Here is a 57,671-nt window from a genome sequence, read left to right on the forward strand (position 1 = left end):
GCCGGGGCGGGCAATCCCGGAGTATAACTAAAGCCATCCTCGTGAGTTTGTTTAAGTACTATATGGTAAATGTTTTTAAAATTAGGCTGGTTCGTGTCAAAACTCATCTCATAACGGATGATAACGAATATCAGCAAACAGGCAGAAATTCCTAAAGTTAAACCGGCTATATTAATGGCAGAATATCCTTTATGACGAATTATATTTCTCCAGGCTATTTTAAAATAGTTTTTCAGCATTTTTCGTAGTTTAATCAGCATTAAAGATTAAAACATATACCAAAATATCAAATAGCTGTATATCAATAAATTATATAATTGTTTAAGAATAAAGTGTTCGTAAGTGTAACAACACATGTACGGTTATGATACAGTGAGTATGAGCGAATTAATTAGCTGGGGGATTACTTTAGTAGGGACTTTACTTCTTTAGGATAACCGGTCAGGCATCAAAACAATACCCGGTAAATTAATATTACAAATTCAAAGGGTCCCATTGACTATTATAGTACTTTCTCTAAGACTAAATATTTACCCTTTGCGCCTACAGAAAAGAAACCTAACCTTTTACATAGGTTTAGCGCTTTTATATTATCCCCTTTTACCTCAGTGCAACATTTCCTAAACCCCTTAAGGGTTAGGTCTTTCAAAGAAAACTCAACTAATCTTCTGCCATATCCCATTCTCCATACCGAAGGAGAAACGATGAGCATAGATATAAACCCAATCTTATTTACATGATCATTAGCATAATACGCTAAAAAGCCTTGTAGAACATCTTGCTCAACCACAATAATGATGCAAGCCTTTTCAATAAGTTTATTAAGATAAGTGTTTAAGTCATTATGTTCAAAAATGCCGCTGCCATCATTGATTAATTGACTCATTAAATCAAGAACTTTTTGTTTCATAAGGATGTAGTTTATTCGCTGAAATTCAGTTGAATAATACAATCTATATGAATATTTCTTCAGAAACGAAAAGAAAGTAAACTATGTAAACTTAGTTTACAGTTGTTGTTTTAATTTTACATGATTTTCACACGTCACTCATCCCGTAAACTATTTATGGGATTTGCCATCGCCGCTTTTATTGATTGAAAACTTACTGTAATAAATGCTATGAATATGGTAAGTACGGCAGTAACCGCGAATACCCACCATTGTATGTCAATACGATAGGCAAAACTCTGCAGGTACTTACTCATCATGAGCCAGGCTATAGGCGAGGCTATGATCACTGCAATAAACACCAATTTTAAAAAATCTAAAGAAAGTAAAGTTGTGATGTGTGCTACTGACGCACCAAGAACCTTACGGATACCGATTTCCTTAGTACGTTGCAAGGTTAAAAGAGAAATGAGCCCCAGTAATCCTAAACAGCTTATAAAAATGGCGATGATCGCACTTGATTTGATCAGTTTATTAAGCAGATCTTCCTTTTTGTAAAAATCAGCTATCTGCTCATCCAGGAAATGGTATTCAAAAACATGATCAGGATAAAATGCTTGCCATTCTTTTTTTATATGGGCTAATATTGCCGAAGGATCATTTGAACTGATTTTAATCCCTATGTTTTGGTAAGAATTTCTAAACGTAGTAATATATTCAGGTTCAACTGCGGTATACAATGATCTGGAATTGAAATCTTTAACCACCCCTACAATGGTGCCGGAGTTATCAGAAAGATCGCCGGCAGCAAGCTTATGCCCGATAACTTGTTGAGGATCTTTTATACCCAGTTTTTGAACAAGATTTTCATTTACCAGGTATTCCTTGGCGGTATCTCCTTCTGCCAGGTTGCGTCCGGCAATTAACCGTAATCCAAATGTTTTTACATAACCTGCATCACCCATAATTGTTCTGCCTACAAACTTTTCCCAAGGGCGACTATCATATCTTATACTACCGCCTTTATTAGCAGTTGATGCGGGTGCCTGATAACAAAATGCCACGCTGTTAATACCAGGATAAGCTAATAATCGGTTGCGTAAGAAATCAGTTTTACTTTTGGCATTATCGGGAGCTGGTAACATGAGCACTGCGCTTTTGTTAAATCCAAGATCCGCGTTTTTCAGATATCTTACCTGCAAAGTGATCAGTATAGTACTAATGATCAGAACCTGTGCTATAACATTTTGTACCACGATCAAACTTTTACGTGCCAATCCTGCTGATTGACTATTTTGGCCAAGCTGATTTTTAAGGGCATTTACCGGTTTAAAACGGCTCAGTAACGTAGCCGGATAAAAGCCTGCTGCCGTAATAATAAATACCAATAAGCCAAACACAAAAAGTATCAGCTTAGGGTCGCTAATGAAATTAAGTGTTAAACTGGTTTGCAGCCAGTAATTAATTACAGGCAGTGTTAACCATACCCACAATACAGACAATAAGCCCGCAAAGAAGGTAATACTGGCTGTTTCGGCCATAAACTGGAAAAATATAGCCGATGGAGTACTACCTAAAACTTTGCGTGTGCCTATTTCCTTTGCCCGTTTAAAACTCTGGGCGGTAGCCATATTTATAAAGTTAACACAGGCAATTACAATCAACAACAAACCTATCAACCCAAGGGTAACCAATAATGATCTTTGAATAACTCCACTGTAACGGCCATCAAAGTGTACTTCTTTTAGAGGCTGTAATTTAAAATGAAAAGCATTGGCCCTGTCGCCCAGATCACTCACAGTCATTTTTCTGATCATAGTTTCCACACTTTGGGACGAAACATGATCGGGTAATAAAAAATATACGGCCGTGGTAGTATTAACCCATCCCCAATCGTTCTGCAATGGTTCTGCAACATCTGGGTAAATGTTTTTCAGGGTCGATAACGACAAAAACATATCAGTTTTGATATCGGTATTTGCCGGATGATCTTTGATGACACCGGTTACTTTAAAATTATTTTTATTATCAATCCTGATAGTTTTCCCGATAACATCCTGACTATTAAAATATTTCTGAGCCAGGGTATGGCTTAGTACAACGGTATTGGGTTCATTGAGCGCGATGTTTTTATTACCCTGCTCCCATTCATAATCAAACATATCAAAAAAATGATCGTCGGTTATGGCTACATTTTCATGCTCAGCAAATAATTTAGCATTAACATCCCCAGGTTGAGTAACAGAGGTTGTTAAATCATGTATACGTAAAACCGCAGCGACTTCCTTAATTTGAGGGATGTTTGTTTTAGCCTTGAGCATAGCCAAGGGTGACCCCTGTTCAAACAAAACACTACCATCATCTAAGTGCAGTTCTGTTACTACTTTATAAAGTTGTTTGGCATCGTGATGGTAAGTATCAAAACTAAGATGATACGTTATAAACTGAAATAAAATAAGGCTGCAACCAATCCCTAATGACAAGCCGAAGATGTTGATCAGGGTATAAAATTTATGTTTCTGCAGGTTACGCCAGGCAATTTTGAAGTAATTACTTACCATATCACATTGTTTATACGATGATAAGTAAAATGCCTTAAATGAGTAGTTAAATAGTGTTAAAGTTTAAAACTATGTCACTCTGCAATTACTCAAACTACACTATTCGCTACGTAAACTTTTAACAGGGTTGGCAATAGCTGCCTTAACCGTTTGAAAGCTCAATGTGCACAAAGCTGCCAACAACATTCCAGCACCGCTCAAAACAAATATCCACCAGCTGATGGTTGTGCGGTCGGCAAAACTCTGCATCCATTTATGCATCGCGTACCAGGCCAGCGGTGTAACCAAAACAAAGGCCAGTACAATAAGCAGCACCAATTCGGTTGATAGCAAGGTGACAATCTGGGTAACTGATGCACCAAGCACTTTCCTAACCCCTATTTCTTTGGTTCGTAAATTGGTTGTATACATAGCTAAACCAAGTAAACCCAGGCAGCTGATAAATACAGATAATCCGGTAGCCCAGGTAAGCAATGTAGAAGTATGCTGCTCCGCATCATAGAATTTGGCAATATTTTCATCAAAGAAATGATATTCAAAATCATCTTCGGGATAAATCTCTTTCCATGCTGATTCCATTGCCGAAATGGCTTTTTTCCAATCGTTGCCACCGGCTGATTGTGGTTTTAATGCTATATGAAATGTGCCATTATTATAACGTTCTTTACTTGTTAAAATAGCCAAAGGCCTAATCGGCGAATGCAGGGATTCATGATAAAAGTCTGCAACTACTCCAATTATTTCCATCTTGGTATCGCCATTGAAATTATCTATTTGCTTACCTACCGCGTCTTTAGGGTTTTTAAATCCAAATATCTTTGCGCAGGTATTGTTAATTAAAAATCCTTTTGTGCTGTCGCTCTGCTGTAAATTTCTACCGGCAAGCAATTTGATCTTATATACATCAATGTACTTTTCATCACCATATTTTTCTTCCAGATTTATTTTAATCTCCTTTTTTCCATCTTTATAAGTAGCTTCTGTTGAGTTACTTGAACTGGAAGATGGTGCATCCTTACCTACGGCTATCATCTCTATTTGAGGTATAGCTTTTAGTTTGTTCATAAACACCTGGTTGCGACTGGCCGTACGGTTTTTCCAGGGAGAATTAATAACTATAATAGCATCCTTTTTAAAACCCAGATCCTTATGCAGCGCATAATATATTTGCTTGCTCACCAATACTGTTGCCATTATAAAAAACTGGGCTATCACAAACTGTAAAACTGTTAATGATTTACGCAGCACCGCGTTACGTGTTTTATTGCTATTGGCAGCGGTTTGGTTTTTAAGTACCAATGCGGGTTTGTATGACGATAATAAGACAGCTGGATAAAAGCCTGATAAAATGCTTACCACAATTGTTAATATGAACAGAAAAATTATCAGATCAGGATGCCCCAAAATATCTACTTTAATACCCTGCGGAATAAAATCAGCAAACAATTTGAGTATAACAGGAGCCATCGCTACAGATACAATTACGGCAATTAAAGTTATCAAAAACGTTTCGCTCAGAAACTGAATAATGAGTTGCACGCGGCTACTGCCCATTGTTTTGCGGATACCTATTTCTTTGGCCCTTTGGGTAGCCTGTGCGGTAGTTAAATTCACAAAGTTGATACAACCTAGTAATAATAGAAACAAAGCAATTACCAGCAAACCATACAAGGTTATTTTATTGGCAGTATGACTGGTACCTGTATCAAACGTTCCATAAGTTCCGTTAAAATGCAGATCGCTTAATGGCTGCAACTTAAAATTCCTGGTGTTACCCTTATCTGATGGTTTAGGTGGATTGTTTTTCTTTAACAATTCATTTAACTGTTTCTCAATATGCGTAACAGTGGTATTGGGTGATAGCTTGATAAAAAGTTGAGAAGCAGATGTTGTACTACCCCATTGTGTCGGTCTTATTTCTTCCAGGAGCGCTTTATTCGAATTTATAGTACCATAGGATATGAAATCATGAAAAGTAAAGTCGTTATTACCTTTTAATGATTCCACAATACCACTAACAGTTGTGGTTAAAGTATCATAAGTAACCGTACGCCCCAGCATCTGGTTATAGGAAAGTGAAGGAAAGTATTTTTTAGCCTGATCTGTGGTCAATACCACCTGGTTAGGCGCGTTTAAGGCAGTCTTGGCAGAACCCACTTTCCAATTATAATTAAACAGATTAAAATAATGACTATCTGCAATAACTACATTGTCCTGTATCTTGAATTTAACCGGAACACCCGATTTTATCGAAATGAGCACATTTGGCTGATTGAGCGTAAAAAATGGTACTGAAACAGCTACCCCACTCACGGATTTCATTGCCCCGGGCAAAGCACCTGTAACTCCCCTGTTATGAGCCTCTTCACCAGAGAATGTGTAATTTGAAACTATACGATATATCCTGTCACCATCTGTAAAGGATTGGTTAAAAGTAAAATCAAAATGTACAATCAAATAAATGACCAATGCAGAGCTTATACCAATGGATAAGCCGATGATATTGATCATTGTAAACAATTTGTGCTTACTAAAATTGCGCAAAGCAATCTTGAAATAATTTTTGATCATAATGATATAATTTCTAAACTATAGTTTCTAAATCCTAAACAACCTTGAGCTTTCTGCATTTAGCTTCTTATTCGCTACGTAAACTTTTTACCGGGTTGGCCATTGCCGCTTTGATAGATTGAAAGCTAATGGTCACAAATGCGATCACCACTGCAATAACACCGGCCATTAAAAATACCCACCATTGTATACTGATACGGAAGGCGAAATCAAGCAGCCATTTACTCATGGCATACCAGGCAATAGGTAACGCAATGACCGAAGCGATGAGTACCAGTTTTAAAAAATCTTTGGATAGCTCGGTTACAATCTGAGGGATACTCGCGCCCAATACTTTGCGTACCCCGATCTCTTTAACTCGTTGGGTAATGGTGAAGGCCGATAAGCCAAACAATCCCAAACAAGCTATAAATATAGCGATGAAAGAAAATATGGTGAATAAATTAGCCTGCTGTTGTTCGCTATAGTATAATCTCTGGAAACGTTCATCTAAAAATGTATACTCAAATGGTTTTTCGGGTTGTAATTTCAACCAGGCTTCCTGAATGGTATTGATGGATGAACTGATATTATTCCCCGCAATTTTAATCGATAATCTTCCGTAATGACCTTCACTGGCCATACGGAATAACAAAGGAATGATACTTTGATGCAACGACTCAAAATGAAAATCATTTACCACGCCGATCACCTTACCTTTTACCCCCCCATAGGCCAAATCTTTTCCAATGGCATTTTCGGGGGTTTTCCAGCCAAGTACTTTTACAGCAGCCGAATTGATCACATAATTATTACTGTCTGTACCAAAATCCCGCGAAAAATTGCGCCCGGCAGCCATCTTCATACCAAAGGTGGGTATAAAGCCATAATCAGTATTTACATATTTAACATCCGCTTTAATCGGCTGGGATTTAGCCCCCTCAAAAACAGATATTCCCTGATCATCCAATAAACGGCCGGATGGGACTCTTGACGAGCGTCCTAATTCCTTGATATCAGCGTTTTTCAGCAGCTCATTTTTAAAGGCTTCAAACTGACTATTAGAAAATGGGTTATCCATCGTAATAACATGCTCTTTATCAAATCCAAGCGATTTTTGCTGTATATATCTTAACTGCTGAAATACAATGGTTGTGGCCACTATTAATACAATAGAAACAGAGAATTGTACCACCACCAAAACTTTGCGGAATGATACACCTCCTGAACTTACCTTTAATAACCCCTTCAATACCTTTACAGGTTTAAAGGATGACATGAATAATGCCGGATATATTCCGCTGAGAATACCCACAAAAAATGGCAGTATAATTAGAGAGGCCAATAGTTTAGGCTCATACAAACCATGAATACTTAAGCCCAGATTCGAAAAACCATTTATAAATGGTATCATTAACCAGGTAAGTACTAATGCCAGGATTAGTGCAAAAGCAGTGATCAATATTGATTCACTTAAAAACTGGGTGATTATTTCTTTCCGTTGTGCCCCTATCACTTTCCGGATACCAATTTCACGCGCCCTTAAAGCTGACCGTGCAGTTGACAAATTCATGTAATTGATACAGGCTATCAACAGAATAAATAAGGCAATAGCCGAAAATATGTAGACCCGTTTGATATCACCATTGGTTTCAATCTCCGCATCCAGATGGGAATGTAGATGTATGTCTAATAACTTCTGAATATGTAATTTGCTATTTTTTGATTCCTGGAAATTGCCTGGTTGTCCAGGGAAATGAACATACTTATTTAAAAAAGCAGGGAATAAGGATTCCATATGCTCCACATTGTAGTTTGGTGGTAAAAGCATATAGGTGTAAAAATCATTATTACCCCAATTGGTGCGTAATTGTTTGTCGCCATATATTGTACTATCTTTTAAGGTAATAAAAGACAAAAGCATTTCAGGATGAAGATGTGAGTTAGCCGGGAACGGTTTATAAATGCCGGTAACTTTAAAATTGAACTGGTTATCCAGTCTGATCTCCTTATTTATCGGATCCTCATTGCCAAAATACTTACGGGCCATGTCTTCTGTCATCATCACTGTAAAAGGATCGGAAAGGGCTGTGGCCGGATCTCCCTTAATTGTTTTTACGGTAAAAACATCCACAAAACTTTCATCAGCAAAGTAGGATTCTTTTTCATTAAGCAACTTCTCTTTGTATCGCATGGTAACCGTACCTGTTCCGCGTATCTGGGTTACTTTTTTTATATCAGAAAATTCATTTTTTAACAGGGGGCCAAATGGAGGGGCTATGGAACCCAGGAAAAGGGTTTGGGCACCATCTGTAGTATTAAAGCTCCTGGTTACCCGGTAAACATTATCTGCGTTGGTGTTAAACTTATCATAACTCAGCTCATTTAAAATATATATGAGGATAAGCATACAGCAGGTTAAGCCGATGGTTAAACCAAAAATATTGATAAACGAGATAAATTTATGTCTTGTGATATTGCGTATAGCGCTCCGTAAATAATTCTTTAACATACCTGTAAATATTAAATTCTAAAACCTGATATCCCCATCCCAACTACTCCTGCTTATTGAAGGTTAAAATACGTACCAATTATATAAAATACTAACAAACAGTCGATTATATACAAATTAATATTTAAACTGTTCGCAGGCGTAACACATGGTGTCCGGTTATGATACAGTAAAAAACAAAGAAAGCCTGTCAGAAATTAATCCAACAGGCTTTTTATATGATTAATAGTTAATTAGTTCACATTCAGATTGACGCGGCCATTTCCTCTCACCTCAACCAACGAACCGCCGCCATTCAATTTGCCTTTTACCCTTTCTTTTTCTTTAGTCCCATCAAAATTTCCTGTAAAATTGGTTTCTACCTTTTCACCCCGGAGATCCAAATCAACGCCCTGTTTTGATGGCAGATCCAGGTCAATATGCCCGGAGCTCACATCTATCTTAACATACTTACCCACACTGTTAAACTGCGCGTGAAAACTTCCCGAACTGGTTGACGCATCAAGTGCGCATGACAATTGGGTGAGGTTAATGCTACCACCGCTGGTACTGGTTATCAGTTCACCATTAATGCTGTTACCACGAATACTGCCTCCACTTGTAGTAGCATCGATGTTGCCTTGCAGCCCTTCCAGTTGCAATGAACCTCCGGATGTTTCCAACCTGATGTGTCCAATACAATTAGCCGCGCTGATACTTCCGCCACTGGTCTGCAAATCAATATCCTGACCTGAATTACTAACGTGGATACTGCCACCTGATGTTCTGCCATGTATGGTGCCGGTTAACCTGTCCATATGCAGGCTCCCTCCACTGGTCTCAAAGGTTTGCTTACCGGTTAAATTATCCAAACTAATACTACCTCCGCTGGTATTCAGATCTGTGGTTACCTGTTTAGGCACAAAAACTCTGAATGAGATGTTCAGGGAGTTGTTCCAGTTAAAGAAACCTTTACTTTTGCCTTTCGCAATAGCTTGTACTTCGCCATTATTAACGGTTACCTCCAGTGTGTAATTCTCCAAACGCTTTTTTATTTCATCGTTCGAGATATCATTGTTACCATTATTACCGCTGATATAAACCTCAACCCGGGGCTCCCCAACACCCGCGCCGGTAACACCAATACTACCGCCGGATGTTTTAACTACAACCGATCTGATAGCAGATCCTGTTAGCGATTTAGTCATATAAGGGGTTTGCCCGTTACGCTGGGCAAAGGCTACACAGCTTTGACCGGCGACAAATAACAACAGTAAATATTTTTTCATGATTTTTTGTTTGGTTCATCTATAAGACCCACTTCAATACATCTTGGTTGCATCGTATTGGAAATATATCTGGATCTGACCGTAATACAATTCAAAATATGTTTACCCCTACTCGCTTCTTAAACTTTTTATCGGGTTGGTAAGAGCTGCCTTTATAGATTGAAAACTAACCGTTGCCAAGGCAATGATCATGGTTAACAAGCCTGCTGCTATAAATACCCAAACCTGAATATGAATACGGTACGTGTAGTTTTGTAACCAAACATGCATACCATACCATGCTATGGGCGACGCTATCAAAAATGATATAAGTACCAGCATTAAAAAGTCTTTGGATAATAAAGTAGTCAGGTTAGAGACCGACGCACCTAATACTTTGCGCACACTGATCTCTTTTTGACGATTTTGAGCCATGTAAGCCGCTAAGCCAAATAAACCCAGGCATGATATAAATATGGTTAAACCAGCAAACAAGCTTGCCAGTGTGCTGGTACGCTTTTCATCGTTAAATTTCCGGGCATACTCATCATCAGCAAAATGGTACTCATACGGATATTCTGAGTTATACTTTTTAAATACCCCTTCGGCCCGTTTCAGGTTCTCCGCAGTAGTATTAGCCGGATTCAATTTATAGTGCACTACATTAAACCATGATTTTGGGCCCTGTACAATCATCGGGCGAACAGGTTCATATGGTGATTCAATGATAAAATTCTTGATCACACCTATAACATGCCAGGCACGACTATCGCCATTTTTGATGATCTGGCCTATAGGGTTATTAAAACCCATAACCTTAACTGCAGCTTCATTTAGCAACATAGCAGTTGAATCTGTTGGATAAGCGTTAACATCCACATCGCGACCGGCAATTACTTTTAGCCCCATTGTTTTAACAAAGTCGCCATCGGTATTATAAGTGATAAAATCAATTTTCTGACTTTGATCCTTTCCTTTCCAATCATAACCCCAGCTATCGCTCCAACGTTGAGTGATTGGCGAGCTGGTTTTGGTTACAGACGTTGCCGCTCCGCTACTGATCAACTCGCTTCTGATCATTTTATAATTCTTTTCTATACTACCCATCATCATGGTATAAACCAGGTTATCTTTTTTATAACCCAACTCACGATCTTGCGCATACTGCATTTGGTTGCGGACAATAATTGTACAAATGATGAGTACAATGGCGAAGGTAAACTGTAGAACCACCAGTAACTTACGCGGCGTAACCAAAGCATTTGCCGCCTTGAATGTGCCCTTTAATACGCTTACCGGCTTAAATGATGATAAATAAAAGGCAGGATAACTGCCGGCTATAACACCGGTTAATAATATAAATATCAGGCAGATAAGCCAGAATCCAACATTGCCAAATGGTATAAACAGCTGTTTATCTGTCAATTGATTAAAGCCCGAAAGACTAATTTGTACTATAATCAGCGCGACTGTACCGGCAATCAGGGCCAGTAATATAGATTCGCCAAGAAACTGACCTATAAGCGAACCTTTTTGAGCGCCCACTACTTTGCGAATGCCTACTTCCCGTGCGCGCCGTTCACTTCGGGCTGTACTCAGGTTCATGAAGTTGATACAGGCAATGAGCAAAATAAACATAGCTATCACCCCAAACAACTTTACGGTGTTGATACGGCCACCCACTATTTTGCCGTTTTCAAACTCCGAATACAAACGCCATTTGCTGGCAGGGTGCATAAAAACGTCACCATCTTTTTGGTCGGAGTGCGATCTGGTTATATTTTGCACCTGTTTATTTAAGGAGGCTTCAGAAACATTGGGTTTGGCCAGCACCCAGGTTTGTACCGAGTTATTACCCCAGTTTTTTTCATCCTCGTGCTCTGTTTTTATCAAATAACTCCAGGGTATCAGGTATTCAAAGTTAAATCGCGTATTATTAGGTAATGCCTTCAAAACCCCCGTAACGGTAAAATTGTCAACACTATCAATCCGGACAACTTTTCCCATCGCATCATCGTTACCAAACAGCTTTTTGGAAAGTTGTTCGGTGATCACAATAGAGCTTACAGTATTGAGCGCTGTTTTGGAATTACCCTTCAGCAGAGGAAAACTAAACATTGTCAGGAATCCAGGATCGCTAAAATAACCAGGAACGTTCAGGTGTTTATCGCCAACAGTAAATAAAAAATTAGCCGATGTAGATCTTGTAACATCCTCTACTCCTGGATATTCCTGCTTTAAAGTTTTAGCCATTACTTTTGGTGTAGTAGACCAACACCAGAGTTTGCCATCAAAAACAGCCCTGTTATAAGCCAGATACAAGCGCGACTTATTGGTATGAAACTGGTCGTAACTCACTTCGTTCTGGATCCAGAATAAAATAAGTGCGGCACTGGCCATACCGATGGCCAATCCTGCTATGTTTATCAGCGAAAATGATTTATGTCGCAATAAATTTCGCCAGGCTATTTTTATAAAGTTTTTGATCATAATAATTGAAATTCTAATTTCTAAATTCTAAATCGCTTTCTGCTTTCAACACCCCTTACTCAGTCTTTAAACTCTCAACCGGATTGGCAATTGCAGCCTTGATCGATTGAAAACTTATGGTGATAACAGCGATAAACAGAGCGGCCAAACCAGCCAGCACCAAAACCCACCACTGGATATTTATCCGGTAAGCAAAACCTTGCAGAAACCATTTATTCATAAAGTACCAGGCCAATGGTGTGGCAATCAAAATAGAAATGAATACCAGCTTAATAAAGTCTTTAGATAGCATGCCCGCAATAGCCGACACACTGGCACCCAATACCTTGCGTATGCCTATTTCTTTGGTGCGCTGCTCGGCAGCGTAGGCAGCCAGGCCAAATAAACCCAAGCAGGCAATGAGAATGGCCAGCGAGGTAAATACAATAAATATCTGGCCTGTACGCTGTTCTGTGCGGTAAGAAGCATCAAACTCCTGATCCATAAATGAGTAATCGATCTGTACATTGGGAGATAATTCCTTCCATTTATTTTTTATTTGAGATAACAAGGCTGGCAGATTTTTAGTATCAACCCTGATACTTAAAGCACCTGTATTTTCGGCAAGTGTCATCACCACCGGACCTATACTTTCGCGCAGGGAATTAAAATTAAAATCTTTCACAATCCCTACTACGTGGTATTTCTTTACATTATCCAGCGTATTTTTGCCTCCCTGGCTTTTATACAGGATTTTATTGACATCATTAAATCCCAGGAACCTGGCGGCCGATTCATTGAGTATAATACCAGCGGAATCTGTGGGCATATCTTTGGAGAAGCTGCGCCCTGCCACCATCTTCATGCCAAGTGTTTTTACATAATCCTCATCAATTTCCCAGCTTTGGGGAAACAGAGATTTTTTTTGATCAAGGGTGGCATCTTTATAGTAGATGGCTGTGCTTTTCCAATTGGAAGTAGGGAGGAAACCCGTCATGGTGGCATTGATAACACCCGGAATTTCTTTCACCTCTTGTTTAAATATTTTAGCCTGTTTGTTAAGCTCAAAAACATTTTGAACAATGAGTACCTGGTTACGGTTATAACCTAAATTTTTTGTCTGGATGTAATTTAACTGATTATATATCACCAATGTACCAATGATCAGGAAAATAGATATGGAGAATTGAAAAACCACCAGGAAACTCCTGAGCCTGCTGCCTTTAAACCCGGTAGCTAATTTGCCTTTTAAAACATCAACCGGTTGAAAAGCCGACAGGTAAAAAGCCGGATATGAACCCGCTATTGCACCAACAAATAAGGATATGAATAATAATGCCGGAACTATCCATACTAACGACTGGCGGTTAATCTCCAGTTCTTTACCGGATAGCTGGTTGAACAACGGCAATAGAAACAAGGCTGTTATAAAGGCCAGTAAAGTAGCCACAAACGTAACCAATACAGATTCGGTTAAAAACTGGGCTATCAGCTGCTTGCGGTCGGAGCCTAAAACTTTACGCACCCCAACCTCACGCGCACGGTTTGACGAACGCGCAGTGGAAAGGTTCATAAAGTTTACACAGGCTATTAAAAGAATAAAAATGGCTATCGCCGAAAATATATAAATGTACTGTGTAGTACCATTAGGGCCTAACTCGCCGCTCAAACTCGATTTTAAGTGAATGTCCGTTAGCGGGATCAGGTTCATCCTGAAAAAGCTGCCACTTTTTTCAAAGGCATCAATGCTCATGTTTAACTGAGCCTGCATTTGCGCACCGCTGAATTTTTTTAACAGTTCCGGAAAGCTGGCTTCCAGTTTTTTGGCGTCAGAGGGGGCTTTTAATAAAACATAGGTATTATAATCACTCCTTAACCATTCATTGGAACGGCTATCAGGCCAGGTAGGCATCGACAGGAAGAAATCAAAATTGAAATGTGACTGCTTAGGCACATCACGAATAACACCGGTTACTTTAAATGGCGTATTATCATTTAACACCAGTGTTTTGCCAACAACATTAATGCTGTTGAAATATTTTTTGGCTGCAGTTTCGGTAATTACAACGCTATTAGGTTCGGCAAGGGCTGATGACGGGTTCCCGCTGATCATTGGTAAGGTAAAAACATCAAACAGCGAAGGATCGGCATAAACTACCCGGTTCTCGAGTATATTGGAATTGCCTTTTTTAACGTGCCAGCTACCGGCATTTTTTAGGCGGACAGCATTTTCAACGTAAGGATACTCTGCTTTTAAGGTTTTGGCCAGGGGCGGCATACATACAGCATACTGTACGCTGTTATCGCCCAGTTTAAGATCCTCATTTACCCGGTATATCCTGCTGGATTTGGTATTATACCGGTCATAGCTTAATTCATCAATTACGTACAGTACAATGAGCAGGCAGGTTGCCAGCCCCAAAGCCAGTCCCAGGATATTGATGGCGGTAAACCCTTTGTTTTTTTGAAGACCGCGGAAAGCTGTTTTTATATAATTCTTGATCATTTACGTAAGCGTTAAATATTTGATATTATAAAACACCATTTCCCTTTCTTTAAAACCGGCTGTTTATCCCACGTTTCTTTAAACTTAAAGGATATTGAACTATCCCCCCAGTAGCAAAAAGTAAAAAACTCAAGCTAACCCCTCCTGATAAGGAGAGGATAGCGAGGCACTTACTAACTTATTATAAACTATTTTCTTTTGGGAAGAGGCTTTTGGCTTAAACCATAATATTCTCCATTACGCTCTGACCATCCAACAAGCGGATGATACGATGACTATAACGGGCATCGTGTTCAGAGTGCGTAACCATGATAATGGTGGTGCCTTGTTCGTTCAGGTCGGTTAGCAGTTCCATAACATCGTTACCGTTGCTGCTGTCCAGGTTACCAGTGGGCTCATCCGCCAGTATCAGTTTGGGTTTGTTAACTACCGCACGGGCAATGGCCACACGCTGTTGCTGACCACCTGATAACTGTTGCGGATAGTGGTTACGACGGTGCATGATCTGCATTTTATCCAATACCTCTTCTACCCTTTTTACCCTTTCGGCTGATGCTACGCCGGTGTATATCAAAGGTAATTCCACGTTTTCAAATACGGTAAGCTCATCAATCAGGTTAAAGCTCTGGAATACGAAGCCAATGTTATGTTTACGCAGATCGGCACGTTTCCGCTCGGTAAAATGAGCTACCTCAATATCATTAAAAACATAGCTACCTGCGTCCGGATCATCCAGCATCCCTAATATGTTAAGTAATGTTGATTTGCCACAACCAGATGGGCCCATGATGGCCACAAATTCGCCGGTAGCAATTTCAATCGATAGCTTATTTAAAGCTATGGTCTCTACCTCTTCGGTACGGTAGAATTTTTCGAGATTAGTAATTTTTATCATTTGTGCCTCCTGGATCATCCCCGCCATGTGGCGGGTAGAATATTTTTTATGTTTCGTTAAGTTAATTAGTTTTATATATGATGTTTTATAGCTGCTTTTCGTTGCAGTTTTATCAATTTATTTTTTCAATATCAGTTCCTGAATATCACCATAAGTTTCATAGCTTGAGGTAATTACCTTATCGCCCGGGTTCAAACCTTGATTCACTACATAATAATCAGGGCTCGTCAGTCCAAGTTGTATATCAACTTTATAAGCACGTTTACCATCCTCGCTTACTTTAAATATCCAGTTACCACCTGTTTGCTGGAAAAAACCACCTTTAGGAACCAATATCGCCGTTCTCTCTTCGCTCAACGCCAGTCTTACCTGCAGCGTTTGTCCTTTTCTGATACCTTTTGGCACCGCACCTACAAACTGCATATCAACCTGAAACCTGCCGGCAGTTACCTGCGTAAAAACTTTTTTGATCACCAGATTATAAGTTTTATCAGCAAACTGAAAGTCGCCTTTTAAACCGGTGTAGATACGTGACAGATAATGTTCGTCAATATCAACCCTTGCCTTAAATCCCGACTGAACATCTATCTGCCCGAGGTGCTCACCTTGTTTCTTATTTTGTCCAACTTCTGCATCCATTGAGGTTAACTGGCCATCAACATTCGCTCTCAAAACCAAACTGGCTACTTTTTTACGCATCAGCTCCAATGTGGTTTTCATGTGCGCATATTGTTCCTGTGATTGCGAAGCCTGTTGCTTAACCAGCGCCGTATCCTGTACTAATATTTGTCTGGCTAATTTATAACGGTTAACCTGATAGTCGTACATATTTTTATCAGATTGATATTGTTGTAAACCAATGGCTTTTTGATCATAAAGATGTTTGTCCAGCTTATACACCCTTTCGGCCTCTTTATAAGCGTTCTCTACATCGGCCATGGTATTTAACTTGGTGATGGTATTTTGCTGCGCGTTGTTGTGCGATATCTGCATTTGGGTTTGCTCTGCGTATACAGCTGTTTCCTGGTTGGCCAGGTTTAGCTCCAGATCAGTATTGGACAGTTTTAAAATCGGGTCGCCTTTTTTGAGCGTAGCGCCATCCTCAACAAATTTTTCTTCAACAACACCGCCTTCTGTCGCATCAAGATAAATAGTGGTCAGGGGCATTACTACGCCATTAACCGGGATAAATTCCTGGAAAGGGCCTTTGGTGATAGTGCTGATGGTTATACGTTCGGTATCAACATCCAGTTTACTTTTACCCGATGTAAAATAAATACTGCCGCCAACTAATAAAATAATGCCTGTTATGCCCGCAATTGTTAGTATCCGTTTACTGTTCCAGGTCTTTTTTTCAATTTTTCTGTCCACTGTAGTTTATTATATTTTGAATAGTCATAACAAAAAGATATGCCACAAATTAAATTACTGTATTTCAATACATTAAACTAAAAATAAGCAATTGAAGCGTACGCTTCTGTTACAGCAAGTGTCCGGTTATGATACAGTGGTACAATTTTGTGGTATCCCTTCATTATTGATTTACAGTTTAATACTTGTATTATTATAACTGGTATGAAATTTAAGCATTCAATTACTAATTTGCACAAAGTTTCTAAGGTTCATAGATCATAGTTGATGGTTCATAGAAATAAAATGCTATTTGCCTTCACCCAACCTCGCTTTTGGGTAGGATTTAGGCGGGGCTAAATATTTATAAAGGCATTAATTATAAACTATCAACTACCAATTACTAACTATGATCCATGAACTATCAACTATGAACTATATAAAAATATGATATTAAAAAAAGCTACTATTTTAATTGTTGACGATGACCCGGATGTGCTGACCGCCGTTAAGCTTTTACTGAAAACAGAAGCGCAGGAAGTGATCACCGAGAAAAACCCGGAGAATTTGAATTGGTTATTGCAGCGCAACGAGGTTGACCTGGTTTTGCTGGATATGAATTTTAATAGCGCTATTAATACCGGCAACGAGGGTTTATACTGGTTGCGTAAGGTTAAGGACTGGAAGCCCAACGTATGCGTGATCATGATAACCGCTTATGGCGATATTGATCTGGCGGTACGTTCTTTAAAAGAAGGCGCTAATGACTTTATTGTAAAGCCATGGCATAACGAAAAACTGATAGCCACCATAAAAGAGCTGTTGGATAAAAAGGAAGGTGTAAAAACTACCAAAACGGCTGTTAAAAGCACGGCTGGCGATACCTCTATCCTGGGTGAATCGGAAGTGATGCAGGATATTTTTTACAAGGTGAATAAAATTGCCCCTACCGATGCTAATATCCTGCTCCTGGGCGAAAACGGCACCGGTAAGGATTTGATGGCCAAAGCTATACATGAACGTTCACTACGTGCAGATAAACCATTTATTAAAGTGGATGTAGGCGCCCTTACCGATACTTTATTTGAGAGTGAGCTTTTTGGTCACAAAAAAGGTGCCTTTACCGATGCCCGCGAAGATCGTACCGGCAGGTTTGAAGATGCACAGGGCGGTACCCTGTTCCTGGATGAAATTGGTAATATTACCCTGCAGCAACAGGCCAAATTATTAGCCATACTGCAAAACCGGCAGGTAACCCGTTTGGGTACCAACAAAGCCGTTGATATCGATATCAGGTTGATTTGCGCTACCAACGTGCCTATGCATGAACTGGCCAATGAAAACCGTTTCCGTAAGGATTTAATATACCGGATCAATACCGTCGAGATCAATATGCCCCCCTTGCGCCGCCGCAATGAAGATATTTCCATACTGGCCAGGCACTTTGCCAAATTGTATGCCAGCAAGTACCTTAAACCAGCAATGGATTTTGATGCCGCGGCTTTACAAAAATTAAAATCATACAATTACCCCGGTAACGTACGCGAACTGCAATATACTATTGAAAGAGCGGTGATCATGGCCGATGAAAACATACTGCGCCCGGATGACCTGATATTTTCGATCCTGGAAACCGCGCCCGAAACCATTGCCGATGATGACAACATCCAATTAAGCACTTTGGAAAAGAACGCTATACTACGGGTTATTGAAAAACACAATGGTAATATAACACGGGCTGCTAAAGAATTGGGATTAACCCGCACAGCCCTATACCGCAGACTAAGCAAATATGATATTTAACCGATATGAATGGCGGCTGTTGCTGCGTGTTTTCCTGATGTTTCTGGCCCTGGTTGCTGCAGCTTTTGTTATTGTTAGCGGCAAACCGCTATACCTCGTTATTTTTATCCCGCTCATCGTATACGCGGTTATCGAGATGATCCGTTTTCAGAAAAAAGCACAGGACGAGGTAAACCAGTTTGTGGAATCGATACATTACCGTGATTTTTCGAGACATTTTGACGTTCGTCGTGCACCCAATGAGCTAAAGCCATTACGTAAAGGTTTTAATGATATCAATACCACCTTTAAGCTCATCAGCCGTGAACGCGAAACACAATATCACTACTTGCAAAAGATATTGGAACTGGTGGATACCGGCATCCTGTCGTTTGAGGAAGAAACCGGCAACATCAGCTGGATCAACGAGGCTTTTAAAAACCTCATCGGTATACCCTATCTCAAAACCGTTCATTCGCTTGAAAAACGCGATCCGGCCTTGTACCATGAATTAACCATCGTAAAACCCGGCGACAGTAAGATCATCACCATCACGCGCAACCAGCAACTGGTAAAAATGCTCATCACGGCCAGTGTTATGCGCAGCGATGATATCTTGTACAAGCTGATAGCCTTTCAGAACGTTAGTGAAGCCCTGGATGAAACCGAATCAAAGGCATGGTCGAAATTACTTAACGTAATGACCCATGAGATCATGAACTCGGTGGCGCCTATATCCTCATTGGCCGATACGTTGAAGAACCGGCTGCAAAGTCCCGAAATAACCGGGGCTATTCAAAGCAGCGAACTGGAAGACCTGGAGCTGGGTATCGATACCATCAAAAGGCGCAGCGAAGGTTTACTCAAATTTACCGAAAGCTACCGTAGCCTCAACAAGATCACCAAGCTCGATCTGAATAAGATCCTGGTGCGCGACCTGTTTGAGAACCTGGCCAGCCTGATGCGCCCCACACTCGAGAAAAAGAACATCGAGCTTGAAATTATCCTGCGCGACCCTACCCTGGCCATACAGGCCGATATTAACCTGATTGAGCAAGTGATGATTAACCTGTTGGTAAACGCCATTGAAGCGGTAAAAGACCGCGATGAGCCCCGCTTAATACTTTCAGGAGAGTTACAGAATAACAGTAAAACCCTGGTAAAGGTGACCGATAATGGTTTAGGTATGCCACCTGAACTGCTCGATAAGATCTTTATCCCCTTCTTCAGTACCCGTAAAACGGGCAGCGGTATTGGACTCAGCCTGTGCAAACAGATCATGCTGCTGCATAAAGGTAATATACAGGTTCAATCAACTGAGGGCAAGGGATCCTCGTTTATTTTGCAGTTTATACCGTAACGGTCTTTATCCTTTGTAGAGACGCATATTTGCGTCTCCTAATTTAAGGGTATTCGCCGGGGCTTATGGTTTGGGCTATTTTTTCTGTATACCCTGAGACGCAAATATGCGTCTCTACAATAAATTAAAAAGTGATCAAACATAATCTCTTCGCCATTCCGGGCAGTCTGCGCTCCGGCTCATCAAACCATCACATCTTAAAATACCTGGCTACCCAAATTCCTGCGGATATTAATTACACCATATACGACGAACTGGCCCTGATACCGCCTTTTGATCCGGGCATGGATAATGATACTCCGCCGGAGTCTGTGAAACATCTGCGTGAGTTATTGGCGAATGTGGATGGCGTGATCATTTGCACACCCGAATATGCTTTTGGTGTACCCGGGCAGCTTAAAAACATGCTGGACTGGTTGGTATCCAGCAGTTCCCTGGTCGAAAAACCGGTAGCGCTTATCACCGCCTCCTTAGGCGGCGAACATGCCCATTCCTCGCTCCTGCTTACGCTGGGTGCATTAAATAGCCATGTTATTGATGGCGCTACGCTGCTTATTTCCTTTATCCGCTCCAAAATAAACGCAGATGGCCAGATCATTCATCAGGAAACGCTTAAAGATCTAAATAAGCTATTGGAAATATTTTTAAAAGCCATTCCTGCATAAGCGTTTAAAGGCACTTGATGATCCCCCGGAATTTTCGTATCTTTATATCATTAGCAGCCCGGCTCTCTTTTACTTAGAGAGCCGGGCTGTTTGGTTAAGGGACAAAGAGCCTCAAAATAGATCATTTTACACATAGGTAATTGATTATCAAATATTTAATACTTTTTAAAGTAAAAAAATCGTGTTAAAATTTGTTAAAAAGTGTTAAAATCGATGGTTTTGAGCAAGTTTTGAAGCCTTTTTGAATGAAAAACGATCAATTTTAGCCAGAAAAGTGTTAAAATTTAAGCTTTAAAAAGTCCCTTATCCAAAATTTAACATTTGCCGGCAGGCTGACCTCAAAAATCTTTACTGCCAATTTGACAACATCACACCCTTTGGAACAGGCATTGATGGCTACAGATCGAAAATCATATTAAATCAATCATATAAAAATATTATGCAAGAAAAAGGCAGTATTTCGATTCACACCGAGAACATTTTTCCGATCATTAAAAAATTCCTTTACTCTGATAATGAGATATTTCTGCGCGAGCTGGTATCAAACGCGGTAGATGCTACCCAAAAGATCAAACGCCTGGCCTCCCTGGGTCAATACAATGGTGAATTGGGTGATCTGCGTGTTGAAATAGCTTTTGACGCGGACAAAAAAACCATCACCATATCTGATAACGGTCTGGGTATGACCGCCGAAGAGATCAAAAAATACATCAACCAGATCGCGTTTTCGGGCGCTACTGAGTTTATGGAAAAATTCAAAGAAGCCAAAGACGCTAATGAAATCATCGGTCGTTTTGGTTTAGGTTTCTACTCCGCTTTCATGGTGGCTGATAAGGTTGAAATTCAGACACTTTCATACCAGGATGGCGCCGAACCAGCTTACTGGGTTTGCGATGGCAGTACCGAGTTTGAAATTGGCGAAGGTGTACTGGAAGAACGCGGTACCGAGATCACCCTGTATATCAACAGCGAATCGGAAGAGTTTTTGAATGAGCACAAACTTCAGGAGATACTAGACAAATACTGTAAATTTTTACCTGTACCTATTAAATTTGGCACCAAAACCGACAGTGAAGAAGATGGTGTTGATGAAGAAGGAAAACCCAAATACATTGATGTTCAACACGATAACATCATCAACGATACCAACCCTATCTGGACAAAAGCGCCATCAGAATTAAAAGATGAGGATTATCTTAACTTTTACAAAACGCTTTATCCTTTCAGCGAAGACCCCCTATTCTGGATCCATCTGAATGTAGATTATCCTTTCAATCTGACCGGTGTATTATACTTCCCTAAGCTGAAAAACGATTTTGAGGTTCAAAAAAACAAGATCAAACTATTCAGTCGCCAGGTATTTATCACCGACGAGGTAAAAGACATTGTACCTGAGTTCCTGATGCTGTTACATGGTGTTATTGACTCACCAGACATTCCGCTTAACGTATCCCGTAGCTTTTTACAAGCTGATAGCAACGTTAAAAAGATAAATAGCTACATCACCAAGAAAGTAGCTGATAAATTGTCAGAGCTATTTAAAACTGACCGTAAAGCATACGAAGAAAAATGGACAGATATAGGTTTGTTTGTAAAATACGGTATGGTAAGCGAAGACAAGTTTTATGACAAGGCTAAAGATTTTGTTTTGGTTACCAATACTAAAAACGAAAATTTCACCCTGCCCGAATATAAAGACAAGGTAGAAGCCGTACAAACCGACAAGGACGGTCAGCTGGTTTATATTTACACCAATGATCCGGCAAAGCAGGATGCATTTATCCAATCAGCCGGTAAAAAGGGTTACGATGTGCTGGTTATGAACTCTCCTATTGACAATCACTTTATTAGTCAGCTGGAACAAAAACTGGAAAAAACATCACTGAAACGTGTTGACGCTGATGTGGCCGATAAGCTGATCAAAAAAGATGATGCTCCGGAAACTGTTTTGACTGAAGAACAGTCGACCAAGGTGAAAGACATCTTTAACAAAGCCATTAACAAGCCAGCGTATAACGTTCAGATAGAAAGTCTTAACCCGGACGAACTGCCTGTAACTGTTACTATGGACGAATTTATGCGCCGCATGAAAGATATGGCAGCAATGGGCGGCGGTATGAGTTTTTATGGCAATATGCCCGATAATTACAAGGTAATTGTGAATGGAAATCATAAACTAATCAACCGTATATTACAAGAAGAAAACGAAGATACCCAGGCTCAATTATCAAAACAGGCATTTGATTTGGCCCTGCTTTCTCAAGGTTTATTGACCGGTGCCGAGCTTACAGAGTTCGTTAACCGTAGCGTTAATTTGATATAACTACCTGTATTTCAATAATTTGAAATAAAAAACTATTATATTAAAACTAAGCCACTCGTATAAAACGGGTGGCTTTTTATTTTAATTATTTTAGATTTGTTGTAAACAGTTACACAATCAGACTATAAAACACGCTTAAAATGTCAAAATTTAATCCCCAATTTGATGAGTATATCGAAAAATCTGCAGATTTTGCAAAGCCGATCATGGAGTATTTACGCCAAATAATTCATGAAACATGCCCGGAAGTTGAAGAAATCATTAAATGGGGCAATCCGCATTTTGATTACAAAGGTGATATGATGTGCATCCTTGCTGGTTATAAAAACCATTGCTCATTCAGCCTTTATAAAGCGGAACTAATGAGCGATACAAAGATAATAGAGAGCGTAAAAGCAGGACAAAAGATGGGATATATGGATAAAATAAAGTCTTTATCTGACCTGCCAGCAAAGGAAACATTGGTAGCTTATATCAAAGAAGCTATGGTTCTAAATGAAAATGGAGTAAAAAAAGCAAAGCCTGTATCTGAAAAACCAAAAGTAATTGAAGTACCTGATTATTTTAGTGAAAAGCTCGCGACCAACCCCTTAGCAAAAGAAATTTTTGAAAGCAAATCCTCTTCTTTTCGCAAAGACTACTTAGTTTGGATAACCGATGCAAAAACAGAAGCCACAAGACAAAAAAGAATGGATCAGTCCCTAGAATGGATAGCCGAAGGGAAAGGCAGATTTTGGCAATACGAGAAATAAGCTACTTTGATAAAAAGTTCAATCAGCTCATTTAATTTGTGCCAAACCACCTACAAAACGGGTGGTTTTGTTGTTTAAATAATGCTTAACTTTAATAATAATTAAACCTGAGTACCACTTTATCGTCTAACTAACAAATACTTAATTATGAAATTGTTAAAGAATATATCAGCATTAATTTTGCTGGCTTTTATCAGTATAAATGCAGCTAATGCTCAAAGCACTTCCAAGGACAAAAAAGCCGCCCGTGCCCTGGCTATAAAAAATATGGTAGAAGCTCAAAACTATGTATTTAAAGCCAATTACGTGGTTCCTATGAGGAATCCGGGTCGGTCATTAACTTCTGATTATGACCTGACAGTATCTAAAGATACTGTTGCCGCATTTTTACCCTATTTTGGCAGGGCTTATACCGCTCCTTACAATCCTACGGAGGGTGGCATTAAATTTACCAATACCCACTTTACTTATACTTCAAAAGCCGGTAAAAAGGGAGGCTGGAGCATTATTATAAAACCAACTGGCAAGGACAAAAATATCAGCGATTGGCGCGATGTGCAAACCTTAAGACTTGACATTTCTGCCGATGGTTATGCATCACTCCAGGTAACCAGCAGTAATCGCGATCCCATCTCTTTTAACGGAACTATTGAAAAGCGAGGGAAATAAGCTTTTCTGTCTCCCCGGGCGCTCCTAAAAGGGTACCCGAGCAGACATAGGAGGTACTCTGCTTGATGAGCATAACTGTCCGAAGCCTGAGATATTCAGACAGCGTGTAAAATTTTCGCTCAACTCTACCGGCAGCAGGTTAATGATATTGAATACATTGCTCTAAGATGGTTTACACTTAAATGATAGTTAAATATTTAACAACTTGATTTTAAGTGACATAAATCAATATTAACCATAAATTATGTAAACCATGTAAACCCACTTTTTAGTCTCCTCAGGGACTCCTTTTGGTTCTCTCAGCTTTCCAGTAACCCAGCGTTATCTTTAAGTTCCACGCCAGATAATTTTCGTTTAAAAGCCTCGCTGATGAGATAGAATATCTTCTTGGCTGCTTTGGAGTACGATAAACCACCAGGTCTGATATTGGATACGCAATTACGAGCTTCGTCTGTAAGGCCTGGTTTAGGGCCGTAGGTAAGATAAACACCGAGACTATCTGCCGAACTTAGTCCTGGCCGTTCGCCTATGAGTATCAGGGATAGTTTTGCATGTAGTCCGTGGCCGATGTCATCACCAATAGCCACACGCCCCTGTTCAACCAGGCTTATGGGTGCCAGCTTAAAACCGGCTCCTGTTAGTTGCGGAATGAGCGCCTGTAGCAATCCCAGGGAGTTTTTATTGACGGCAGTTGCCGATAATCCGTCGGCTATAATAATGGCAACATCTGTTTGGTTATGGTATTCCTGGAGCAACTCAATAGATCCCTCATTTAATCTGCGCCCCATATCTGGTCTTTGCAGATATTGTTCACGGTAACCTACCCTGCTTTGCAGATGTAAAACCGGCAAACTGAATAATTTAAGTAAATCTGTTAAATTATTGATATCCAATTCAGAATACACCGCGTCACGAGCGTGAGCATGAGCCAGTTTAAACTCCAGTGCTTGTTTTAAAGGAATGCTGGTACCCACCCGCCCAATGGCTATCCGGGCCGGGGTAAACTCCTGTAGCGCCTTTAATGGCTGTATCTCCTGGGGGATATTCCTTTTCATATTATTTGATCATGGCATCCAGTAACCCGTGTGATTGGTTTACTGGTAGCATATTTCCATTGTTATCAACTATTCCCTGCTTGATGAGCCATTTTTCAAACTCGGGCGCGGGTTTGAAGCCAAGTACTTTGCGTAAGTACAAAGCATCATGGTACGAGGTTGATTGGTAATTGAGCATAATATCATCGGCACCCGGAATGCCCATCACAAAATTACAGCCAGCCACACCCAATAAAGTGAGCAAATTGTCCATATCGTCCTGATCGGCTTCGGTATGATTGGTATAGCAAACATCTACTCCCATAGGCAAGCCAAGCAATTTTCCGCAGAAATGATCTTCCAAAGCCGCCCGGATAATTTGCTTGCCGTCGTATAAATATTCAGGCCCGATAAAACCCACTACGGTATTGACAAGCAATGGTTTAAATTTCCGGGCAACCGCATACGCCCGCACCTCGCAGGTTTGCTGATCTACACCAAAATTGGCATTAGCCGATAGTGCGCTGCCCTGCCCGGTTTCAAAATACATCACATTATCGCCTATGGTTCCGCGATTTAAGGATAAGGTGGCCTGATATGCTTCCTCAATTAAACTTAGGTTGACCCCAAAACTGGTGTTGGCCTGCTCCGTTCCCGCTATGGATTGAAAACAGAGATCAACAGGGGCACCTTGATTAATCAATTGCAAGGTGGTAGTAATATGGCTCAGTACACAGGTTTGAGTTGGTATATCAAACTGGTAACGAATATTATCCATTAGGTTGAGTAGGTTACTTACCGCTGCAGGGCTATCCGTAGCCGGATTGATACCAATACAGGCATCTCCGCTGCAATTCAATAAGCCATCAATAATACTAGCTGCTACTCCTTTTGGATCATCAGTTGGATGATTAGGTTGCAATCGGGTACTGAAATACCCTTTTAAACCGATAGTATTCCGAAAACGGGTGATCACCTCACATTTTTTTCCTATAGCTATCAGATCCTGATTACCCATTAGTTTGGATACCGCAGCCGCCATTTCAGGCGTAATGCCAGCCGCTATACTGGTTAAAGTTACTGAATCTGTTTCATCACTCAACAACCAGTCGCGCAGCTCGCCAACGGTTAAATGACTTATTAAGCTAAAACTTGTAATGTCATGACTATCAATGATCAACCTGGTTATTTCATCCTGCTCGTAAGGTATCACTACCTCGTTCAGGAAAGTTTTTAAAGGCACATCAGCCAGGGTTATCTGGGCCGCCACGCGTTCTTCATAACTTTCAGCAACCACACCAGCCAGTTCATCCCCAGAGCGGTACGGCGACGCCTTGCCCAGCAAAGTTTTCAGATCTAAAAACTTATAAACCTTATTACGTATGGTGTGCCTGTAAGCGCTCATTAGTTCAATTGTTCATTAGTATTTCTATCTTACTTCCGTAAACTCAGGCGCGGTCATCATTTCGTCGGTTAACGCTATTTTATGCTTACCCATTAATACAAAAATTGCTACTACTACAGCTAAACCCGCAAAGAATATACCGCTCACCTCCAAATTAAACCAGATGATAGCGAACAGGCATACCGTTGATATGATAAGGGCTGTAGCTGGGAATACCGGATAAAAGGGCGAAGCAAATGGCCTTTCCAAGCGCGGTTCTTTTTTGCGGAGGATAAAAAGGCTCAGCATGCTCATCAAATACATCACAATAGCCCCAAGTACCGATAGGACGATGATCTGTGCTGTAGTGCCACTATAAATGGCTATAAAGCTCACCACCCCGCCGGCAATAAGCGCCCAGTGCGGTGTTTTAAACCTATGATTGATTCCTGCAAGTCCCCGAGGCAGATAGCCGCTGCGTGCCATAGCAAATACTTGCCTGGACGAAGCCAATATGGTACCATGCAACGAAGCAATGAGCCCAAACAGGCCAATACTAGCAAATATTTTAGTAAGACCGCTTGCTTTGCCTAAAACAATTCCTATAGCTTCTGGTAGCGGATAATCCAGGTTGCTCAATTTGCGCCAATCTGTTATCCCTCCCGTTAATATCATGACTCCCAGGGCTAATGCAACTAAGGTAGCCAATGCTGATATATAACCTCTTGGAATGTTTTTTTTAGGCTCCTTAACCTCTTCGGCAACCATCGCTACACCCTCGATAGCCAGGTAAAACCAAACCGCGAATGGCAATGCCGCGAACACCCCGGCCCAACCAAAAGGCATTGGATTGCTCAGGTAATTATCCATTTTAAAATGAGGCGATACAATACCCATATACAGCAATAGTTCGGCTACGGCCAGTATGGTAATAAATACCGAAAATGTGGCAGATTCCTTTACCCCCGATATATTGAGTACAATAAATGCCACGTTGAATATCATAGCCGACTGCATAATAGGTATGGCCGGGTATAAAAAGTGCAGATAGCTCCCCAAAGAAATAGCTATAGCGGGGGATGCCAGTAAAAAATCGATCAGCGTAGCGTAACCGGCTACAAGACCTCCGATAGGCCCTATGGCCCGGTAGGCATAAGCAAACGCGCCACCCGCATGCGGAATAGAAGTGGTAAGCTCCGTATAGCTGAAAATAAAGGTGATATACATTACGGTAACCACTAGGGTAGCTATCAAAAAACCAATGGTTCCCGATACTGCCCAACCCAGGTTCCAGCCGAAATACTCACCGGATATAACCAGCCCCACAGCTATTGCCCACAGGTGAACAGGTTTTAATACTCGCTTTAACTGTTCTGCCGGGGGTGCTGCCATATTTTTTGTTTTAATGCGGCTTTAAGATACTTAAAGCCGCTGTTAAATCAAAATGATGACATGTTATGGAATTGTTAAGGTCAACCAATTACACCTTCAATGTATTTTTTAAATATCCAATACTACTGGTTATGCTAGCTAGCGGGTCTTTGGGCATATCATGCTCTACAAAGAAATGTTTCATTCCGGCTGATGATGCCGCGGCGAAAATGGGTTTAAAATCAATGGTTCCACTGCCTACAGGCAATATAGCTTCACGTGCGGCATCCAGATCCTTAACGTGCCACAAAGGGAAACGGCCGGGATGTTGTTTAAACATTTCAACCGGATTTTTACCGCCTTTTACGGCCCAGGCCAGGTCAAGTTCCATTTTTACGTTTTGGGCATCGGTTTCGCTAAGTAACAGATCGTAAGGAACTTTACCCTCAACCGGATGAAATTCCATATCGTGGTTATGATACGCGAATTGGATACCCACTTTTTTAGCGGCCTCACCTGTTTTGTTCAGCACCTCAATAGTCGATTTGATCTCCTCCAGCGTACCTGTAGGTGAATTAGCGCAAACCAGGTATTTGATCCCTCCTTCGGCAGCATCGTCAACCAGTTGCTGCATATCGTCGCGCAGGTTTTTCATGGGTGGTATCACCATAGGCTTACCATCGGCTCCTACGGGCATTCTAGCCCCTGGAGGCATTTTGAACGGCGCTCCAAGCACATGATGTGATGTCCACGCCATGCCCAGGTCGTTAGCCATAGCTTTAAACTCTTTTGGACTCATGCCATAGTAACCGCCTTTTTTACTAAAGGCAGATTCCAGCTCGTTATAGCCTAAACCAGCTATTTTGGTAAGGGTTCCCTTTACATCTTCGTCAATAACTCCAAAAAATGTAAATAGCTGTAAGCCAACCGCGTGTTCGCCTTTTACATTATTGAACAACGTACCCGCTTTGCCGGATAGTGCCATGGTGCCAAGAGCCAATGCCCCAGCGCTTTGGATAAACTTTCGCCTGTTGTAATTCATGCTGATAATTTTTAGTTTTTAATAAGTGGTACAGTAAAACTAAATAAATTTTATATCGAATTAAACTTTATTGTGTCTTTTTAACACAATAATTATTGACGATGATTTTTTTATCAGATATTTCAAATTGATTGTGGCAAAAAATGGGGCTATTTTGATCCGCTAGCCCGGTCAAAAAACTTTTTAAACCTTAAATTTTAACAAATTTCTGCTCAAAAACGGGTAAAAACACTTGAAAATCACTTCAAAAACCCTCATTTTAACACTTTTTAACAAATTTTAACACGATTTTGATGGGTTTTGAAAGCTTTAAAAAGTATTAATTATCTGATTAACAAATAACTATATAAAAAACGGTCGTTTTTTGGCCTTGTTTTTCCCTTAACTAAACTGCCCGGTTCCTTTATAAAAAGAGAACCGGGCAGCTATTCATATAAATATACGAAAAATCCGCGGGATTACCGATACCAGCGTGCCGCTAAGTTTAAATATACAGGCAATTAGCGATCAGTCCTGTCCAGCCGGTTTGGTGGGATGCACCCGCACCGCGACCATTGTCGCCATCAAAATATTCATAAAAAAAGATGTAGTCTTTAAAGTTCGGATCGGTTTGCATTTTGTGATACTGGCCAAATACCGGGCGGTTACCGTTCTCATCGCGTAAAAACAGCTTGGATACCCGGCGGTAAAGTTCATTGGCCACCTCTTTCAGGTTCACATAGTTACCAGATCCCGTTGGGCATTCCACTTTAAAATCGTCGCCATAATACTCGTAAAAGCGGTGCAGGCTATCAATGATCAGGTAGTTGATCGGGATCCAGATGGGGCCACGCCAATTGCTGTTGCCGCCAAATAAACCACTGTCGCTTTCGGCCGGTGTATAGCCTATACCAAAATCGACACCATTTACGGCCACATGAAATGGCTTATCCAGATGATATTTGGAAAGCGAACGGATACCGAAATCGCTCAGGAATTCTTTTTCATCCAGCATGTATTTCAATATGGATTTCATCCTGAAGCCACGCAGCAAACTGATGAGGTGCTTGCCATTGGCACTTTTCTCGTTCCAGCGCGAAACCAGCGAGGCCAGGTCGGGCCTGTTCTCGGCAAACCATTTCATCCGATCGCGAAATATGGGGCTGTCGGTAATATCGCTTTCGTTCAATACCTCGGTCGCAAACAGTGGGATAAGTCCTACTATACTACGTACCTTCATTTTGATGGAACCATCATCCGGGAAACTGATCTGATCGTAAAAAAAGCCGTCTTCTTCATCCCAAAGCCCTTCATTGTTTTCGCCCAGGTTTGACATCGCCCCTACAATGTAAATAAAGTGCTCAAAGAATTTCGAGGCGATATCGGCATAAGCATTGTCCCCTACAGCCAGTTCTGTAGCTATACGCAGCAAGTTAAGCGAGTACATCGCCATCCAACTAGTACCATCGGCCTGTTCCAGGTGCTGGCCCGATGGCAAGTGCATATTCCGGTCAAAAACGCCGATGTTGTCTAAACCCAGGAAACCACCTTCAAATACGTTGTTTCCAGAAGCATCCTTACGGTTTACCCACCAGGTAAAATTGAGCATCAGCTTATGAAATATCCGCTCCAGGAAATAAGTATCGCCCTTGCCGTTATTGGCTTCCTTATCGGTTTTATAAATACTCCAGGCCACCATAGCGTGCACCGGTGGATTACCATCACCAAAATCCCACTCATAGGCTGGTAACTGCCCGTTGGGGTGCATATACCAGTCGCGGGTAAGCAATATGAGCTGATTTTTGGCAAAGGCCATATCAATGCGGGCCAGTGCCAGGCAATGGAAAGCCAGATCCCAGGCAGCAAACCAGGGGTATTCCCATTTATCGGGCATGGATATCACATCGCGGGTATTCAGGTGCATCCATTTGCTGTTGCGGGCATCTTTGCGTTGCGGGGGCGGTGCAGGCTGTGCCGGATCGCCGCGGAGCCAGTGCCGAATATCGCAATAGTAAAATTGCTTGTTCCACATCATACCGGCAAAAGCCTGCCGTTGTATCAGGCTACGATCGATATCCTGTTTGTTGCTATATATATCTTTATAAAATTGGTCAGCCTCGGTAATGCGGGTAGTAAATATGTGGTCAAAATCTTCAAAACTGTAATTGGCATCAGGCGACAAGCGCAACCGTATCGTAACGCTTTGTTTGGCTGCCACAGTAACATCATAGTTAACAGCTGCCTTGGTGCCGGTATTCCGCGGATTGACGGTATCAGCACCGTGTACAATATGGTCATTAATACCGTCTTTATGATATTTGATGCCGTTATCGTAATTATAAAGCCGGTTGGAATTGGTTTCGTTATCGCAAAACAGCAAGGCATTCGCGCCTTCGGTATGCAGCCAAAGCTGATCAAGGTCTTTATGTGATACCTCTATCCTGCCCTCTCCGTTGGCTGCTAAATAGGGTTTATAATCATTATAACCCCAGCTCCAGGTATTGCGGAACCATAAGGTGGGCATTACATTCAGTGCGGCGTCTTCATTACCACGGTTGTGGATGGTGATTTTGATCAGGATATCGTCTTGTGCGCTTTTGGCGTATTCGGTAAATACATCAAAATAAGCGTCGTTATCAAAGATCCCGGTATCTATCAGTTCAAATTCAGGATCTTTACGGGTACGGCGTTTATTTTCAGCCAGCAGCCATTCGTATGGAAAAGTTTGCTGCGGGTATTTGTACAACGCTTTCATGTACGAGTGTGTGGGGGTACTATCCAGGTAATAGTAGATCTCTTTTACATCCTCACCATGGTTGCCTTCGGGGTTGCTGAGTCCGAAATAGCGTTCCTTGATGATCGGATCTTTTTTATTCCACAAGGCAATGGCAAAGCAAAGGTTCTGTTGCCTGTCGCAGATGCCGGCTATACCTTCTTCGCCCCAGCGATAGGTTTTACTGCGGGCCATATCATGTGTGATATAATTCCAGGCATCGCCATTGGCGCTGTAATCTTCACGAACGGTACCCCATTGGCGATCACTTACATAAGGGCCCCATTTTTTCCAGCTGGTATCTTTTAACCTTGATTGTTCTGCATTCATGATAGAAACTCCTTACCTGATAATGCTTTTTTGAAGCAAGTGTTTGCAAAGTAGGCTTATTTAAGGAAAGTTAATATAATTGAATGGTTTGTTTTACATGGGGATGAAGAAGCCTCACCTAATATGCTATGTCATTGCGAGCGAAGCGTGGCAATCTCCTCGCGTTTGTATCGATTATACTAACGAGGAGATTGCTTCGTCGTTCCTCCTCGCAATGACATATTCTTTATTTGTTTTTTATCTATCCCCAGGCGTTTCTTAAAAACCGGAGCCAGTTACCGTACATCATGTTATCAATATCAGCGTCGGTGTAACCGCGTTTTTTGAGCAGGGCGGGCACTTTTTGCAGATCGGCGATGGTTTCCAGGTCATAAGGGCATTGCTCGCGACCAAAGGCACCGTCCAGATCAGATCCCATACCAATGTGCAAGGCGTTACCAGCTATCTGGCAGATGTGGTCAATATGATCAACCATCACTTCCAGGTTACAGTTCATGCCTTTTGGGGTCGACTGTCCCCTCACCCAGTTGGGTACCATCATCCAGGCATCCAGCGCTGCGCCGATCACCGCGTCACGGTCTATCAGGGCTTTGATCATTTCGTCGCTGTATTGGCGGTTGTGATTCACCAGCGCACGGCAATTATTATGACTGGCCCAAACATGACCGTTAAAATGATCAAGGGCCTCCCAAAAACTATCATCACACAAATGAGTGGCATCCAGGATGATGTTGAGGCGCTCCATTTCTTTCAACAGTTCATGGCCTTTCGATCCCATATAGCCCGTAGCATCTGTACCTTGCGCGTAACGACCTGGCCCGTAATGCGCAGGCCCTACAGCACGTAAGCCATAATTATAAGCACGCTCCAGGTGTTGTACGGTAACAATGGAGTCAGCGCCTTCCAGGCTTAAAATATAACCGATGGGCTTATTTTCTGTCGATTGCCCGTCGCTCCAAAGTTGCAGGTGTTTCTCCAGCGATGGTAGATCATTTACCTGTACCATTTCGCCGGCATCTTCCATGGCTTTATACCAGGCTACCTGTCCCTGGGTTTGCGCCCAGGCCTGTTCGGGCGAATGCCAGCCCGGTAAAGGATTATCCGGCGCTACATAACGTCCAATTTGTGTACCTACAACTAAACCGATATTGCCTTTGCGCAGTTCAGGCAAAGTTACCACCGCCTTGGCACGGTCGGGCTTGTCGGTGAGTCCTTCTTCGCGATGGTTAACTTCGGATAGCGGACGGGTGAGGTCGCGGTTCCATTCCAGCGCGTTCATGCTCAGGTCAAGATGGGCATCGATTATAAACATATCAGATCGTTATTTTTCTGTCGCGGGCGGCATTGAGCCACTCACCATTAAGTACTTTATTTTCAATTGTATAAGCACGTTCATATAAAGCTACTGTTGGGCATATATGATGTGGTATACCGTACAATACATCGCCTATCTTGTAAGCATGACCTTCGCCAGCCTCTACCACCAAATGCTCTTCGCTCTGACCAACAGGCACCAGTTCGGGAGCATTTAAAAAATAGATGCGCTTGCTCAATTCATTCTCTGCCGATACGGATTTATGCCCAACATCCAGGCAAAGTTTAGTAGTACCGGGCAGGGATATTACCCTGGAGATCACTAACGCCGCGGGTAAAAACCCTTGCTCTGCCATACTCTGCTGATAGCCTTTATCCCAGTAAACAAAAGTGCCAGGACTGCATTCTACAGCTTCCCTTTTAGTATGGATGGGGAATGTTGGCGATCCGCCTGCTATGATGATTGGCTCAGGATAATCACGCTTTTTGATATCCTGCTGCAATTTTAAAACCGGCTCAAAACTGGCATTGCTTCGTTCGGTACGGGTAGCCAGATCGATATCATGGATGTGACCGTCATAAGCGTGCAGGCCAACAGGGTTCAATCCTGGTAATACAGCGCAATCCATGTACAGTTGCAAGGCCTCAAAACCGGCTTTTATACCGGTGCGGTTCATGCCTACATTAATATCGAGATAAACATCAACCTTCAGCTTATATTTTTCGGCAACCTCAGATATTTCATTAGCTGCCGCGGTATTATCAACCAGACAAGAGAATTTAATGCCCGGATACGCGTGTATAAGCTTAATAAAGCGGTAAAGCTTTGGACCCACGGGCTGATAGGCCAGTAATACATCGGGTGCTTTGCTTATGGCCAACAGTTCGGCTTCGGCAATGGTTGCGCACTTGAATTTTTTGATACCTGCTTCCAGAAGTAACAGGGTAACTTCTTTATTCTTGTACGTTTTTACATGCGGGCGCAAACGGGCCACATCATCAATCATGGTTTTAAGCAGCTCGATGTTGGCCTTTACCCTATCCGGGTAAACTACCAGGGCCGGTGTATCCAGCTTTTCTATATCATCTATTGTGTACCAGTTCATGTTGAGTTTTGAGTATTTTGCCTGAACATTGATTTCCCTGATTGACGGATAACCAGGATTTTTAATGATATGATTAGTTATAAGCGATGAATTTGGATTAGTGGGCTATCAGCAACTCACTATATCATGATAATCCTTCAATCAGGAGAATCATGGTCAAAACTCCTACAACTACTAAGCTAATTCAAACAAGGCCTCTATTTCTACCGGGATATTATCGGGTAACGAGCCCATACCTACGGCACTGCGTACACCTATGCCGTTTTCTTCGCCCCATACTTTGGCAAAAAGCTCACTGGCACCGTTAATGATAAAAGGATGTTTCTCAAAATCAGGAGTACAATTGACCATACCTAATACTTTGATCACCCTTTTTACCTTATCAAGGCTGCCGATGTTGGCTTTAATGGTGGCCAGCATGGCTAAACCAACCTGGCGGGCTGCCAATTTACCGTCTTCCTGTGAAATGGTATCACCGATACGCCCAATGATCAGCGTGCCGTCGTCCTGCACAGTACCGTGGCCCGACAGGTAAAGATATTTGCCATCAACTAAACAAGGTTTATAAACGCCAAGCGGCTTTGGTGCGGGCGGCAGGTTTAAACCCAGCGCCGCGAAGTTTTCTTCGGGAGTGTTCATAGCGGTAAAATTATAAAGTTTAGGCAATAATTAGCAACAAAAAAGCCGGGGATCTCACTCCCGGCTTCGAATTAATCAACTATAGGATATTCTATTTAAATTTAAAGGTAACGCCAACGTTTATGGCATAATCGGCAAAAGCGGCATCGCCCTGGGTATATACACCAGTTAGCTGTGTGCTGATCTTATCAGGTACGCTTTGTGTACGATCTCGTTTTAGGGCTACCGGAACAAAGGCATATATGGAAAGCGCTTTGAGGCGATAAATAACACCTGGCTCGGCCGAAATAATATAACCTGGTCTTCTGAAGCCATTGCTGCCGCCTACCAGGTCTTTCACCGGTAAACATTCGTAACGCACACCCGCCGAAAAGTCGAACTTACCAACGCCATAGCTGGCACCTCCCCTGATCATGACCTGATCTGGCACGCTCATCACATCGCTGCCATTTGCCACTGCTTTTGAGCTTGGTGTACTGCCACGAGCTGATGATGTCCCGTTTTGCTCACGCGGACTGATGAGGTAATAAAAACCACCATACAAACCAAACTGATGGGTGAAATTATAATAAGCGTTGATCTCTGTAGTGATGCCAGTTCCGCCATCACCCAATTGTATCGATTGATCAACAGGGCCTAGCGTACGGGCGTCATTAGCAGCGGTGTGGTAAAAATAGTCCTGGTAATTGTAGTTACCGGTAGGTAGTTTAAAACCTAAACCTACCTGGATATTGCCTTTACGGGCCTTGGCAGGATTAAGCAGCCAGGCATAAGCTGTTAAGCGGATATCGCCCAAACCAAATGAATGGGTGCTCAGTCGCTCTTTGCCGCCATGTTCATATAACGATGACCTGCTGTTATCCAATATAGGTACATCTACCGCGAACGACCAGCGATTGTTGAAAATGCGGGTAAGCGTAAGATCCTGTGTATAAGAATGGTTTATTACATTGGTACCCTGGGCAATACGTTGTTTTTGTTCCTGTGTGCCCACAAAGTGCTTGTATGATCTGAAATAGCGGTTATTGCTATTGAGTAACCAGCTGCTGCTGGTGTTGGAGCTGTCGGGATGTTCATCCATGGTACATAAACCACCGGTACTGCGGATGGCCACGCAGCCTTGTGCATTTGCATGGGTGTTGGCGAAAAGGATGTAAAAAGTAATAGTAAAAAGTGTTCGTAAAGTTAGTTTCATGTGTGTTTGGTTAATATATATAATAGGGTTATGGTAATCTGTTTAATAAAGCCAGGTTTCTCAGGCCTGGCTTTTACCTGCTCTCATACAGGATTTTTTATTAATCAACTAAATCTCAAATCTTTGGTGTTTTTCCAGGGAAACACGATAAAACCCGACGGCGCTTTTTTAAACGCGAACCATAAAGCCAGCAGCACGCCATAGCTACCGCCCCGCTCTACCCATTCAAACAGTTCGTAATGCGGATAAAACAGCTCGCTGGTTATTTTCCAGATGATAAATACGAGCAATAAATTTTTAAACGGACGGATCAGTATGGAAATGGCCGCTAAGATTTCAAAAATACCAACTACCAGTGCGGTTCTAGCCGGGTCATGAAAACCAAGGGATTGGTACTGTTTCAGCAGTCCGGCTTTTTGTATGATATTAAGCCAGCCGTGACCCAATAACAATAAGAATGCTATTACCCTTAAGCTGCCTATCACCGTTTTTAATACAGACGGCTCAATTACTATTTCGTCATTCATGCGGGCAAACCATTGTTTCAGCGGAATTTTAATACCACCCTGTATGATCAACAGCACGAGCGGGGCTCCAAAATTGCCCGCGCGTTCAATAAACTCGGCAAAAGGTTCGCCGGATATTGGGCGGAATGACGCGGTAATGATCCCCCATATCACCAGCCAACCTGCTACAGCACGTGTAGGATAAACCAATATGGATATGCCCATCAAAATATCGATGGAGCCCACAACCGGCATTAAGCGATAGGCGTCATCATGCCCAATACCCATCACCGCGAAATAGTTACACCAAATTTGTTTGGTGATGATGCCAAATGCACCATGCCCTATAAAACACATGGCACAGGCCAGTCTTAACGTGAAATATATTTTTTGATCGGTAGTTAAACGTAACATTCTTTCTTATTTTGTTTTGGATCAAAGAACAAATATTTTTGGATGAAAGACATACTCTTAAAATCTTTGCTCCTTGTTCCAAAAATCCTTACTCTATTTATCTGCTCCGTCTGCTTTTCCTCTCAATACTGCGTACTGGCCAATTTTGGCGCCGGTTTGCAAACCAACCTCGCAATCGCTACGATAATGTATGGCACCGTATAAACGCGACATGGCAGCGTCATGCGCCAGATCGGTAAATTTGGTACCCCTATCAGGCAGTAAATAGGTTAATACGGCTGCTGCAGCGGCGCTAAAATTAGAGTGACCGGAAGTATATGCCGGGAAATTTGGCACGCCTGTCAACGTTTTAATATTAGGATTAGCCTGCGACGGGCGCTGGTTAAAATAAAAATATTTGGTATCCCAGCACACAATGGCGGCATCCATTTCGGCCATATTCAGCAAGGCAAAATTGCGTGCCCAGCGAATTTCACTGTATTTTTGCTTTACAAACTCATCGGCAGCAATAGCATTCCAGTGCCCCGTCGGGGTATACGTACCAACCCCATCGGCCCAAAAAGCTACCTGTTCTTCATGCGCACGTGAGTGATCATTACTAAAGGATAATACCTCTTCCGTTTCCTTTTTAAATTCTGGTGAATTGGTTAAGTAAGGTGGCGCAGGTCTTAAAGCAACCACAGTGAGCGTATCAAACAAAAACGGCAATACCTTTGAAAATAAAGGCAGCATGGGCGGTCTTTTTGGTGTTTCCAGGCTCACCCAAAATTGTTCGCCTTTGGCCGTGGCAGCGGTTTCAAAACCTTTCCAGATAGCTGGTGTACCGATAGCTTTACCGGCACGATCATTACGGGCGCGGTTAGCGAATATGGCAGCTACCTGTTTGCCTAACGCCTCACCAGCGTTAAGTTCACCACGGGTGTTTGCACCGGCCATGATTCGGTACAGCTTTTCTTCGTCGGCCTTTTGCTGTATGTAGGCAATTTCGGTAGGGAATAACAATTTCATGATCTCAACCGTGGTGCCAGCCACAACAGCATCCTCGCTTGGGTACGATGGCAGATCGGAAGTTGGCACCAGTGGTGTAATCCCGGCATCATTTTTATATGGAGCAGTGCGCTTGTACAAATTTTTAAAATGCCAGGCCGCGATCAATGCATCATACTGGCTTGCGCTAACATAAGCATAAGCCCTTGCTGCATACGGCGGGTTTGAAAACGGAAACTCCGGGTAATTGAAAGGATTGGCTGAGTTTGGCGCGGGATACGTGCCATCAGGGTTTTGATAAGGCGGCACGTTGTGTTTGGCTACCAGGTCACGTAATATCTCGTTCCATCTCAAAACTGAGCCCGCGCTCCAGTATTTGATGCTCGCTTTCTGATCATCGGTCAGGCTGCGTTGAAGCGCTTTGATCTCGTTGATATCAGCAACATAGGCAGGTGAAGTTACCGCGTCCGGAGCGGCTACACTCAGTACACTAAAATCAGTTACCAGTACCGGTTTCCAGGTATCTGCGTTCAGGTCGATATTGGCAGGGGCCAATGCGGGGTACAAGGAAGTACGATCAGTAATGTCCTTTTTACATGAGCTTAAAAAAGCTGTACCTAAAAATAGGATTGGGACTATATAGCGTAATGTTTTTTTCATCTTGATCATTATTAAGTATTAACCTGCTTATTTCTGTTTTTTAGTGCTAAAAACGTAATAAACACCACCATAAAATGTCCGGGTTTGCCCCACATTACGGCCACTTAAAACATAGTTACCACCAGCGGTAAACTCCAGTCCGCTAATGGATTGAAGGCTATATTTCAATATTACCCCGGCCAGTGTCGAGTTCATTTTATTGCTGGGGAATGGCATATCGTTTTTACGAATGTCAAACCCGCCAATGGTAGTTACTTTGGTTAATACAGCTTCGGCATTAAACTTTAAGCTTCTGTAACCCGAACTCACCAAAAAGTTGGTCATATTGGGCATTTCCACTTCATTGGTATAATGCAGTTCCGTAGTATAATAAGAGTTTCTGTCGATAGTAATATTGCTCCGACGGATATACTGACCGGCTCCGGCTACAAAGAACCTGCCCGTCTGGTAGTTCAATAAAGCCCGTAAGGCTACATTTTTACTATGAAGCCCAATTGATAAGGGTAAATAATCCGCTTCGTAATTGCTTAGCGGTATCGATCCTGATAAAATGGCATGTAAGCTGAATAAACCCTTACCAATTTCTTCTTTTACAGCCATCCATTTGATAGATGCTGTCAGATCCTGAAAATTGTGCTCGCCCCTTAATGTACCTGCGGTAGCGTTGGTGGTTACATAGGGCACCATGAATAATATATTAATACGATTCGACAAACCATAGTTTCCGCCCAAGCTGTATACGCTGGAGCTTACTGTTCCCAGGTTAAGGTTGTCGCGTTTAAAGGTACCTTCCCAGTAATGATCCCAGCTGCTGTGAGTATACATACCGGCGGCGCAAAAATAGTTCTTGGGGATCATCAATGCGTCGGCATCTGTTTGCGCTCTGGCAAATGGCGATAAAATAAGGCAGAAGGCTATAACTAAAAAGCATCTGCAGAAAAGTTTTGATAAATTTTCTATCATATATAATTTAATTAGGGTGAGGCTAATAAATCTGTAACCGGATTATAACCAAGTTAACAAATATTGATAACCGGTTTTTACAACCAATCAGCAATACCAAAGACAATCAATCCATAAATTATGCTTACAAATAACTCATGTATATTCTAAATACTACCCAAACAGTTGTTTAGGCGATAAATCAAATACACTTGCAGCTTTAAATAAAGCGTGCAAAGTCATTCAACATCATCATTTAGGGTTTATGATCAGCAAGTAAAGTTTGGGGGCTTGCCCGGAGATTCAATGAAGGGTGAACTCAAATGGTATGATATAGGGTTCATTGCGGTTTTAAGCGTAGTTGAAAACGTTAAAAACCGGTAATGCATCATTTGGCAACTATATTCGTTACTAAAGTTTACTTTTTTAACGGGTGCTTCGTGCCCTTTTTTGCTCAGGGGTACATCGCAAAACTCTTTGGCGATAATTAAATTTGCGGAAACCAAACGGGTTTTTACACTATTTGCGATGCAAATGAACGACATGGTGTCGCGGGTTACCTTGTATCTTAAATAATTATAGTAAACTCCTTTTAGTTGCAGCTGGCCATGGTCAACCACATAATCATTCCAATCATGAATGCCTGGTAAATGAACAGGGAGCTTTATTTCGACAAGTTTGGTGGCATCTACCTTATTTTCGTAGATCTGTTTAACTATCTGAACTTCCGAGCGATGAATTAAATATTTAAATACCAAATTATATCCGCCCAAATTGAACAGATGTACATTCAGCAAGAGTATGGCTATAAACCTTTTCACCAGAAAGAGACAATTAATAGGGTATAATCTATTGTAAATATATTGATACGAATGATAAAAACAAATAAAAAATCAATAATTCATTAAGCAGTAGTGTATTGCTCACACAATAAATATCTTTACCTTAATATAGTTATCAGGTATCATTATGGATATTTTAAAACAACCCTGGCCCTGGTATGTGGCCGGTCCTTTGATCGGGCTTGTGGTCCCGGCTCTTTTATTAGCAGGCAATAAAGCATTTGGTATATCATCATCGTTGAGGCATATCTGCGCGGCTTGTTTGCCGGCAAATATTTCTTTTTTTAAGTACGATTGGAAAAAGGAAAGCTGGAACCTGTTCTTTGTTGTTGGTATTGTACTGGGCGGTTTCATAGCCACACAATATTTATCGGGCAATCACCCGGTTCAGATCAATCCACGCACCACTACCCTGCTCAAACAACAGGGTATTACTGATTTTAGCGGACTGCTGCCACGTGATGTATTCAGCTTTAGTCAGTTATTAACTTTAAGAGGATTCATTTTCATGGTTATCGGAGGTTTTATGGTGGGCTTTGGTACCCGGTACGCAGGCGGTTGTACATCAGGTCACGCTATCATGGGCATATCAACTTTACAATGGCCGTCCGTAGTGGCCACTTGCTGCTTTATGGCGGGTGGTTTTGCTATGACCTGGTTTATTTTACCTTACCTTATCAGCTTGTAAATGACGCGTAACATTAAATATCTCATCATCGGAATGCTTTTTGGCCTTGTACTGGTTAAATCAGAAGTGGTGTCCTGGTTCAGGATACAGGAAATGTTCCGGTTGCAATCATTCCATATGTATGGCATCATCGGCAGCGCTATTGTAGTAGGGCTTATCTCTGTTTTACTCATCAGGCGTTTCCGGGCAAAAACCATATCCGGAGAAGTGATTGTTATTCCGGTTAAAAAATTTCATTGGGGTAATGTATATGGCGGGTTGATATTTGGCTTAGGCTGGGCTATAACAGGTGCCTGTCCGGGTCCATTATTTGCCCAGATCGGCAGTGGTTTTGCGGTAATTATAGTTACCTTACTCAGCGCTATAGCAGGTACCTGGGTTTACGGATTGCTTCGGGACAAACTTCCGCATTGATTTACTGTTGATCAGGTATGGTAGAGAAGAGAAAAATAACCATTGGTAATATCATCTATCTGTTATCGGCGGCTATTATTGTTATTATGCTGGTTAACCCGACAGCCAAAAGTCTATTAATAAGAGGTTTGATAGGTATTGGCTTTTTTAAACCCGAGATCCCTGTTCAGGTATCCAAAAAAGCTTTGGCCGATCCGTTTAACATCGCTTTCAGAGATAGCAGTGGAAGAATTTTAAATACCAGTGATTTAAGGGGTAAAGTAATTTTTGTAAACTTTTGGGCCACCTGGTGCCCACCCTGTATCGCGGAAATGCCTAACCTTAACGATTTTTATAAGCAGTATAAAAATTACCCCAATGCGGTTTTCATACTGGCAGATGTAGACAACAATTATACAAAAGCCAATGCGTTTATGAAAAAGCACCAGTATGTTTTACCTGTTTATACATTAGCCAGCAACGTACCGGAAAATATTATGGACGGAACCATCCCCACTACACTGGTATTTGACAAAAAAGGCGAACTGGTATTTAAACACACTAATGCCGCTAATTACAACAGCACCAGATTTACTGATTACTTCACCACGCTGCTTAAACAATAATTAATCCTGCCTATTAATTGTTTTGTATACACAAAACAAAACTAATTACATCAACAGTATTTTTATTAAATTAATTGTTGTTATTTTAACACTTATTATTTTTTTTTCTTTTCTTTACAATTCCAATATCAAAACCTCATTCAATGAAAAAGAAAACACTTACCCATTTGTTTACCTGGTTACTGTGTCTCGGTTCAGCTACGGCATTTAGTCAAACCGGAACTATTACAATTAGCGATAATTCAAAAACCACCATTGACAAAAATATCTACGGACAATTTGCCGAGCATCTTGGTCACGGGATATATGGCGGTTTTTGGGTAGATAAGAGTCTCCCGGTAAAAAAGCAAAATCGTATCAGATTGGATGTGGTTGAAGCTTTGAAAAAAATAAAGATCCCTAACCTACGCTGGCCGGGCGGTTGCTTTGCAGATGAATATCACTGGCGCGACGGTATAGGGCCAACAGCACAACGCCCGCGCATGGTGAACACCAACTGGGGGGGCACAACCGAGGATAACAGCTTCGGCACGCATGAATTTCTGGAGCTTTGCAGTTTATTGAAATGCGAACCCTATGTAGCTGGTAATGTGGGCAGCGGCACGGTTGAAGAAATGTCGAAATGGGTTGAATACCTGAACTCCAACAGTACCAGTACCGTGGTACAGGAAAGGGCTAAAAATGGTCATCCAGAACCATATAAAGTTACTTTTTGGGGCGTTGGTAACGAGAGCTGGGGCTGCGGCGGCAATATGACCCCAGAGTTTTATGTTGATCAGTTTAAGCGTTATGCTTCTTTTGCCAAAGATTACCCAGGCGCCAGACTTAAAAAAATTGCCAGCGGTCCTAACTCCGATGACTACAACTGGACTGAGGTATGCATGAAAAATATACCGCAGTACATGATGTACGGCTTATCGCTCCATTATTATACCATACCAACGGGCCAGTGGGGTAAAAAAGGCTCTGCAACTTCATTTAGCGAAAGCGAGTATTTCAACACAATGGTAAACTGTCTTAAAATGGAAGAGCTGGTAACCAAACATTCGGCCATTATGGATAAATACGATCCTGAGAAAAAAGTGGCTTTAATAGTTGACGAATGGGGTGTTTGGACTGATCCTGAACCCGGCACTAATCCAGGTTTTTTATATCAGCAGAACAGTTTACGCGACGCGCTGATAGCTGGTACTACACTAAACATTTTTAACAACCACAGCGACCGTGTTAAAATGGCAGCATTAGCACAAACTATCAACGTTTTACAATCGCTCATTTTAACTGATAAAGAAAAAATAGTGCTTACCCCTACTTATCATGTATTTGATATGTACAAAGTTCACCAGGATGCTAAATACCTGCCTATAAAATTAGATGTACCGGATTACGAGGTTGACGGCAAAAAGATAGCGGCTGTAAATGCATCAGCATCACAGGATGCTACGGGTAAGGTGCATATTTCCTTAGTTAACCTGGATATTCATCATCCTATAACCATTACAACCGGCTTGCAGGATATCAAATGGTCGGCAGTAAGTGGTCAGGTACTCACTTCGGCCAATGTAACCAATATCAACACCTTTGCTGATCCTAATAAAATACACCTGAGCAATTTTACAGGTGCCAAAAAAGATGGTGATAAACTGGTGGTAACATTACCTGCCAAATCAATAGTGACTTTGGAGTTGAATTAATAATAATTTTCCCACGCGTCATTGCGAGGTACGAAGCAATCTCTACACAGGCAGGTCAACTTTGCTCTGTAAAATTTAGAGATTGCTTCGTACCTCGCAATGACGCGTTTAGGGCTTAGGGAACTTCTAAAATACCTTCACCTTAATCCCCCAAATATCACCCAACGCTTTTTTAGCGGCATGATACCCACACATACCATGAACTCCGCCTCCTGGAGGTGTAGAGGACGAACAAATGTAAAGCCCCTTAGCCGATGTTTTATAAGGTGACCAGCGTAACGCCGGTCGTGTAAACAGCTGTCCGATATCAATAACTCCTCCGTTAATATCTCCACCTATATAATTAGGGTTATACTGTTCCATTTGGGCGGTATTGAAAGTATGTTTGGCCAGGATAGTGTCCCTAAAACCCGGGGCAAAACGCTCCACTTGCTGTTCAATAATGGTGGTCATGTCTTTTTCCGAGCCGTTAGGCACATGACAATAAGCCCAGGCCGTGTGCTTGCCTTCCGGCGCACGTGATCTGTCAAACTGGCTTTGCTGCGCCAGCAATACAAACGGTTTTTCGGGATGCTCACCTTTCCATATCCGTTGCTCCCCAATAGCTATTTCTTCAAATGTATTACCTATGTGCACTGTACCTGCCTGTTTAACCTGTTCTGCTTTAAAGGGGATCGGCGCATCCAGGGCCCAGTCTATTTTAAATACGCCCATCCCGTAGCGATAACGCTCCAATTGCCATTTATACAGGGATGAAAATCGGTGCCCAGCTATCTTTAAAAGCTGTTTAGGCGTAATGTCAAACAGCAAAGCATGGGCAGATGGAAGTTGATCTAACGATTCAATATAACGGTCGGTTTCTATTGTCCCCCCTATCGAAATAAAATAGGAGGCTAGAGCCGAGGCTATCTGTTTTGATCCCCCTTTAGGTACAGGCCAGCCTTTTAAGTGTCCTTGCGCCATCAGCACCAGTCCGATAGCGGAAGTAGCTAAATTACTTAAAGGTTGTATAGAGTGCGCAGCCATGCCGGCAAATAAGCCCTTTGCGGCCTGTGTTTTAAAACGTTTCTCTAAAAAGGTTGCAGCTGTTAAACCATCAAAGCCAAACTGGGCCATGGCTAAAGGATGTTTGGGAAAATGCAGCGGACCTAAAGCATCGGGCGCGATGAGTGGCCAGTTTTTCACTACAGGTTTGATGAGTTTGAGATAAGCCTGCTCATCGTCGCCTAATAAGCTTGCGGTTTGTTCAATTGATTTGGTCAATATAGCGGCCGTGCCATCATCAAATGGATGCGCGGCCGCTATCTCGGGATAAATATATTCCAATCCGTGCTGTTCCAGCGGCAATGTTTCAAAAAATGGTGAAGCTGCTGCCATCGGATGGATAGCCGAACAGATATCATGAAGGTAACCGGGCAAAGTGAGTTCCGCGGAACGAAGCCCTCCTCCTATCTCCTTTTTGCCTTCGAGCAATAATACCGACAAGCCGTTTTGTTGTAATAATATAGCAGCTGCCAAACCATTGGGCCCTGAGCCAACAATTACGGCGTCATAGTCACGTTTTTCAAGCTTCATGTATACGGTAGATGTTTAAAAACATACTAAGGTATTTAAATAAACAGTTTGATACCCTAATGAATTTAAAAACCCGGTCGTATTTGGTGATCAATTTAAAACCTCGCCGGCATGGGTAGCTTCCGGTACCTCGATCAGTTTGCCGGAACGTACATCATAAATGTAGCCATATATGGGTATGTTCCCTGCCACTAATGGGTGCTGCCTGATGCGTTGAACATCTTCGATAACACTCGCTTCCAGGTTTTTAAAGGTCAGAAAAGCGATATGCCGCGCTTCGGTTGATCCGCCACTTTCTTCGGTATTACGCCAACCACGTTCATCAACGGTTGCGGTTTTCAGACTTTTGGCCAGCAGATCGCGGATAATATCGTCGGTGAACAAAGCCATTCCGCAATCGGTATGATGAATTACGAACCATTCTTTAGTACCCAACAATTTGTGCGATATCACTAACGATCGGATAGCATCGTCGCTGGCACGGCCACCAGCGTTACGGATCACATGCGCGTCGCCTTCGGCCAAACCTGCATACTGGGCCGGATCAAGCCGGGCATCCATACAGGTTAAAATGGCAAACTGACGGGCCGGTGGTATGGTTAACTCACCCTTGTTGCCAAAATGCTTTACATATTCCTGATTGGCCGAAAGCACCTGTTGGTGGACTTTCGACCTGATTTTTTGCAATGGATCAATTACGTTTGACATGGTATCTTTTTTTAAGATGATGATCAGGCAGATTTTCTGCTGTGGTTGATCAATGCTGATTCATAAACCGAAGCAATAATATCATCGGCAGAAAATGTACCCAGGAAGTCGAAATCGATATGACTATAAATAACTTGTTTTGAAGGGGCAACAATATAAGTGGCTAAAAGCGGCGCGTTTACATCAATACCCGAAAACCTGTTCCAAACCGGATCTTCATCGGAAAACACTCTGAACGCCTGCGCCAGTTCTTTTTCCTCATCATAATAAAAATTAAGGGTAAAGCTATGTTCCCAGGCTTTCTTTTCCAGTTCTTCGGTACGCTCATCACTGATGATCAACAAGTTTCCGCCACTGGCTTTTATTTCATTATGGATATTGTTAAGTTGTTTGAGCAACGTAAAACCATGATCACGCCAATGATGCGAATAAAAAGCGATCACCAGTGGCTTATTCAAAAGATGTCTTAATGAAACAGGGCCATGCACTTCGGCTCCGTTAAAAAACTGTTGCCAGCGACTGTAAGTACTATAGAATTTAAGATCTGGCACATAGTTGCCGGCCTTAACAGGCTTTAATGGCTGGTATGGCTTAAACGGAAGATCGGCATCAGCAACGATTTCTGACAGATCAAAAAATGGATATTTGTTATTATTATTTGTAGTTAACATTTTTAATAGAATGAAGATTAAACGAATTGTATTTGATTGTTGTGATGATAGATCAGGGTCAACAACTGCACAATCCGTAAACTACAGGATAGTCAGCTAATAGCCTGACGACTGCGGGCTTGTTTAATTGATTTACCAGATAAGCGTTCATAAAATATATGTTAAATAATGAGATCAGTAAAATATGAGAATAGACGGGATCGACAGAAGGCTTTTGGTTCAACAACAGCAACACACTTCTCTTTTCATATCTTCACGATATAAAAAGAGAAGTGTATTAAAGGTTAATTTACGACCCGGCATGATTTTGAATGTTTTGAAGTTCAAATATACTATAATGTCTATCTATTTAGTATGTATTTTATAAATTATTTTTTTATTTTTTGTTTTCTATCTTTCAGACAAAAAACTAACTATGCTAAACGGGCGAATAAAATACTATACTTTACTGATAATCACCGGTATTTCTATTTTGTTTAGCTGCACTCAAAACCCCAAACACCGGGTATCCAAAGCCGATTCTATAAAAAAGAAGGCCGTAAAAGAATGGAACAAAACCATCCCCGGCAATTTCAGCGATCAAACAAAGGCCGTTTTCGACAGCTTACAAATAAATATTTTCCTGAAAAAGTATCCCGCCTTTGATCCATATGCCAAGGATATTAACTTGTTTTATAGTAAGCGTAAATTTGCTTACGCCTGGTACGCAAACAACACATTAATAGAGCAAGCTGGTAACCTGGTTGATAGATTAAATAATTTACAAAACGAGGGTATTTATAGAGCTATCCCCTACCCAAAATCCCTAGACTCACTGGTGTTTGATGCGCATCCAAAAGCAACTACCGCAAAAGCTAAAACCAATATTACTACCGAGTTGATGCTTACCGCGCAGTATTTTGTTTTTTCAAAACTGGCTTTTCAGGGTATGAGCGACTCGGTAACCCGTGCTGTAAACTGGTATCTGCCCCGTAAAAAAGTCTCCTACAATGATTACCTGGATAGTTTGCTAAAAAAACCGGGAAAACCGGGTGGAACTTTATCCGAACCTGTTTACCGGCAATATGACCTGTTAAAAACCTTCCTGGCTAAATACCGCCATCTGGATACCATAGATAAGTGGCAACCGCTTATTATCGAAAAAAAGTTAAAACCTGGCGACTCCACAGCAGTGATATCATTGATCAAGAAACGGCTTTATAAATTGGAGGATTTTAAAGGCGATACAACGAGCAATGTTTATGACGATGAACTGAAAGGTGCCTTTAAGCAATTTCAGTTGCGACATGGCCTTACTGCCGATGGCATTGCCGGTGCTGGTACCATAGCCGAATTAAACGTTCCTTTAAAAACCCGGATGCGGCAGATCATCGTGAACATGGAACGCTGCAGATGGCTCCCAGTAAGTCTGAATACTGATTACCTGGCAGTGAATATACCTGAGTTTAAACTCCATGTTTATCACGCCGATAGTCTGTTATGGAGCTGCAATGTAGTTGTAGGTCAAAAAGTTCATCAAACAGTGATATTCTACGGCGAGATGCAGTATATCGTTTTTAGTCCGTACTGGAACTTGCCTGAAAGTATCATCCGCAACGAGGTATTGCCCGAGATAAGAAAGAACTCCAACTATGTGAATGAACATAATATGATCATTACCGGGAAAGAAAATGGTTTACCAGTGATTAAACAAAAACCAGGTCCGGCCAATTCCCTGGGATTGGTTAAATTCCTGTTTCCGAACAGTTATAGTATCTATTTGCATGATACACCTTCTAAATCATTATTTGGCGAATCGTCAAGAGCATTCAGTCATGGATGTATCCGCGTTGGCGAACCAGCTAAGCTTGCTTCTTTTCTATTAAAATACGATACAACCTGGACGGCCGACCGGATCAGTAAGGCTATGCACCTGGGCAAAGAGCAGCAAATAACCCTTAAACATAAAACACCCGTTTTTATAGCCTACTTTACCGCTTTTACAGATCGTAACAACAAACTCAATTTCCGCAAGGATATATATAACCGGGACGAACAACTGGCATCAATGATCATATCAGGAAAAGGTAGTTATTAAAAATAATAATGGTCGATTGCGTATAAGGCGGCACTTTTTTTATTTGTCATTTTGACAATAAAATCTGTTATGATAGCTTTTTAAGGTTTATAATACTGGTAAATTAAAAAAACAAAATATTTTTCGTGGCTTTGTAGGCAATAGTTAAAATTTAATTGTCCCCTCTTTAAATCACTTCATGCGCCCGATCCTATTCCGGAGCGATTAAGTGTGAATTTAACACCAACATTGATTATTAAAACCCGAAAAAATTTAGGCCTATGTAAAAAACGCTTACTAACCCTACCCAAAGCACAATTACCCGGCGGGAAATTGCTGCTCCACAGAATGATTTTTGAATGTTTATAAATGCAGGTGCAATCGACAGTACTTGTTATTAACTCCCTTTAAATTCAGTAAAATATGAAATTTTTAAAACACCCAACGGGTGTACATAGGCCATGGATATCCAAATCTTTGCCCTTGTGTAAATTAGCCCTTGCAGGTTTAGTTCTCATAAATACGCAAACAGTGGCACTCGCAAGCCCTAAATTAGCCAACAGCTTAAACTTTAACCTCAAAACCAATATCGCAAAAATCAGCGGTAAAGTAGTTGATGAAAAAGGCGAACCGTTAATTGGCGTAAGTATTCGCATAAAAGGTACTACAACAGGTACCCAAACTGATACCCAGGGTAACTTTACACTTGATGCCGACAGCAAAACAGTTTTGATAGTAAGCTATATAGGCTTTACTACGAAAGAAGTAATCGTAGGGTCAAAAACTTCATTCACCATAACACTAGCAAGTAACAATAACTTAAACGAGGTAGTAGTTACAGCTTTGGGTATCAAAAAAGAACAAAAAAAGCTTGGTTATGCACTTACAACGGTTAAAGGCGACCTTCTTGATAAAGCCAAAGAATCAAACGTTGCTTATTCATTAGAAGGCCGTGTGGCTGGTTTAAGTATTAGCGGCACCAACGGCGGAGCAGGTTCATCTGCCCGTATATTATTACGTGGTGTAACCAGTACAGGTACTACCCAGGGGCCGTTGTTCGTAATCAATGGAGTACCAATGGATAACACCCAGAGAGGCCAGTCGGGCGAATGGGGCGGCGCCGATTATGGTGATGGTATTTCCAATATTAACCCGGATGATATCGAATCTATGACCGTATTAAAAGGCCAGTCGGCATCTGCACTTTATGGTACCCGTGCTACAGGTGGTGTTATTTTGATCACGACCAAATCAGGCAAAAAAGATTCAGGCTTTGGTGTTGAATATAATACCAACTACCAGATGGATAAGGTTTATGATAATACCGATTTCCAAACGGTGTACGGCCAGGGAGAAAACGGAGCCAAACCAAACAATGCTGCCGATGCACTAAGTTCAGGCAACCTGGCTTGGGGAGCAAAGCTGGATGGGTCGCAGGTAATTCAGTTTGATGGTAAAAGCTATGCTTATTCAAAAACGAGCGATGACTATACCAAATTTTACAAAACAGGTAATACCTTCACCAACACAGTTTCTTTAACCGGCGGTAATGAAACCGGCGCTTTCCGCTTATCATTATCAGATATGAATAATCATGCGATTATCCCCAATAGCGGATTGGGCAGAAAAACCTTTAACTTTAATGGCACCCAAACTGTAATGAAAAACCTGGATATAACTCTGGTTGCCAATTACATTTTGGACAATGAGAAAAACCGTTCTGGTTTAAGTGATGGCCCTGGCAACCCTAACAACGTGCAATTTTTAGCGCCAAATGAAGCTCAGAGTATTTTAGCGCCAGGCACAAAAGCTAACGGGACCGAACAATCATTTACCAATGATATATATGTGACAAATCCTTATTTTGCAGCTTATAATTTTGTATCCAGTACAAAAAGAGAGCGCTTAATATCTTCAATAGCTGCCAAATACAGCTTAACACCCTGGGCATATGTACAGGGCCGGATAGGTTATGATAATACTCATGACTCACGCCTAAATATAGAACCAACCGGGACGGCATATTTGAGTAGTAACGGTAACCTGAAAACACAAGCAACGCAAACAACCGAATTTAATGCAGATGTGTTGTTAGGCGCCAAACATGATCTGATTAAGGATTGGTTAAACCTGGACATGTCTGTAGGCGGTAACATCCGTAAAAACGATTATGGAGGTACTTATATAAATGCCAATAATCTTATTTTCCCTTATTTTTATGATCTGTCAAACGGCCAGGTAAAACCGGCCGGAACTATCGGATCTGATTCTGATACACCAGACGACGATCCTAAAAAACAACAAGTTAACTCGGCCTATTACACAGCTGATTTTGCCGTAAAAAACTTTTTGGTTTTAAGTACAACCGGACGTTATGATTATTATAGCAGTATAGCAAAATCTGTAGGACCGGGAATATTCACCCCATCGGTATCAGCAAGTTTTATCTTCTCTGATCTTACCCACATTAATGGCCTTGATTTTGGAAAACTGCGTGTATCGTATGCAAAAACAAGTGGCAGCGCACAGCCTTACGCAAACAAGGTTTATTATCGCGTTGGCAATCCCGTTAATGGCGTTAATACCGTTACTTTTGGTAGCCAGCTTGCAAACCTCGACTTAAAACCGTATACCTTAAATGAGTTTGAAATTGGTACCGAGCTCAAATTCTTAAACGACCGTTTAGGGCTGGATTTGGCTTATTTTGACAGAAAAACTAAAAATGAGATAATAAACATTACCCTTGACCAAACAACTGGTTACACCAAATCTTATGTGCCAACGGGATCAGTTAGTAATAAAGGTATAGAGGTTGAGCTGCATGGTACACCTGTAAAAACCGGAACTTTTAGCTGGACATCTTCTTTTAACTTTACTTACATCAAAAATAAAGTATTGGAAACTGATGACCAGGGTAGAACCCTAACTTTGGGTACTTATCGCCCGTTAAATGCAGTTACCGCTTTTGTTAAAGGCCTGGCAGGCCCACAAATTATGGCTAACGACTATAAACGTGATGCCGGTGGTAACATTATATTTGACGCTACAGGTAATGCTGAAATTACAGATCGTATACCCATGGGAAGCGTAACGCCTAAATTTTATGGCGGTTTAAATAACGATTTTACTTTTAAACACTTTAACCTGGGCTTCCTGGTCGATTATCGTTTTGGCAACAAGGTATTATCGGCAACCAATTATTACAGCATTTTCCGCGGTTTAAACAAAATGACCTTACCTGGCCGAGAAACAGGTGTGGTTGGAGTTGGTGTAACCGAAAGTGGAGCACAAAACACGGTTAACGTACCTGCCGAAACCTATTATCAGACTTTAGCACGTAACGTTTCAGCATTGAATGTTTTAGATGGAAGCTTTATTAAACTACGCCAGGTTACATTTGGTTACAGCATCCCTAAAAATGTTTTAGGTAGCACTCCGTTCAACTCCATTACTGTTTCACTGGTAGCCAGAAACTTATGGACAATCATGAAGCATACAGACAACATTGATCCTGAATCTAACTTTGCACCTGGAATTAACTATGCAGGTATTGAAGGTACAAGCGTACCGGCTGTCAGAACATATGGGTTAAATGTTAACTTTAAATTTAAAAAATAAGAGAGATGAAAAAACAACTGATATATAGTTGCCTGCTTATAGGTGCCACCTTTATAGCGGGTTGTACTAAAAACTTTGATCAAATAAATACCGACCCCACTAAAGTGGAACCAACTTTAGCTACTGCCCCCTATTTGATGTCCCAGGCGCAAATTAAATTTTCTAACTCGGGCTACGATCAATTACTGTATCAAAGTATGTGGTCGCAATCACTAGCTTCAACTTATGATTACTACGGTAATGGTGATAAATATATTTATGCTGGTAGCGGACGCGATTATTACTCAAGGACCTGGAACACCAGCTATGGAGCTTCTACTTTAGTTGATGAAATGAAGATCATGATTAAAGGCAACGCAAGTTATACTAACCTTGATAACTGCGGAACTATTTTGAGAATGATGATATTGCAACGCATCACTGATGCTTACGGCGATATTCCCTTTTCACAGGAAGGGCAAGCAAAAGCAGGTATAGTTACACCTGTTTTTGATACGCAGCAAAGTATTTATACATCTATGCTTAGTCAGCTGGAGACAGCAACTGCTGCCCTGGATGCATCGAAAGACAAAATCCCTGCTGATCTTTTCTATGCAGGGGATATTTCCAAATGGAAAAAGTTAGGTTATTCATTAATGCTGAGGGCCGCCATGCGTTTAACTAAAGTTGACGCAGTAACCGCACAAAAATATGCCGAAAAAGCGTATACCGGTGGAGCAATGGCATCTGTTGATGACAATGCAAAAGTAAAAGCGGATAATAGCAATAATAATGGTAACAGCGATGCTGCCGCATTATTAGTAACTGATGATTTCAGAGAAGTAAGGTGGTCAAAAACCTTGATCGACTATATGAAATCAACTAACGATCCACGTATCAGTGCTATAGCCGAAATATCTACAGGTACCGGAAAAAAGGCTAATGAAACCCAGGTAGTTGGTATTAATACTGCAAGCCTGCAGGCAGGGATGCCAAACGGGTATGACCTTAAAGGCGGCGTTTATGACATTTCAAAAGCTCCTGGTTATCCCGGCACAAGTCCCGCCGACCCTACTGTAGCAAACGATGCAGCAGCTCCTGATGGTAAATACTCACGTCCGCAGTTTGCAGTATATGACGATCGTAACCGTTACAACTTCCTAATGACTTACGGAGAAAGTGAGCTTTTATTTGCGGAAGCAGCATCAAAAGGCTGGAGCACAGGATCAGCGGCTACACATTATGCCAATGCTCTTACTGCTGATATGGCAACCTTAGCTCAGTTTGGTACAACATCCGTACCAGCAGCAAGTATTACCGCCTATGTTGCCACGCATCCTTTGGTTGCGGCTACAGCTTTACAACAGATCAATATGGAGTATTTCGTTACAACATCAGCAACATTCAACTTCAATGAAACCTGGGCTAACTGGAGAAGGTCTGGATATCCTGTTATAACTCCGGTAACTTATCCAAATCAGTTTGCTGTATCAACTATTCCAAGAAGAATCCCTTATCCACTTGGATTGCCATCAACAAATGCTGCAAACTACGCAGCAGCTGTTGCCCGGCTTTCAGGTGGCGATACATTCGTCGCAAAAGTATGGTGGGATAAATAATACCTCTATATCATAATTAAAAAACAAGGCTATGATGGGTTCATAGTCTTGTTTTTTAATTTTTACACAAAAAAGGGGTATTCATATTGGCTGCAATTGCATATCAAATGCTTATTTTTATAATTACCATACACCAATAAAATCCACTCATTAATGTATTGTTCCTTCCCTTTTACTTTCCTCTTGAATAGGATGTTGTATAAGCCATGGGGCATTATACTCCTTTTGTGTTATAACGTCACCGTACTTAAAGCCCAGCAGCCACTTTTTAAACTATTACCCCCTGAGCAAACAAACATTACGTTTAGAAATAACCTGGTTGAGGACGAGCACCTGAATGTTTTATCCTACGAGTATTTATATAATGGCGGCGGGGTAGCGGTTGGTGACATTAATAATGATGGGTTGGAGGATATCTTTTTCACCAGCAATCTTGGCCCGGATAAACTTTACCTTAACCTCGGCAATTTAAAATTTAAAGATATTACCAAAGAAGCCGGCGCGGGAATGGCCGGACGTACAGGTGATTGGAAAACCGGTGTTACCATGGCCGACGTGAATGGTGATGGTCTGCTGGATATTTATATATGCTATTCAGGTCTCGGCGACAACAGTAAACGCCGCAACCAATTATTCATCAATAAGGGTAATAATAAGTTTGTTGAACAAGCGAAGGAATATGGCCTGGATGATCCAGGATATAGTACTCAAGCTGTGTTTTTTGATTATAATAATGATGGCAAGCTGGATATGTTCCTGCTTAACCACAATGTAAAAAAAATAAGCAACCTTGAGTTTGCCCAAAACAAAAAGGAAACGGATGAATTGGCGAGCAATAAGCTTTTTGAAAATCAAGGAGGACACTTCGTAGATGTTTCAAAAAAAGCTGGCATCATACAAAACCCGCTCACTTTTGGCCTGGGTGTTGCCATTGCCGATATCAATAAGGATGGCTTTCAGGATATTTACGTAACTAATGATTATAACGAACCCGATTACATGTATATCAATAATGGGGACGGAACTTTTACTGATAAAAGCAAACAAAGTTTAAGACACTTATCTCAATTTTCTATGGGTGTCGATATTGCCGACATAAATAATGACGGTCTTCCCGATATCATGACCCTGGATATGCTGCCACCGGATAATCGCAGACAAAAACTTTTGCAGCTTCAAGAAAACTATGAATCGTTCGAGTTGATGCTACAGCAGGATCTGTATAAGCAATACATGCGTAACATGCTACAGCTTAACAATGGTGATGGAACTTTCAGTGAAATTGGTCAACTGGCAGGTATTTCCAATACCGATTGGAGCTGGTGTCCCTTGATGGCCGATTTTGACAACGATGGTTATAAGGATATTTTCATCTCCAACGGATACTTTAGGGATTATACCAACAAGGATTTTTTACGATACTGGGGCGATTATAAGCTTAAAAAAGCTATGGATCGTGAACCTTACCTGTTAATGGACCTGGTGAAAGCCATGCCATCTACCACCCTGTCAAACTATATTTTCCAAAACAATCACGATCTTACCTTCACCGAGAAAAAACAGGATTGGGGTATCAATAAACCGGGCATATCAAGCGGGGCGGTTTATGCTGATCTGGATAATGACGGCGACCTCGACCTTATTACTAATAATATCAACAGCGAAGCCTCCATCTATCAGAATATGACTATGGAAACTTCTAAAAAGAATTATGTAGCCGTCAGCTTAAAACAAAACGGCCCTAATGTAAACGCCATAGGTGCCAAAGTTTACGTTTACAATGATAAACAAACCCAATACCAGGAAGTTAATCCCAACAGAGGCTATTTATCATGCGTATCGACCGTTTTAAACTTTGGTCTGGGCGATCAAAACAAAGTTGACTCCATCAGGGTAATATGGCCCGACCAAACAACACAATTATTAACCGACCTAAAGGCTGATCAACGCTTAAATATTGTTTATAAAGTGGGTTTAGCCAGCTACAAACCAGCTATTAAAAATAATAAAACGCTGTTAAGTGTAACCAAGCCAATTATTGATTATAAACATACCGAAACTACCATAAACGACTTCAAGCGCCAGTTGCTCATGCTTTTTATGAGTTCTAAAACAGGTCCGGTTATCGCCAAAGGCGATGTAAATAAAGACGGACTTGAAGATCTTTTCATTGGTGGCGATCAGAATACACCAGGCAAAATATATATACAAAAACCAGGTGGTACATTTACGGCTACCGAGGTATCAGATCTGAATCATGAAAACACTTCAGCGGCTGTGTTTTTTGATGCCAATGGCGATGGTTTTCCAGACCTTTATGTGGCAAAAGGCGGCTACTCCTTATTAGAACCCAACACACCAGATCTGCAAGATAAACTATACCTTAATGATGGCAAAGGCAATTTTACTTTGTCAACCACTTCCCTTCCCCAGCTTAATGCCAATAGTAAATCATGCATACGCCCATGTGATTATAATAACGATGGCAAGGTTGATCTTTTTGTGGGTGCGAATATTATCCCGGGCCAATACCCGGTAACACCTAAAAGCTACCTCTTAACCAATGCTGGTGATGGACGCTTTACCATCACAGATGTACCTTTTGCTGCCTGCGGCATGGTAAAAGACGCTCAGTGGGTTGACTTAAATGGTGATGGCCGTAAAGACCTCATCATTTGCGGTGAGTTTATGCCTATTATGGTTTATACCAATACACCTAAGGGTTTTGTGGATGAAACTGCCAAATACTTTGATCAGCAGGAAAACGGCTTTTGGAATACTTTGACAGTTACCGATATAGATGGTGATGGCAAACCGGATATTATAGCCGGTAACCTGGGGACTAACACGCAAATACATACATCACCTACAGAACCTGCCGAGATGTATTATGCCGATTTTGATGGCAACGGCTCTATCGACCCATTCTTTAACTTTTATATTCAGGGAGTAAGCTATCCATTTGTGAGCCGCGATGAATTAAATGAGCAGATATA

At 41.5% G+C, this 57,671-nt stretch carries 40 protein-coding genes (2 of these 40 cut by a window edge); 14 read left to right on the forward strand and 26 right to left on the reverse strand.

Going from position 1 to position 57,671, the window contains the following annotated elements; genetic code table 11:
• From BLR84_RS10780 to BLR84_RS10825, 10 genes are all read right to left on the reverse strand, one after another.
• Window positions 1-239 carry the beginning of an ABC transporter permease gene (locus tag BLR84_RS10780; protein WP_090469190.1) on the reverse strand. The gene continues 2,179 nt to the left of window position 1, outside the view, so the window shows 239 of its 2,418 coding nt (coding positions 1-239); its start codon is at window positions 237-239; the stop codon falls past the left edge of the window.
• Window positions 240-502: 263 nt separating this feature from the next.
• Window positions 503-910: a GNAT family N-acetyltransferase gene (locus BLR84_RS10785; protein WP_090467819.1), complete on the reverse strand. Its 408-nt coding sequence runs from the start codon at window positions 908-910 to the stop codon at window positions 503-505.
• A gap of 134 nt (window positions 911-1,044) precedes the next feature.
• Window positions 1,045-3,450: an ABC transporter permease gene (locus BLR84_RS10790; RefSeq protein ID WP_090467820.1), complete on the reverse strand. Its 2,406-nt coding sequence runs from the start codon at window positions 3,448-3,450 to the stop codon at window positions 1,045-1,047.
• Between the two features lie 99 nt (window positions 3,451-3,549).
• Window positions 3,550-6,021 carry an ABC transporter permease gene (locus BLR84_RS10795; RefSeq protein ID WP_090467823.1) on the reverse strand — a complete coding sequence of 824 codons (2,472 nt, stop codon included), beginning with the start codon at window positions 6,019-6,021 and terminating at the stop codon, window positions 3,550-3,552.
• A 67-nt stretch (window positions 6,022-6,088) separates the two neighbouring features.
• Entirely contained in the window at window positions 6,089-8,512 is a 2,424-nt protein-coding gene (locus BLR84_RS10800) for an ABC transporter permease (RefSeq protein ID WP_090467825.1), read from the reverse strand.
• A 233-nt stretch (window positions 8,513-8,745) separates the two neighbouring features.
• Window positions 8,746-9,780: a DUF4097 family beta strand repeat-containing protein gene (locus BLR84_RS10805; RefSeq protein ID WP_090467827.1), complete on the reverse strand. Its 1,035-nt coding sequence runs from the start codon at window positions 9,778-9,780 to the stop codon at window positions 8,746-8,748.
• Between the two features lie 108 nt (window positions 9,781-9,888).
• A complete protein-coding gene (locus tag BLR84_RS10810; protein ID WP_090467829.1) occupies window positions 9,889-12,249 on the reverse strand; it encodes an ABC transporter permease in 2,361 nt (786 codons plus the stop codon).
• 55 nt (window positions 12,250-12,304) lie between these two features.
• Window positions 12,305-14,734, reverse strand: a complete 2,430-nt coding sequence (locus tag BLR84_RS10815) for an ABC transporter permease (protein ID WP_090467831.1) — start codon at window positions 14,732-14,734, stop codon at window positions 12,305-12,307.
• Window positions 14,735-14,951: 217 nt separating this feature from the next.
• Window positions 14,952-15,629, reverse strand: coding sequence for an ABC transporter ATP-binding protein (locus BLR84_RS10820; RefSeq protein WP_076373372.1), 678 nt, complete (start codon window positions 15,627-15,629; stop codon window positions 14,952-14,954).
• 117 nt (window positions 15,630-15,746) lie between these two features.
• A complete protein-coding gene (locus BLR84_RS10825) occupies window positions 15,747-17,000 on the reverse strand; it encodes an efflux RND transporter periplasmic adaptor subunit (protein ID WP_090467833.1) in 1,254 nt (417 codons plus the stop codon).
• A gap of 426 nt (window positions 17,001-17,426) precedes the next feature.
• On the opposite strand from BLR84_RS10825, the gene BLR84_RS10830 reads away from it, so the two are divergent.
• The 6 genes from BLR84_RS10830 to BLR84_RS10855 all read left to right on the forward strand — a co-directional run bounded on the left by BLR84_RS10830 (window position 17,427) and on the right by BLR84_RS10855 (window position 24,530).
• Window positions 17,427-18,782, forward strand: a complete 1,356-nt coding sequence (locus tag BLR84_RS10830) for a sigma-54-dependent transcriptional regulator (RefSeq protein ID WP_090467835.1) — start codon at window positions 17,427-17,429, stop codon at window positions 18,780-18,782.
• Window positions 18,772-20,121: a sensor histidine kinase gene (locus BLR84_RS10835; protein WP_090467837.1), complete on the forward strand. Its 1,350-nt coding sequence runs from the start codon at window positions 18,772-18,774 to the stop codon at window positions 20,119-20,121. The genes BLR84_RS10830 and BLR84_RS10835 overlap by 11 nt, the downstream gene beginning before the upstream one ends.
• A 131-nt stretch (window positions 20,122-20,252) precedes the next feature.
• Window positions 20,253-20,786 carry an NADPH-dependent FMN reductase gene (locus BLR84_RS10840; protein ID WP_090467839.1) on the forward strand — a complete coding sequence of 178 codons (534 nt, stop codon included), beginning with the start codon at window positions 20,253-20,255 and terminating at the stop codon, window positions 20,784-20,786.
• Between the two features lie 439 nt (window positions 20,787-21,225).
• Complete coding sequence (htpG, locus tag BLR84_RS10845) at window positions 21,226-23,109, forward strand: molecular chaperone HtpG (RefSeq protein ID WP_090467841.1); 1,884 nt, start codon at window positions 21,226-21,228, stop codon at window positions 23,107-23,109.
• A gap of 140 nt (window positions 23,110-23,249) precedes the next feature.
• Window positions 23,250-23,861 (forward strand): YdeI/OmpD-associated family protein, encoded by a 612-nt coding sequence (locus tag BLR84_RS10850; protein ID WP_090467842.1) that lies wholly within the window; start codon window positions 23,250-23,252, stop codon window positions 23,859-23,861.
• A gap of 147 nt (window positions 23,862-24,008) precedes the next feature.
• A complete protein-coding gene (locus BLR84_RS10855; RefSeq protein ID WP_090467844.1) occupies window positions 24,009-24,530 on the forward strand; it encodes a DUF4251 domain-containing protein in 522 nt (173 codons plus the stop codon).
• Window positions 24,531-24,829: 299 nt separating this feature from the next.
• Here BLR84_RS10855 and eutC read toward each other — a convergent pair whose 3' ends face one another.
• From eutC to BLR84_RS10920, 13 genes are all read right to left on the reverse strand, one after another.
• Complete coding sequence (eutC, locus tag BLR84_RS10860; protein ID WP_090467846.1) at window positions 24,830-25,585, reverse strand: ethanolamine ammonia-lyase subunit EutC; 756 nt, start codon at window positions 25,583-25,585, stop codon at window positions 24,830-24,832.
• Window position 25,586: 1 nt separating this feature from the next.
• A complete protein-coding gene (locus BLR84_RS10865) occupies window positions 25,587-26,969 on the reverse strand; it encodes an ethanolamine ammonia-lyase subunit EutB (RefSeq protein ID WP_090467848.1) in 1,383 nt (460 codons plus the stop codon).
• A gap of 24 nt (window positions 26,970-26,993) precedes the next feature.
• On the reverse strand, window positions 26,994-28,340 hold the full coding sequence (gene eat, locus BLR84_RS10870; protein ID WP_090467849.1) for an ethanolamine permease: 1,347 nt from the start codon (window positions 28,338-28,340) through the stop codon (window positions 26,994-26,996).
• Window positions 28,341-28,428: 88 nt separating this feature from the next.
• Complete coding sequence (locus BLR84_RS10875; protein WP_090467851.1) at window positions 28,429-29,361, reverse strand: sugar phosphate isomerase/epimerase family protein; 933 nt, start codon at window positions 29,359-29,361, stop codon at window positions 28,429-28,431.
• Window positions 29,362-29,845: 484 nt separating this feature from the next.
• Window positions 29,846-32,443, reverse strand: coding sequence for an MGH1-like glycoside hydrolase domain-containing protein (locus tag BLR84_RS10880; protein ID WP_090467853.1), 2,598 nt, complete (start codon window positions 32,441-32,443; stop codon window positions 29,846-29,848).
• 241 nt (window positions 32,444-32,684) lie between these two features.
• The gene (locus BLR84_RS10885; RefSeq protein ID WP_090467855.1) at window positions 32,685-33,755 is read right to left on the reverse strand and encodes a dipeptidase; all 1,071 of its coding nucleotides are present in this window, start codon (window positions 33,753-33,755) and stop codon (window positions 32,685-32,687) included.
• 1 nt (window position 33,756) lies between these two features.
• Window positions 33,757-34,863 (reverse strand): D-TA family PLP-dependent enzyme, encoded by a 1,107-nt coding sequence (locus tag BLR84_RS10890; protein ID WP_090467857.1) that lies wholly within the window; start codon window positions 34,861-34,863, stop codon window positions 33,757-33,759.
• A 174-nt stretch (window positions 34,864-35,037) separates the two neighbouring features.
• Complete coding sequence (locus BLR84_RS10895) at window positions 35,038-35,502, reverse strand: RidA family protein (protein WP_090467859.1); 465 nt, start codon at window positions 35,500-35,502, stop codon at window positions 35,038-35,040.
• Between the two features lie 91 nt (window positions 35,503-35,593).
• A complete protein-coding gene (locus tag BLR84_RS10900) occupies window positions 35,594-36,697 on the reverse strand; it encodes a hypothetical protein (RefSeq protein WP_090467861.1) in 1,104 nt (367 codons plus the stop codon).
• Window positions 36,698-36,801: 104 nt separating this feature from the next.
• A complete protein-coding gene (locus BLR84_RS10905; RefSeq protein ID WP_090467862.1) occupies window positions 36,802-37,617 on the reverse strand; it encodes a hypothetical protein in 816 nt (271 codons plus the stop codon).
• A 93-nt stretch (window positions 37,618-37,710) separates the two neighbouring features.
• The gene (locus tag BLR84_RS10910) at window positions 37,711-39,264 is read right to left on the reverse strand and encodes a vanadium-dependent haloperoxidase (protein ID WP_090469194.1); all 1,554 of its coding nucleotides are present in this window, start codon (window positions 39,262-39,264) and stop codon (window positions 37,711-37,713) included.
• A 27-nt stretch (window positions 39,265-39,291) separates the two neighbouring features.
• Window positions 39,292-40,227, reverse strand: a complete 936-nt coding sequence (locus tag BLR84_RS10915; protein ID WP_218128300.1) for a hypothetical protein — start codon at window positions 40,225-40,227, stop codon at window positions 39,292-39,294.
• 248 nt (window positions 40,228-40,475) lie between these two features.
• Window positions 40,476-41,027 (reverse strand): hypothetical protein, encoded by a 552-nt coding sequence (locus BLR84_RS10920; RefSeq protein ID WP_090467864.1) that lies wholly within the window; start codon window positions 41,025-41,027, stop codon window positions 40,476-40,478.
• A 148-nt stretch (window positions 41,028-41,175) separates the two neighbouring features.
• Between BLR84_RS10920 and BLR84_RS10925 the strand changes: the two genes are divergently transcribed.
• The 4 genes from BLR84_RS10925 (at window position 41,176) to BLR84_RS10940 (ending at window position 44,449) form a co-directional block, all read left to right on the forward strand.
• Window positions 41,176-41,736: a YeeE/YedE family protein gene (locus tag BLR84_RS10925; protein ID WP_255366914.1), complete on the forward strand. Its 561-nt coding sequence runs from the start codon at window positions 41,176-41,178 to the stop codon at window positions 41,734-41,736.
• On the forward strand, window positions 41,737-42,150 hold the full coding sequence (locus BLR84_RS10930; protein WP_090467867.1) for a DUF6691 family protein: 414 nt from the start codon (window positions 41,737-41,739) through the stop codon (window positions 42,148-42,150).
• Between the two features lie 17 nt (window positions 42,151-42,167).
• Window positions 42,168-42,755 carry a TlpA family protein disulfide reductase gene (locus BLR84_RS10935; RefSeq protein WP_090467869.1) on the forward strand — a complete coding sequence of 196 codons (588 nt, stop codon included), beginning with the start codon at window positions 42,168-42,170 and terminating at the stop codon, window positions 42,753-42,755.
• A 143-nt stretch (window positions 42,756-42,898) separates the two neighbouring features.
• Window positions 42,899-44,449, forward strand: coding sequence for an alpha-N-arabinofuranosidase (locus BLR84_RS10940; protein WP_090467871.1), 1,551 nt, complete (start codon window positions 42,899-42,901; stop codon window positions 44,447-44,449).
• Between the two features lie 126 nt (window positions 44,450-44,575).
• On the opposite strand, the gene BLR84_RS10945 is transcribed toward BLR84_RS10940, so the two are convergent.
• The 3 genes from BLR84_RS10945 to BLR84_RS10955 form a co-directional block, all read right to left on the reverse strand.
• Window positions 44,576-46,024, reverse strand: a complete 1,449-nt coding sequence (locus BLR84_RS10945) for a phytoene desaturase family protein (RefSeq protein ID WP_090467873.1) — start codon at window positions 46,022-46,024, stop codon at window positions 44,576-44,578.
• Window positions 46,025-46,114: 90 nt separating this feature from the next.
• The gene (locus BLR84_RS10950; protein ID WP_090467875.1) at window positions 46,115-46,732 is read right to left on the reverse strand and encodes a beta-class carbonic anhydrase; all 618 of its coding nucleotides are present in this window, start codon (window positions 46,730-46,732) and stop codon (window positions 46,115-46,117) included.
• Between the two features lie 23 nt (window positions 46,733-46,755).
• The gene (locus BLR84_RS10955) at window positions 46,756-47,403 is read right to left on the reverse strand and encodes a redoxin domain-containing protein (RefSeq protein WP_090467877.1); all 648 of its coding nucleotides are present in this window, start codon (window positions 47,401-47,403) and stop codon (window positions 46,756-46,758) included.
• A gap of 415 nt (window positions 47,404-47,818) precedes the next feature.
• Here BLR84_RS10955 and BLR84_RS10960 point away from each other — a divergent pair, with 415 nt between their 5' ends.
• From BLR84_RS10960 to BLR84_RS10975, 4 genes are all read left to right on the forward strand, one after another.
• Window positions 47,819-49,480, forward strand: coding sequence for a L,D-transpeptidase family protein (locus BLR84_RS10960; protein ID WP_090467878.1), 1,662 nt, complete (start codon window positions 47,819-47,821; stop codon window positions 49,478-49,480).
• A 402-nt stretch (window positions 49,481-49,882) separates the two neighbouring features.
• A complete protein-coding gene (locus BLR84_RS10965) occupies window positions 49,883-53,077 on the forward strand; it encodes a SusC/RagA family TonB-linked outer membrane protein (RefSeq protein WP_090467880.1) in 3,195 nt (1,064 codons plus the stop codon).
• Between the two features lie 5 nt (window positions 53,078-53,082).
• Complete coding sequence (locus tag BLR84_RS10970) at window positions 53,083-54,675, forward strand: SusD/RagB family nutrient-binding outer membrane lipoprotein (RefSeq protein WP_090467881.1); 1,593 nt, start codon at window positions 53,083-53,085, stop codon at window positions 54,673-54,675.
• Window positions 54,676-54,867: 192 nt separating this feature from the next.
• Window positions 54,868-57,671, forward strand: partial view of a VCBS repeat-containing protein gene (locus BLR84_RS10975; RefSeq protein WP_176852028.1) — the 5' portion only. 472 nt of this gene lie beyond the right edge of the window; only the first 2,804 of its 3,276 coding nucleotides appear in the window; it begins with the start codon at window positions 54,868-54,870; its stop codon lies off the right edge, out of view.

Origin of the sequence: Mucilaginibacter sp. OK268, from assembly GCF_900103125.1 — a bacterium.
Lineage (GTDB): Bacteria > Bacteroidota > Bacteroidia > Sphingobacteriales > Sphingobacteriaceae > Mucilaginibacter.

Excerpts from the sequence above, each read along its gene's own strand:
- BLR84_RS10795 (WP_090467823.1), bottom strand. The coding sequence starts at position 6,021 with ATGATCAAAAATTATTTCAAGATTGCTTTGCGCAATTTTAGTAAGCAC.
- BLR84_RS10875 (WP_090467851.1), bottom strand. The coding sequence starts at position 29,361 with ATGAATTACAACAGGCGAAAGTTTATCCAAAGCGCTGGGGCATTGGCT.
- BLR84_RS10965 (WP_090467880.1), top strand. The coding sequence starts at position 49,883 with ATGAAATTTTTAAAACACCCAACGGGTGTACATAGGCCATGGATATCC.
- BLR84_RS10865 (WP_090467848.1), bottom strand. The coding sequence starts at position 26,969 with ATGAGCGCTTACAGGCACACCATACGTAATAAGGTTTATAAGTTTTTA.
- BLR84_RS10935 (WP_090467869.1), top strand. The coding sequence starts at position 42,168 with ATGGTAGAGAAGAGAAAAATAACCATTGGTAATATCATCTATCTGTTA.
- BLR84_RS10910 (WP_090469194.1), bottom strand. The coding sequence starts at position 39,264 with ATGAAAAAAACATTACGCTATATAGTCCCAATCCTATTTTTAGGTACA.
- BLR84_RS10850 (WP_090467842.1), top strand. The coding sequence starts at position 23,250 with ATGTCAAAATTTAATCCCCAATTTGATGAGTATATCGAAAAATCTGCA.
- BLR84_RS10885 (WP_090467855.1), bottom strand. The coding sequence starts at position 33,755 with ATGTTTATAATCGATGCCCATCTTGACCTGAGCATGAACGCGCTGGAA.
- BLR84_RS10905 (WP_090467862.1), bottom strand. The coding sequence starts at position 37,617 with ATGTTACGTTTAACTACCGATCAAAAAATATATTTCACGTTAAGACTG.
- BLR84_RS10835 (WP_090467837.1), top strand. The coding sequence starts at position 18,772 with ATGATATTTAACCGATATGAATGGCGGCTGTTGCTGCGTGTTTTCCTG.
- eutC (WP_090467846.1), bottom strand. The coding sequence starts at position 25,585 with ATGAAAAGGAATATCCCCCAGGAGATACAGCCATTAAAGGCGCTACAG.
- BLR84_RS10805 (WP_090467827.1), bottom strand. The coding sequence starts at position 9,780 with ATGAAAAAATATTTACTGTTGTTATTTGTCGCCGGTCAAAGCTGTGTA.
- BLR84_RS10925 (WP_255366914.1), top strand. The coding sequence starts at position 41,176 with ATGGATATTTTAAAACAACCCTGGCCCTGGTATGTGGCCGGTCCTTTG.
- htpG (WP_090467841.1), top strand. The coding sequence starts at position 21,226 with ATGCAAGAAAAAGGCAGTATTTCGATTCACACCGAGAACATTTTTCCG.
- BLR84_RS10945 (WP_090467873.1), bottom strand. The coding sequence starts at position 46,024 with ATGAAGCTTGAAAAACGTGACTATGACGCCGTAATTGTTGGCTCAGGG.
- BLR84_RS10815 (WP_090467831.1), bottom strand. The coding sequence starts at position 14,734 with ATGATCAAGAATTATATAAAAACAGCTTTCCGCGGTCTTCAAAAAAAC.
- BLR84_RS10955 (WP_090467877.1), bottom strand. The coding sequence starts at position 47,403 with ATGTTAACTACAAATAATAATAACAAATATCCATTTTTTGATCTGTCA.
- BLR84_RS10785 (WP_090467819.1), bottom strand. The coding sequence starts at position 910 with ATGAAACAAAAAGTTCTTGATTTAATGAGTCAATTAATCAATGATGGC.
- BLR84_RS10900 (WP_090467861.1), bottom strand. The coding sequence starts at position 36,697 with ATGAAACTAACTTTACGAACACTTTTTACTATTACTTTTTACATCCTT.
- BLR84_RS10880 (WP_090467853.1), bottom strand. The coding sequence starts at position 32,443 with ATGAATGCAGAACAATCAAGGTTAAAAGATACCAGCTGGAAAAAATGG.
- BLR84_RS10830 (WP_090467835.1), top strand. The coding sequence starts at position 17,427 with ATGATATTAAAAAAAGCTACTATTTTAATTGTTGACGATGACCCGGAT.
- BLR84_RS10915 (WP_218128300.1), bottom strand. The coding sequence starts at position 40,227 with ATGATAGAAAATTTATCAAAACTTTTCTGCAGATGCTTTTTAGTTATA.
- BLR84_RS10960 (WP_090467878.1), top strand. The coding sequence starts at position 47,819 with ATGCTAAACGGGCGAATAAAATACTATACTTTACTGATAATCACCGGT.
- BLR84_RS10855 (WP_090467844.1), top strand. The coding sequence starts at position 24,009 with ATGAAATTGTTAAAGAATATATCAGCATTAATTTTGCTGGCTTTTATC.
- BLR84_RS10970 (WP_090467881.1), top strand. The coding sequence starts at position 53,083 with ATGAAAAAACAACTGATATATAGTTGCCTGCTTATAGGTGCCACCTTT.
- BLR84_RS10820 (WP_076373372.1), bottom strand. The coding sequence starts at position 15,629 with ATGATAAAAATTACTAATCTCGAAAAATTCTACCGTACCGAAGAGGTA.
- BLR84_RS10800 (WP_090467825.1), bottom strand. The coding sequence starts at position 8,512 with ATGTTAAAGAATTATTTACGGAGCGCTATACGCAATATCACAAGACAT.
- BLR84_RS10950 (WP_090467875.1), bottom strand. The coding sequence starts at position 46,732 with ATGTCAAACGTAATTGATCCATTGCAAAAAATCAGGTCGAAAGTCCAC.
- eat (WP_090467849.1), bottom strand. The coding sequence starts at position 28,340 with ATGGCAGCACCCCCGGCAGAACAGTTAAAGCGAGTATTAAAACCTGTT.
- BLR84_RS10890 (WP_090467857.1), bottom strand. The coding sequence starts at position 34,863 with ATGAACTGGTACACAATAGATGATATAGAAAAGCTGGATACACCGGCC.
- BLR84_RS10930 (WP_090467867.1), top strand. The coding sequence starts at position 41,737 with ATGACGCGTAACATTAAATATCTCATCATCGGAATGCTTTTTGGCCTT.
- BLR84_RS10895 (WP_090467859.1), bottom strand. The coding sequence starts at position 35,502 with ATGAACACTCCCGAAGAAAACTTCGCGGCGCTGGGTTTAAACCTGCCG.
- BLR84_RS10940 (WP_090467871.1), top strand. The coding sequence starts at position 42,899 with ATGAAAAAGAAAACACTTACCCATTTGTTTACCTGGTTACTGTGTCTC.
- BLR84_RS10810 (WP_090467829.1), bottom strand. The coding sequence starts at position 12,249 with ATGATCAAAAACTTTATAAAAATAGCCTGGCGAAATTTATTGCGACAT.
- BLR84_RS10790 (WP_090467820.1), bottom strand. The coding sequence starts at position 3,450 with ATGGTAAGTAATTACTTCAAAATTGCCTGGCGTAACCTGCAGAAACAT.